A 52801-nucleotide genomic window follows, 5' to 3' on the forward strand; every position below is an offset into this window, starting at 1 on the left:
GAGCGGCCTTGCGCGGCGATCGGGGTCGCGCGGATCGCGTCGAGATCGTCGAACTGGCCGGTTAGCCTCAGCTGGATGCTTTGTGCGGCGGTTTGCACCTCCCCGCTCTGCTGGAGCTGATTCTGCTGCGTGACGGCGTTCAGGATCGCGTCGGGGCCGATGCCAAGCGTCGCGAGCCGGCGCGAGGGTAGCTCGATGAACACGCGCTGCTTCTGTTCGCCGATGATGTTGACCTTCTTGACGCCCGGCACTTTGAGCAGCCGTTCGCGCAGCGTCTCCGCGTGGGCGACGAGCTGGCGCTGCGGCATTCCCTGCGCCTGCAGCGCGAACAGCGCGAAATAGACGTCCGAATATTCATCGTTGAAGAACGGCCCGATCACGCCGCGCGGCAGGTTGGCGGCCTCGTCGCTCAGCTTCTTGCGGACCTGATAGAATTCGTCGGGCACGGCCTGGGGCGGGGTGGTATCGCGAAACCCCACGGTCATGTTCACCTGGCCGGGCCGCGCCTGGGTCTCGACCCGGTCGTAATAGCGCAGCTCCTGCAGCCGCTTCTCGAGCCGGTCGGCGACCTGGTCCTGCATCTCGCGCGCGGTCGCGCCGGGCCAGAAGGCGGTGACGGTCATCACCTTCACGGTGAAGCTTGGGTCTTCGGCGCGGCCGAGTTGCAGGAAGGCGAACAGCCCGGCAAGCACGACGCCGATCAACAGAAACAGGGTGACCGACTGTTCCTTGACCGAGGCGGCAGAGAGGTTGGGCAGCGCCATCAGCGCGCCTCCAGCCGGACTTGTTGCCCTTCGCGCAGCAGCTGCGCGCCGAGCGCGACCACGCGCTCGCCCGAGCGCAGCACGCCGGGAGCAAGGCGCGCGGTTTCGGCGGTGAAGCCAAGCACGCGGACCGCGCGGCGGTGGACGCGCTTGTCGGCGCCGACCACCCACACACCGGCCCCGCGCCCGCGTTCGGCGAGCGCGGCGAGCGGTACTTCGACCGGCGCTTCCCCGCCGCCGAGGCCGAGCGCGAGCGTCACGGTCGAGCCGAGCGGCGCGGCATCGGGCGCTGTCGCCAGCGTATAGCGCGCGGCATAGGTGCGGGTGAGGGGATCGGCGCTGCCCGCGACCTCGCGCAGCCGGGCGGCGACCCGCGCGCCGCTGGCATAGAGATCGGCGCGCGCGTCCCGCGGCAGCCTCGGCAGGGCAGCCTCGGGCACCGCCACGAGCGCCTCACGCGCGCCCGCGCGCGCCAGGCGCAGCACGGGGGCGCCCGCGGCAACCACTTGCCCCGGTTGTGCGAGAACATCGGTGACCACGCCATCGCTATCGGCGACGAGCAGGGCATAGCCGCGCTGGTTGGCGGCGTCGGTCGCCTGCGCGCGGGCGGCGGCGAGGTTGGCGGCGGTCGAGCGTTTGGCGGCGAGCGCTGCGTCATAGGTTGCGGCGGCGGTGGCGCCGGCTTCGACCAGACCCTTCAATCGTGCTTCATCAGCGGCGGCGCGGGTGGCATCGGCCTCGGCGGCACGGAGGCGATCGGCGGCAGCGCGCGCGGCGAGGCCGAGGTCGGTGGGATCGAGCCGCATCAGCGGCTGCCCGCGCCGCACCCGCGCGCCGGGATCGACCAGCCGCTCGGCGATCTTGCCGGGGACGCGAAAGCCCAGATCGGCCTCGATCCGCGCCCGCACCGTACCGGTATAGCGCGCATCGTCGCCGGCCGCCGTCGCGACCACCATCGTCTCCACATAGGGAGGGCGCGCGGGTGGATCGGCCCGGCCACCGCATCCCGCCACCGCCAGCGCCACGCCGCCAGCCGCGATCACCCGCATCATTCGTCATACTCCCGACCTGAGTCGGTGACGGAGATAACGCGGCGGCGTAACGGTGAAAAGTGAAAAAGAGGACTATTCGTTATTTTTTACAAGCGCGCGGGTGAGGAGCATCACCAATCCCGCCGCATTGGCCTCCAGATCGCCATTGCCATTGGCCTCGATCATGAAGGGGTGCCAGACGGCGTTGAGCGCGCAGAGCATCGCCCCCGCGAGCATGTCCGCGTCCCCCGGGGTAAAGCGGCCGCTGCGCTGGCCCTCGATCACCACATGGCGCAGCGCGCCACGCAGCTGTTCGACGAAGGCGTCCACCGTCGGCCAGCGTTCGGCTGTCGCCACCACGCATAGCCGGTGCAAAATCTCGCCGCTGAACAGGATGCTGCGGGTGGCGCGCATCACTTCCAAAATCAGCGTTTCCAGGGCTTTTTCCGCGTCTTTCGGCGCGTTCCGCGCACAGGTCCACGCGATATCCTCGATCACCCGCAGCTTGCGCAGCGCGATCGCCTCATCGATCTCGCGGCGGTTGGCGAAGCTGCGATAGAGGTTCGCGGCCGACATGCCGAGCTCGCGCGCGACATCGGTCATCGTCGTCTTTTCAAAGCCAAGCCGATCATAGAGCCGCTCGGCGGTATCGAGGATTTCCTCGCGCCGGTCGACGCTCGGGCGGCCCGGTCGACGCGGTTCCAGAACGGACGCATTGCTTTTCATGAAAAAACCTGTATCTCGTCACCATTCACGAATCAAGGACGTTGCGATGATCCGTTTCCAGCGCTCAGCCAACCGCTTGGGCCTGCTCGCGTTCCTCGCGCTCGGCGCGTGCGCCGGCAAGCCCTATGCGCGCCCAGAAATGGCATTGCCGCAGCAATTCCGCAACGCGCCGAGCGCGGCGGCTATGGTGGCGGTCGATCCGCGCTGGTGGCGCAGCTTTGGCGATCCCGTGCTCGACCGGCTGGTGGACCAGGCGCTGAGCGATTCGCTCACGCTGGAGGTCGCCGCCGCGCGGCTCGATCAGGCCGCCGCCGGACTGCGCGCGGCGCGGGCGAGCCGGCTGCCGCTCCTCAACGGCCAGGTCAGCGCGACCGAGCAGCGCGCCTCGATCGCGGATCAGGTGGGGCAGGGTGTGTCGCGGGCGCCCGGTTTCCAGCGTGCGGCGGATGTCTATAATCTCGGGCTTTCGGCGAGCTGGGAGATCGACCTGTTCGGCCGCCTCGCCGCCGCTAATCGCGCGGCGCGCGCCGATCTCGCTGCTGCCCAGGCCAATGTCGCTGGCGCGCGGCTCACCGTCGCGGCCGAAGTCGCCAGCGCCTATCTCGACGCGCGCGAGCTGCAGGCGCGGCTCGCGGTCGCCAAGGCGCAGGTGGGCACGCTGGGAGAGCTAGACCGGCTGGTGAAGCTGCGCGTGGCCCGCGGAGTCGCGGCGCGGCTGGAGGGGGACCAGGCGGCGGCCGATCTCGCCGGCGCCCAGGCCGTGATCCCCGCGCTCGAGGCGGCTCTGGAAGCGCAATACAATCGGATCGACGTGCTGCTCGGCCGAGTGCCTGGGGCCGCCCGCGCCGACCTCGGCACCGGTGCCATCCCCACCGCGCCGATAATCAACGCCGAGGGCGGCCCGGCGGCTTTGCTGTTCCGGCGCCCTGATCTCGCCGCCGCCGAGCGCGCGATCGCCGCCGCCGATGCCCGCGTCGCCCAGGCGCTCGCCGAGCGCTGGCCACGGCTCAACCTGGCAGCGGCGATCGGGGTGCTTTCGGCGGGCACGAGCAACTTGTTCACAGAACGCGCGATGCAGACGAGCGTGTCGGGCACGCTGAGCGGGCCGGTGCTCGATTTCGGCCGCAACCGCGCCAGCGTGGTGCGGGCGCGCGCCGTGACCCGCGAGGCCGTCGCCAACTATCGGCTGGCGGTGCTGAACGCCGCTGCCGAGGCGGAGAGCAACCTCGCGGCGCTTGCCCGGCGGCGCGATCAGGCGCAGGCGCTCGCGGAAAGCGCGACGGCGCTCGATCGCGCGCGGATCGCGGCACGAACCGCGTATCAGGCGGGGGCGGTGAGTTTGATCGAGGCGCTCGACGCCGAACGCCGGTTGCAGGCGGCGCAAGACAGCCTCGCCACCGCCCAGGCCGATAGCGCGCGCGCGGCGGTGAGCAGTTTTCGCGCGCTCGGCGGCGGCTGGCAGGCGGGGGAGCTGGCGCGGAAATAGTCGCGGCCCCGCGCAAACTGCTGCCAGCGGGCAATCGCTGGCGGCGGCGGCGCGGGGCGCTTACCTTGACGCCATGAACCACGCTCCCCCCAATCGCCTGCTCTGGGCCGCCGAATTGCCGCGCGGCGCCTTCACGCTCGGCACGCTGCTCGTGCGCGGGGTGCCCGCCGATGGTCCGCCGGGCGACGGGCGGTCGGTGCTGCTGATCCCCGGGCTCGGCATCGGCGACCGCGCGCTGGTGCCGATGCGGCGCTACCTGACGCGGCTGGGCTATGCCGCCGAGACCTGGGGTTTCGGGCGCAATCTGGGCGCACGCACCGTCGGCGCTGATAACGAGCGCGTCCACGCCCGGATCGAGGCGCTTGCCGCGCAGGCGGGGCCGGTGACGCTGGTCGGCGTTTCGCTGGGCGGGATCATGGCGCGGCTGGCGGCGCATCGGCTGGGGGCGGATAAGGTGCGGCAGGTCATTACCGTCGCGTCGCCCTATGCGGGTGGCCCGCGCGCGACCAATGTGTGGCGCGCCTTCCAGCTGCTGACCGGCGAGAAGATCGACGACCCGGCGCTCGCCGCGCGCCTCGCCGAGCTCGCCCGCCCGCTGCCGGTGCCGGCGAGCGCGATCTGGTCGGCGGGTGACGGGCTGGTGCAGGGCCATGCCTGTTACGATCCGCACAGCCGCGCGATCCGGCTGCGGGGCAGCCATTTGGGGATGCATTTCCGCGCGAGCGCCCTGCGCGCGGTGGCGGCGGAGCTGGCGCGCGGGTGAGCCGGGCGGCGCTCGAGGCGCGCTGGCTCGATCTGACGCGGCTCGCCCTGCCGGCGGTCGCCGCCGCGCGCGGCTGGCCGATCCGCGCCGATCATTGCTTCCAGCGCGTGCTGCTCGACGCGGCGTGCGGCGGGGTGTGGTACGATCGGATCGCTGGCCGACCCGCCTATGCCCATGCCCCAGCGCCGCTGCTCGCCGAGGCGGTGCGGCTGGGCGAGGCGGTGCTGGCGGGCGCGGTGGCACTTGCCCCGCTTAATCGCCAGTCACTCGCGTGGCGGCGGGTGGGGCAGGCAAGTCTATCGCAACAATCGGCTAGTAGCGAAGCGCTCCATCGCTTACTCTGATCAAGGTTCGGCTAATTGGAGGACGTGATGCTGCCCTTTCTCCTCGCGATCCAGACCGTCGATGCACCGTCTCAGCCCCGGATGAGCGGGCCGGTGCTGGTCGACGCGCAGGGCTGCACGCAATATGGCCTGCCTGATGAGGTCACGGTGTGCGCCAAGCGTGATCGCGGCGAGAGCTATCGCCTCGCGCCGCTGAACCAACGCTATGAGCAGAAGCGCGAGGGCTTGCCGCGCGCCGCGATCAAGCTGGGGCCGGTGCAGGCGAGCATCGACGCCAGCAGCGCGGCGTTCCCCAATGGCGCGATCAGCCAGCGGCTGATGCTGACGTTCAGGCTGCCCTTTTAGCGCCGGCACCGCGCTATGATTATGTTCGCCATCGCCTCACCGCTGGCGTAACAGGGACCGCGCCCCTATCTCTGCCTCTGGCCAAAACACCAGAACAGAAATAGAACCTTCCCCCATGCTGACTCACATCTCCGTCCGCGGCGCGCGCGAGCATAATCTGAAGGGCGTCGACGTCGATATTCCGCGCGACAGCCTCACCGTGATCACGGGCCTGTCGGGCAGCGGCAAATCGAGCCTCGCCTTCGATACCATCTATGCCGAGGGGCAGCGGCGCTATGTCGAATCGCTCTCGGCCTATGCGCGCCAGTTCCTGGAGATGATGCAGAAGCCCGATGTCGATCATATCGAGGGGCTCTCGCCGGCGATCAGCATCGAGCAGAAGACGACCAGCCGCAACCCGCGCTCGACGGTCGCGACCGTTACCGAGATTTACGATTATATGCGCCTGCTCTGGGCGCGCGCGGGGGTGCCCTATTCGCCCGCGACCGGGCTGCCGATCGCCGCGCAGACCGTCAGCCAGATGGTCGACCGGGTGATGGCGCTGCCCGAGCGCACCCGCGCGCTGCTGCTCGCGCCGGTGGTGCGTGGGCGCAAGGGCGAGTTCAAGAAGGACCTGGCCGAATGGCAGCGCGCCGGCTTCACCCGCGTGCGGATCGACGGCACGCTCTACGACATCGAGGAAGCGCCCGCGCTCGACAAGAAATATAAGCATGACATCGAGGTGGTGGTCGACCGCATCGTCGTCGGCCCCGATATCGCGACACGGCTGGCGGATAGTTTCGAGACCGCGCTGAAGCTGGCCGAGGGGCTCGCCTATGTCGACCTGGTGGATGCGACCGTGGCGGGGCTCCAACACCCCTCCCCTGAAGGGGAGGGGCTTGAGTCTAGAGTGAACGACGCGCACACGCCGTTCGTTGCGAGCGAAGGGGAGAGGGCTAGCGGCCTCAAAGGCGCCGGCATCCCCCCGAACCGCATCATCTTCAGCGAGAAGTTCGCCTGCCCCGTCTCGGGCTTCACCATCGCCGAGATCGAACCCCGGCTGTTCAGCTTCAACGCCCCCCAAGGCGCCTGCCCGGCGTGCGACGGGCTGGGTGAGAAGCTGGTGTTCGATGAGGAATTGGTCGTCCCCAACCATGCGCTCAGCCTAAAGAAGGGGGCGGTCGCGCCCTGGGCGAAATCGAACCCGCCCTCGCCCTATTACATGCAGGTGCTGGCGAGCCTGGCGCGCGAGTTCGGCTTCAGCCTCGACACGCCCTGGGAGCAGCTCAGCGAGAAGGTGCGCAGCGTCATCCTCTACGGCACCGATGGCAAGCCGGTGACGCTCACCTTCATCGACGGCAAGAAGACCTACGACGTCAAGAAGCCGTTCGAGGGGGTGATCGGCAATCTCAACCGCCGGATGCTCCAGACCGAAAGCGCCTGGATGCGCGAGGAACTGAGCAAATATCAGGCCGCGCACCCGTGCGAGACGTGCGGCGGCGCGCGGCTGAAGCCCGAGGCGCTGGCGGTGAAGATCGCCGGGCGCGATATTTCGAGCGTTACCCGCCTGTCGGTGGTCGACGCGCTGGCCTGGTTCGCGGCGGTGCCCGACAGCCTTTCGCCCCAGCATCGCGAAATCGCGCGCGCGATCCTGAAGGAGATCGACGAGCGGCTTGGCTTCCTCAACAATGTCGGGCTCGATTATCTCAACCTCGATCGCACCAGCGGCACGCTCTCGGGCGGGGAGAGCCAGCGCATCCGCCTGGCGAGCCAGATCGGATCGGGGTTGTCGGGCGTGCTCTATGTGCTCGACGAACCCTCGATCGGGCTGCACCAGCGCGACAATGACATGCTGCTCGCGACGCTGCGCCGCTTGCGCGACCTGGGCAACACGGTGCTGGTGGTCGAGCATGACGAAGATGCGATCCGCACCGCCGATTATGTGATCGACATGGGGCCGGGGGCGGGGGTGCATGGCGGCGAGGTCGTCGCGCACGGGACGCTGCCCGAACTGCTCGCGAGCAGCGCGAGCGTGACCGCCGATTATCTGAACGGCACCCGCCGGATCGAGGTGCCCAAGAAGCGGCGCAAGGGCAATGGCAAGAAGCTCACCCTGCACAAGGCGAGCGCCAACAATCTGAAGGGAGTGACCGCGGGCATCCCGCTCGGCACCTTCACCTGTATCACCGGCGTTTCGGGCTCGGGCAAATCGAGCTTCACCATCGACACGCTCTATGCCGCCGCCGCGCGCGCGCTGAACGGCGCGCGGGTGGTCGCGGGACGCCACGAAAAGCTCAGCGGCCTCGAACATCTCGACAAGGTAATCGACATCGATCAGTCGCCGATCGGCCGCACCCCGCGCTCCAACCCCGCGACCTATACGGGGGCCTTCACCGCGATCCGCGACTGGTTCGCCGGGCTGCCCGAATCCGCGGCGCGCGGCTACAAGCCCGGGCGCTTCAGCTTCAATGTGAAGGGCGGGCGGTGCGAGGCATGCCAGGGCGATGGCGTGCTCAAGATCGAGATGCACTTTCTGCCCGACGTCTATGTGACGTGCGACGTCTGCCACGGCGCGCGCTACAATCGCGAGACACTGGAAGTGAAGTTCAAGGGGAAGTCGATCGCCGATGTGCTCGACATGACGGTCGAGGACGCGGTCGAGTTCTTCAAGGCGGTGCCGCCGATCCGCGACAAGATGGCGATGCTCGCGGAGGTGGGGCTGGGCTATGTGAAGGTCGGCCAGCAGGCCACGACGCTGTCGGGCGGCGAGGCGCAGCGGGTGAAGCTGGCGAAGGAACTCGCCCGCCGCTCGACCGGGCAGACGCTCTACATCCTCGACGAGCCGACCACGGGCCTGCATTTCGAGGATGTGCGCAAGCTGCTCGAAGTGCTCCACGCGCTGGTCGAGCAGGGCAACACCGTCGTCGTGATCGAGCACAATCTCGATGTGATCAAGACCGCCGACTGGATCGTCGATCTTGGTCCCGAAGGCGGGGTGAAGGGCGGCGAGATCGTCGCGGAAGGCACGCCGGAACAGGTGGTTAAGGCCGAACGCAGCTATACCGGGCGCTATCTGGCACCGCTGCTGCGCTGATGACGCGCTCGCTCGGCCGTTAAGCCGGCGTTTAGCTGAGGCGTGCTAGCTACGGATTGTGTCTGTCATGGGCACGCTTTCCTCCCTAGGCTGTTCGCAAAGCCTTACTGGGCCGCTCTCTTAACCGGGCGGTCCTTCTTTTTGCGGGAAGCCCTCCGGCGGTATTCGCGCGGGGTGATGGGAACAGGGCGACCCAGTCCCTGTTTTATCTTCCCCGGCGCAGGCCGGGCCCAGGCGCGCGGCGGTGGGAAAGGCCGCGCTTCGTCCGCGATCGGCGGAAGGCTGGGCCCCGGCCTGCGCCGGGGAAGGATATGGCGAAGGGCGCGCGCACGACGCAGGCGAGACCAAGCGCGCGCCGCCGGCGCGGTTGCGCAATCCAGCCATTGCTGGACATCGGCACAATGCCTAGAGCGGCGGCGCTATGAACAATCAGCAACTGGCGGTCGTGCTGCTTTCGGGTGGACTCGACTCGATGGTCTCGGCGGCGCGCGCGCGGGAGGATGGGTTCGCGCTGCTCGCGTTGTCGGTGGATTATAATCAACGCCACCGCGTCGAACTGACGGCGGCGCGGCGGATCGCGCAGGCGCTCGGGGCGGCGCGGCACGTGGTCCTGCCGCTCGATCTCTCGGCCTTTGGCGGCTCGGCGCTCACCGATGACATCGCCGTGCCGAAGGGCGGGGTGGGGGCGGACATTCCGGTCACTTACGTCCCCGCGCGCAACACCGTGCTGCTGAGCCTCGCGCTCGCCTGGGCGGAAGCCGCCGGTGCGCGCGATCTGGTGATCGGGGTGAACGCGCTCGATTATTCGGGCTATCCCGATTGCCGCCCCGAATTCATCGCCGCGTTCGAGAGCATGGCGGCCCTCGCGACCAAGGCGGGGGTCGAGGGCGGGCGCTTCACCGTCCACGCGCCGCTTCAGCACCTGACCAAGGCGCAGATCGTCGGCGAAGCCGCGCGGCTGGGGCTCGACGCGGGGATGAGCTGGTCGTGCTACGATCCCGCGCCGGGTGATCTTCATTGCGGGCTGTGTGACAGCTGTCGCCTGCGCCAGCGCGGGTTCGAGGAGGCCGGACTGCCCGACCCGACGCGCTACGCCGCGCGGCCATGAGCTACGCCGTCAAGGAGATGTTTCTCACCCTGCAGGGGGAGGGGGTTCATGCCGGGCGGCGCGCGGTGTTCATCCGCTTCGCCGGCTGCAATTTGTGGAGCGGGCGCGAGGCGGATCGCGCGAGCGCGGTGTGCCGCTTCTGCGACACCGATTTCGTCGGCACCGATGGCGATGGCGGCGGCAAATTCGTGGACGCGACGGGGCTGGCTGGAGCGGCGACGCGGCTATGGGGGGACGCCGAGGGCGCTTTTTGCGTCCTCACCGGCGGCGAGCCGATGCTGCAGGTGGACGATGCGCTGGTCGAGGCGCTCCACGCCGCCGGCTTCACCATCGCGATCGAGACCAATGGCACGCTGCCGGTGCATCCGGGGATCGACTGGGTGTGCGTGAGCCCCAAGGCGGGGAGCGCGGTGGTGCAGCGGCGCGGCGACGAACTGAAGCTCGTCTGGCCGCAGCCGGGCAGCGACTTGGCCGTGATCGAGGCGTGGGATTTCCGCCACTGGCTGATCCAGCCGATGGACAGCGACACCGCCGTGGCCAATCGCGAAGCCGCGATCGCGCTGGTGCTCAGCCGCCCGAAATGGCGGCTATCGCTGCAAACTCACAAATTGCTGGGGCTGCGCTGAGCCGCTGGCATAGACGATCTCCTGGATCGGGCCACAGCGGCGATCGTCATATTCGTCGCGCTTGGTCCAGCAGATCGGTTCGAGCCGGGGCATCGCGTAGCGGTAGCTCATGCCCAGCCGGCCGGGGAAGAACTGCTCGCCGGCGGGCTTGAGCGAGTTGCGCAGCTCGCGCATCCGATTTTCGGCGATGCGATAGAAGCTGCCGCGTGGCAGGAACAGCGCATCGTGCGCGATCCCGCCCGCCGTTTGGCAGAAAGTCCGCTGGCCGCCGACGGTCGAGAAGCTCGAATAGATTTTGGTGCCATATTCGTCGAGCGCGCGCTGGCCGAGTGGCTTGCTTTTCTTCACCCGGGCGAAATAGCCGCCGAGCAGATCGAGCGATTGTTTGAGCTCGTCCTTGTGATCGAGCAGTAGCGCGTTGTAGCTGGGAACCGCGAGGAGTTGCGGCTCGAACTGGCATTGCAGTGCGGCGATGTTGAGCGCGGCGCGCATCGACCAGACGAGGCCGGCGCGCATCTCGGCAGGGGTGGCACCTGGCAGCGGCACCATGACCCCGGGCTCGTCGCCGCGCACTGGTGCGCCGCGCATGTCGGGACTTTTCAGGAAGAACTGCGCCTGAGCCGGCCCGGCGATGCCCGCCGCCGTCGATAGCGCCAACGCCGGCCCCCAAATTCGCAAACCCATCGCTGCCCCGCAGTTCCGAACACGCATTAACCGTCATGTTCCTTGCGCAAGCGGCGTCACGATGCAAGCGGCACGCGCGGCTAGGCGAGTCATCGGCGCGGCGGACCGAGGGCGCGCCATGGAACACTCAGGCGAAGAATGCGCCCATGAAAAAAGGCTGCCCCGGCGCTTGCCCGGGCAGCCCTTTCCCGAAAAACGTCTCGCGACGAGAAGCTTACTTCTTCTCGGTGGCCATCGCGTCGTTGCCCGAGGCCATCGCGTCGTTGCTGGTGGCCATCGCGTCGCCCGACGCCATCGCGTCGTTCGAGGTCATCATCGCGTCGTTCGAGGCCATCGCGCCGTCGGTCGAGGTCATGGCGTCGTTGCCGGTCGCCATGGCATCGGTGGTGTTCTCGACGGTGGTGTTCTCGGTGGTCGCGGTTTCGGTCTTGTTGCAGGCCGAGATCATGAGCGCCGCGCCGGCGATCATCGAACCGGTCACAACCTTGGCAATGAGTGCACGCATTTGTAGCTCCCTAGATAGTGGATTTGGTTGGGCGTTGGCCGCCTTAATACCCAAATCGGAGTGGACATTAGTCGGAACCGCGCGCCGCCTCAAGCCTCGATTTAGCGGCTGATAGGAAGAAGTGCTAGAAATCGCCCCAGTTCCGCCGCAAGCGCGCCATCGAGCGTGGCCGAATCGGTAGCGCGGCCAAGCGCTTGCAGGCTCGTTACAGGATATTGCGGTAGCCCGCACGGCACGATTCCGCCAAAATGCGCGAGATCGGGCGCGCGGTTGAGCGCAAAGCCGTGCAGCGTCACCCAGCGCCGCACCCGGACCCCGATGGCGCCGATCTTCGCCTCTTCGCCACCGTCGCGCGTCCAGATGCCGACCCGGCCCTCGGCGCGGAAGGCGCTCACCTCCAGCCGGGCGAGTGCCGCGATCAGCCAGGCCTCCAGCGCGTGGACGAAGCAGCGCACATCGCGCCCCCGCCGTCCCAGATCGAGCAGCACATAGCCCACCCGCTGTCCCGGCCCGTGATAGGTATAGCGCCCGCCGCGCCCCGCCGGGAACACCGGGAAGCGGCGATCGAGCAGCTCGGCGGGATTGGCGCTGGTGCCGGCGGTGTAGAGCGGCGGGTGTTCGAGCAGCCAGACCAGTTCGTCCGCCTCGCCCGCCGCGATCGCCGCCGCGCGTGCTTCCATTTCGGCGAGCGCTTGGGGGTAATCGGTCAATCCCGGCGAGACCCGCCATTCGATCGCTGCATCCATGGGGCGCCAGATGCGCCGCCGCGCGCCGGCTTGCAAGCAGTGGCGGGTGGACGCGCGATGCGCTAACCCGGCGCCGATACAAAAGGGGGTAGGCGTGGCACGGGTGAGCATCAGCGCGGTTTGGGATCGGACCACCGAGTTCTTGGGCGAGCGATCGGGGGCCGTGCTGGCGATCGCCGGGCCGGCGATCGCGGGCTGCCTGTTCGCCCAGCAACTCACCCAGAAGCTGCTGGAGGAGCAGCCGGTCGCCAATTCGGTGGTGTCGATCCTGCTGCAATTGCCGCTGCTGTGGGCGCAGTTGCAGGTGATGGCGCTCGCGATCGACCCGGCGGTTACCCCTGCCGAAGCGGTGCAGCGCGCGAGCAATCGAATGCCGGCGACTTTGCTATTGTGGCTGGTGCTGCTCGCGGTGGTCGCAGCGACGATGATTCCGGTTGGCGTGCTGCTCGCCGCGAGCGGTGTGCCGATCGAGCGCGTCGCCGCGCTTGGACCTAATGCCGATCCACAGGCGGTGGCCGCGCTCATCCCGCAAGGCGCGGTGCCGTTCCTGCTGGCGACCCTGTTCTATCTCGGCATCGTCGCGGTTGCGCTGCTCGTGCTGTTCCTGCGCTGGACGCTGATTTACGTCGTCGGGTTGGTCGAGGCGCTGGCGCTGCCCGCTTTACGGCGCAGCTGGCAGCTGACGCGGCGGATGACACTGCCGCTGCTCGGCGTGTCCTTGCTCTATGGTTTGGTCACGCTGGTCGCGACGCTGGCGGCGCAGACGGTCGTGGGCACCGTGCTCGCCCTGGTCTTTGGCAAGAGCGATGGCTTCGGTATCGTGGCGATCGGCGCCGCGCTCGCGACCGCTTGTGTGGCGGCCGCGATGACGGTGGTCGCCGCAAGCTTCATCGCCAAATTCTACCTCGCCGCGCGCCGCGCCGAGGATCTGGGATGACACCTTATACCGCGGCCGCGCGCGCCGCCTGGGGAATGTGGCGGCGCGACGCCGCGCTGCTATGGCCATTGTTCGGACTCACGCAGTTGCTGCCGATCCTGATGCGCCTGCTCGCGCTGCCGCCGCTGCCGCAGCTGGGGGCCGATGCGGCGGATACGGTCGATCGGCTGCGCGCGCTCGGCGATTATGGCCGCGCCAACCTGCCGTTGATCCTCGCGATCCTGCTAATGCAGACGCTGGGGCGGGCGACCTTGTTCTGCCTGTACCGCGCGCCGCCCGGGCGCACGCTCGGCACCGCGCTGGGCGAGGCGGCGCTGCTGCTGCCGCGCTATCTGCTCGTCGCGCTGGTGGTGACGTTGGGGACGACGCTGGGGCTGTTGCTGTTCTGGTTGCCGGGGCTGTACCTTGCCGGGCGGCTGATCCTGGTCGGCCCGGTGCTGGTCGCGCGCCCCGACCGGCCGGCGCTGAGCGCGCTCGTCGAGAGCTGGCGGCTGACACGGGGGCATGGGCTGATGCTGATGGCGCTGGTCGCGCTCGCGGAACTTAGCCGCGCGCTGATCGAGCGGCCCTTCGCGTTCGGCCGAGCGCTGTTGCCCGGGCCATCCGAGGACTCGGTGCTGGACGCTTTGCTCGCGCTGGCTCAGTCGGGCGTGGTGGCGGCGATCCTGCTCGCGCTCGCGCTGTTCCAGGCCGCGCTCTATCGCGAGCTGGCGGGCGAGCGGGCGCGCGGGTCAGAGTAGCGGCAGCTGTGGCGCGCAGTCCGGTGGAAGCAACCCGGTCCGGCGCGGATCGGGGAAGGTCTCGACCGTCCGCGCAACCGCCTCGAACCCTTGCGCGAGGTAGAAACCCAGCGCGCGGGGATGATCGAGCGTGCTGGTATGGAGCCACACCAGCCGCGTTTCGCGTTCCCAGGCGCGGGCTAGGGTCTCCGCCATCAGCCAGCGGCCAATACCGCGCCCGGTGAGTTCGGGGACCAGCGCGAAATAGGCGATGTTGGTCGCGTGCGGCTCGCGGACCAGCTCGACCAGGCCGAGCTCAATCCCGGCGCGGTCGATCGCGGCATAAACCTCGCGCCCCGGCTCGGCGAGCACGGCGGCGAGCGCCTCCTCGCTCAGCGCGAGCCGTGAATACCAAAGCCAGCGCGCGCCGACCCGCTCGAACAGCGCGCGATAGCCGGCGGGCCTGGGTGCCGCCCAGCGCACCAGCCGCAGCGGACTGTCGGGCAGCGGCGCGGGGCGGGGGCGGGCGCGCATTTCGAGCCGGGTGACGACGCTCGCGATCTCGCCCGCCGGCACCGCGATCTGCAAGGCTTCAGCTCCAGGTGGCGCGCGGCGGCAGGCTCATCAGGATCGCCTCGATATTGCCGCCGGTCTTCAGGCCGAACAGCGTGCCGCGATCATAGACCAGGTTGAACTCGGCATAGCGCCCGCGCCATTCGAGCATCCGCGCCTCGTCCTCGGCGGTGAAAGCCTCGTTCATCCGCCGCCGCACGATGCGCGGGAAGGCGGCGAGGAAAGCGCGGCCGACAGCCTGGGTGAAAGCCAGGTTGGCCTCGAAATCGCCCTCCAGATGATCGTAGAAAATGCCGCCGACGCCGCGATGCACCTGGCGGTGGGGCAGATAGAAATACTCATCCGCCCAGGCCTTGAAGCGATCATAATGCGTCAGGTCGTGGGCGTCGCACGCCGCCTTCAGCTCGGCGTGGAAATCGGCGGTATCCGCTTCCACCGGCAGCGGCGGGTTGAGGTCCGCGCCGCCGCCGAACCAGCGCTTGGTGGTGACAAGGAAGCGCGTGTTCATGTGAACGGCGGGAACCTTCGGGTTCGCCATGTGTGCGACCAGGCTGATCCCGGTCGCGAAGAAGCTGGGATCGTCGGCCGCGCCATGAATCGTCTTGGCGAAAGCGCCCTCGAACTGGCCGCCCACGGTGGAGACGTTGACGCCCACCTTCTCGAACACCTTGCCCTTCATCACCCCGCGCACCCCGCCGCCGCCGGGTGCGCCGCTCGCGTCCTGGCGGTCCCAGGGGGTGTAAGTGAACGCGGCATCGGAGCCGGCCTCGCGCTCGATCGCTTCGAACTCGGCGCAGATCAGGTCGCGCAGATGCTCGAACCAGGTTCGCGCGCGCTGCTGTTGATCGTCGAGTTGCATGGTGTCCTCCCCCCGCGGTTTGTGTGCCTAGCCTAGAGGCTGCGGCCGAAGTTGGAAGCGGGTTTGGTCAGGGGATCGGTATAGGGATCATCAAACCCCATTTCCTGGCTTTGGCGGCGAAGAGCGATGGCAGCACCGCGCGCGGGTTAGCCTCGCTCAGGGTTCCGCCGGCCACCCTTCGATCTGACGCAGCGCCTCTCCCAGCGCCATCGCGGCGGCGATCGCGACGTTGAGCGAGCGTCGCCCGGGCAGCATCGGCAGCCGCACCGCCAGATCGGCGCGGGTGAGCGCCCAATCGGGCAGTCCGCTCGATTCGGCACCGAGCAGCAGCGTGTCGCCCGGTAGAAATGCCGCCGCGTCGAGCCGGGTCGGCGCGTCCGTCTCGATCGCGATGAGCCTGCCGGGCAGGCGCGCGAGGAACGCGGCCCAATCGGCATGGCGTGTCACTTGCGCCAAGTCGGCATAATCGAGCCCGGCGCGCGCCAACTTTTTGTCTGAAAAAGGAAAACCAAGCGGCTCGATCAGATCGAGTGCTACGCCAAGGCACGCGCCAAGCCGCATCAGCGTGCCGACATTGCCGGCGATGTCGGGCGCGAGCAGCGCGAGGCGGAGCGTGGCGGGGGAAGAGAGTCGGGTGGGTGACGCAACCATCAATTAGCTGTTGGCATTTGGGGCCACCCGCGTCTATCAGGCCGCGAATTACCGTGCCTATCGGTCGGCTTGGCGCACCCATGCGCGCGTGCCCGCCGCGACCCGAGGGGCACGGCGATACTCGGTCAGAACAGGGCAAGTGAATGGCAACCGTTGATCACGCGATGCAAAGCGGCCACGCCGCCGATGAACCCATGGGCGAGGAAGGCTATCGCCGCCGCGATTTCCTGAGCATCGCCGCGGTCTCCTTCGCCGGCGTCGGCGCCGCCGGTGTGGTGGTGCCGCTCGTCAGCCAGATGGCGCCCTCGGCCGACGTGCTCGCCCAGTCGAGCACCGAGGTCGATCTGAGCGCGATCGCGCCGGGCCAAGCGATCAAGTCGCAGTTCCGCAAGCAGCCCTTGTTCGTGCGCAACCTGACTCCCGAGGAAATCGCCGAGGCGGACAAGGTGCCGGTCGGCTCGCTGCGTGATCCGCAGACGCTCGCCCAGCGCACGCAGGAAGGCAAGAAGAACTGGCTGATCACGCTCGGTGTCTGCACCCATCTCGGCTGCGTGCCGCTCGGCGCGGGCGAGGGTGAGAATCGCGGCCCGTTCGGCGGCTATTTCTGCCCCTGCCACGGATCGGCTTATGACACGGCGGGCCGCATCCGCCAGGGCCCGGCACCCAAGAACCTGCAGGTGCCGCCGTACAAGTTCACGTCGCCGACCACGGTCGTGGTGGGCTGAGGAGGTCTAAGATGAGCTTCCCTTGGGCACAGCATTACGAACCCAAGCATCCGGTGATGAAGTGGGTGGACGAACGTCTGCCGCTGCCCCGGCTGGTGTTCTCCGCGGTAGGCGCCGGCTATCCGGTGCCGCGCAACCTTAACTGGTTCTGGAATTTCGGCGTCCTCGCCGGCTTGGCGTTGATGGTGCAGATCATCACCGGCGTCACGCTCGCGATGCATTATGCAGCGAATGGCGCGATCGCGTTCGACTCGGTCGAGCACATCATGCGCGACGTGAATTACGGCTGGCTGCTGCGCTACACCCACGCCAACGGCGCCTCGATGTTCCTGGCGGTGGTGTACATCCATATGGGCCGCGGGCTGTTCTATGGCTCGTACAAGGCGCCGCGCGAAATGGTGTGGCTGCTGGGCGTCGTGATCTTCCTGCTGATGATGGCGACCGCGTTCATGGGCTATGTGCTGCCCTGGGGCCAGATGAGCTTCTGGGGGGCGCAAGTGATCACCGGTTTCTTCTCGGCGATCCCGATCGTCGGTGAGCCGATCCGCATCTGGCTGCTTGGCGGCTATGCGCCGGATGACGCGGCGCTCAACCGCTTCTTCTCGCTCCATTATCTGCTGCCCTTCGTGATCGCGGGCGTGATCATCCTGCACATCTGGGCGCTGCACATGTACGGCTCGAACAACCCGACCGGCGTCGAGGTGAAAGACGAGCAGGATACGGTGCCGTTCCACCCTTATTACACCGCGAAGGACGGGTTCGGCGTCGGCGTGTTCTTCCTGATCTTCGCGACCTTCGTCTTCTTCCAGCCGAACATGCTGGGCCACCCGGATAACTATATCCCGGCCAACCCGCTTTCGACCCCGGCGCACATCGTGCCCGAATGGTATTTCCTGCCCTTCTACGCGATCCTGAAGTCGTTCACCTTCAACTTCCTGTGGATCGAGGCGAAGCTGTGGGGCGTGCTGGCGATGTTCGGCTCGATCCTGCTGCTGTTCTTCCTGCCCTGGCTCGATACCTCGCCGGTGCGCTCGGCCAAGTATCGCCCGACCTACCGCATTTTCCTGGCGATCCTGCTCGTCGACGTGCTGGTGCTGGGCTATGTTGGTGGCGCCGAGCCGATCGCGCGCAACGTGATCCTGGGGCAGATCGCCACGGCTTATTATTTCGCGCACTTCCTCATCATCCTGCCCATCGTGTCGGCGACCGAGCGTCCGCGCCCGCTGCCCAACTCGATCACCGAGGCGGTTCTGAAGGGGGAAACCGGCTCGGCGGGCGATACCGCGTTCCCTGAACGCGCTCTGCCGGCCGAATAAGGGGGAACAAATGGTTCGTTTGATTTCGTTCCTGATCGGGCTTGGCTTCATCGCCGCGGTTTCGTGCGCGCTGTTCGTCAGCCTGACCAGCCTTGGCGGTGAGAGCAAGGAAACCGCGCAGGAAGCGTTGTACAAGCATCCGCACGAGCTGGAACTCGCCAGCAACGGCCTGTTCGGCAAGTTCAACATGCAGCAGGTGCAGCGCGGTTTCCAGGTGTACCAGCAGGTCTGCTCGAACTGCCACTCGCTGACCCACGTCGCTTTTCGCGATCTGCGCAAGATCGGCTATTCGGAGGCCGAGGTTAAGAAGATCGCGAGCGACTGGCAGCTGAAGGCGCAGACGCTCGACGCCAAGACGGGCGATCGTGGTGAGCGGCCGAACACCCCGGCGGACAAGTTCCCGACCGTCTATTATCCTGGCCAGGGCAACCCGCCGGACCTTTCACTGATCACCAAGGCGCGCCATGACGGCCCGGCCTATGTCCGCTCGCTGTTGACCGGCTATCGCGACATGACCGCCGCCGAGATGAAGCGCTTCCCCGAGGCGAAGACCCCCGATGGCGCCTATTTCAACCCATACTTCCCGAACCTGAACATCGCGATGCCGCCGCCGCTCTCCGAAGGCGCGGTGACCTATGCCGATGGCACCAAGTCGACCGTCGACCAGAATGCGCAGGACGTCGCCGCTTTCCTGGTGTGGGCGGCCGAGCCCGAGCTTGCCGAGCGGCACTCGATCGGGCTGATGGTGATGGGCTTCCTGCTGGTCGCGACCGCGCTGGCTTATGGTGCCTATCGCAACATCTGGCGGGACATGAAGCATTGAGCACCACGCTCGCCACGAGCGCGGCGAATGACGATCTGAAGGCGCTGATCCGGACGATCCCCGACTTTCCCAAGCCGGGGATCATGTTCCGCGACATCACCACCCTGCTGCTCGATGCCGCCGGCCTCGCCGCTACGGTCGAGCGGCTGGTGGCGGCGGTCGATGGCCCGGTCGATCTCGTCGCCGGGATCGAGGCGCGCGGTTTCGTTTTCGCCGCCGCGATGGCGGTGAAACTCGGCGCGGGTGTGCTGCTGATCCGCAAGGATGGCAAGCTACCGGGGGCGACAATAGCCGAGGATTACGCCCTGGAATATGGTCAAGATCGGATCACGATGCATGAGGACGCGCTTGTCCCCGGCCAGCGCGTTGTGCTGATCGACGATCTGATCGCGACAGGCGGCACCGCCCGCGCGGCGGTGCGGCTGTTACGCAAGGCCGGCGCGACGGTCGAGCAAAGCTTGTTCGTGGTCGATCTGCCCGAACTAGGCGGCGCCGATCTGCTGCGCGGCGATGGCGTCGCGGTCGAAGCACTGCTCGCGTTCGAGGGCCATTAAGCTTCGCTATACCATCATCGCCCGCGAAGGAACGGCCCGGCGCCTGCCGGGTTGGCCTTGGCAGAGGAGATGATGCGATGCTGGCAAGACGTTTCGCGGCGGCGGCGACGCTCGCGCTCACCAGCCTGGCGGCGGGGTGCAGCGACGATTATTATTACGATCGTCCGGCCCGCTACGGTTATTACAATGGCGGCTATCGTCAGCCATACTGGGGCTGGTACGGCGATTATTATTACCCGGGCACCGGGGTGTACGTCTATGACCGCTATCGCGCGCCGCGCCGCTGGAACGATGGCGAGCAGCGCTATTGGCTCGATCGCCAGCGGGGGTGGCGGGGCGGCCAGTTCCGTGACGAATGGCGCGGCTTCCGGCATGTGCCGCGCGGTTATCGGCGGTAGCGTTACTAGCCGCGAGCGGCGACCCGGCTGCGCCTAGGTTGGCCGCGTCGCGATCAGCGCGATCGAGACAAAGCGCAGCACCGCCTCGCCATGCTGGTTGGTCACGGTCATCCGGCTGCGATAACTGCCCATCTCCGGGCGGCTTTGCGAGCGGCGGACTTCGACGATCTCGCTCTCGCAGCTCAGGGTGTCGCCGGGATAGACCGGCTTAAGCCAGCGCAGTTCGTCGATACCGGGCGAGCCGAGTCCAGCCTGTTCGATCTGCTTTAGATTCTCAACGATCATCGCCATCGTCATCGCGCAAGTGTGCCAGCCGCTTGCCGCAAGGCGACCGAAATGGGTGCGCGCCGCCGCTTCGTCGGATAGGTGGAATGGTTGCGGATCATAACGCTCGGCGAAGGCGACCACCTCCTCGCGGGTGACGTGATAGCTGCCGAAGCGCGCGCTCTGGCCGACCGCCAGATCCTCGAAGTAAATCATTCGTGTCCTCTCCGCTCCCGTTACGAGGATGTGGCATGGATGGGGTGCCCCGAACAAGGCCAGGGCGGCGATCTCGGAGGCCCGCGATAAGCGGGTTAGCGGGCAAGGGCCGCGCGAAAAGGCGCGTCGTCGCCATCGAGCCCGGGGTCTTGCGGCAGGCCAAGTAGATCGCGCAGCAAGGGCGCGACATCGACATTGTCAAACCCCGCGAGCTTGCCGGCCGGCTTGATCCCTGGCCCGCTCGCGATGAACAGCGCGGCCATTTCGGGCGCGGCCGGATCATAGCCATGCGCCCCACCGGACTTGATTGGCCGATCGGGCTCGGGCGGCTTGTCGAGGATCAGCCAGCCCGTCTCGGCGAGGCAGACGAAGCGGGGCACGCGGGGATTGGCGCCATAATGCAGCGCCGGCGGGATCGCTGTCTTGGGCCAGCACGTCATATGCGGCACCGACCGGGCGAGCGCCTGCCCAAGCGCCGCTTCCTGCCCGGGTTGCGGCTCGAGCCCGGCATAGGGGCCAGCGGCGACCGCGCGATAGAGCTTGGGGTCGATCCGTTCGTAGAGCTTGATCGTCCGATCAGGGCTGGTCGCCGCCATGCCGTGATCGGCGACGATCACGAGCGTCGCCGGCTGGCCCAGGGCGGCGAGCTCGGCCCGGAGCCGCCCGATCGCGGCATCGACCTCGGCCACCGCCTCGGTGGTCTTGGTACTGTCCGGTCCGAACTCATGGCCCGCGTGGTCGACCAGGTCGAAATAGAGCGTCAGGAAGCGTGGCCGTGTCTCGACCGGGCGGCGGAGCCAGTCGATGATGCCGTCTACCCGCTGACGATCGCTGATCGCACCCGCATATTGCGCCCAATCGCGCGGGCGAACGCCGCCGAAATCGACATTGCTGCCCGGCCAGAACATGGTCGCGGTGCGGATGCCGGCCTTTTCGGCGGTCACCCAAATCGGCTCGGCCTCGCCCCACCAATAGGGCTGGTCGCTCTGCATCGTGAAAACCTGGCCCGGGCGGGCGGGGTCTTCCATCCGGTTGCCGACGATGCCGTTGCGATCGGGCCGCAGCCCGGTGACGAGCGTATAATGGTTGGGGAAGGTAATGCTGGGAAAGCTCGGTCGCATCGCCGCGCTGATCCCGGCTGAGGCGAGGGCGTTGAGATTGGGCGTGACGCCGCGCTCAAGATAATCGGCGCGAAATCCGTCGATCGAGACGAGGACAACGACCGGGGCGCGGGCTTCGGCCGTCGCGGTTCTGGCAAGGCGCGGCGCACTCGCCGGCTGGGTGGCGCAGGCCTGAAGGCCAGCGGCGAGAAGGGCAGCGAGCAGGCCGGTAGGAACGCGCATCGCTATGCAAATGCCGCCTCAGCACGACAGCATTATGACATCGGTCAGCCGGTATTGACCACATCCGTAGTTAGAACTACAAACGTAATCGAAGCGAGAGAGACGGAGGGGTGTCGATGTACCGTTGCGTAGCGTTGGTTCTGTTGCCGCTAGCCCTTGGGGGGGCTGGACCCGCCGGGAAGCTTTGCCCGACGGCGACAGCGGTGCTGCCGAACCTCATTTGCGTTGAAAGCGCCAACGGGGTGGTGCTGGCGGGCAGTGCCGCGCGCGCTGAACAACTGCTCACACTAGCCGAGGCGGGCGTGGTTCGGTTCAAGGAGTATTTCGGTCGCCAGGCGCTACGCTATGCCGTGGCAGAGGGGCCCGATGCGCTCGTGCCGCCCGAAAGTGTCGCCGCGCTGCGCAAGGCCGGGTTTCCGGTCGTGCTGCCCTGGATTTCGCCAAAAGTGTATCGCCAGCAGGTGGAGCAGTCGATCCGTCGCGGGCTGACAGCCCGGATGGCCGGTCGCCCTCAAGACGAAATCGAGGCCGCTGTGCAAAAAGCTGTCGACCAGCAAACCAACCCGGAGCGGTTCGCTAGGACAGAGCTGGCAACAGTGTCGCATGAACTTGGCCATTATTGGTTCTGGCAGGGCTATTGGCCCAAATCGACGCTGAGCGAAGACAAGCATTACGGTGGGCCGAGCCCCGACTGGCTCGACGAAATGTCGGCCGTGCTGATGGAAGCGCCGTCCAGCTTCAACGACCGGGTGAAACAATTCGGGCAGCGTTACGCCACCTATCGGGCCGACCCTCAAAAAGCCGACGAGAACACCAGATTGACGGTCGATATTGTCAACTTCTTTTCCGAGGTGCACCCGGCGCATCTACAGACCAAGATGCTTTCGCAGCAGGTTGGTGGCGATCTGAAAAAGGATAGTTTCAGGGCGATGGTGTTTTCGGGCGAAGAAGCGCGCAAGATCATTGAAGGCGGCGCGCGCTTCTATCTGCAGTCGGCGGTAGCATCGCAATATCTGATTGATAGAACCGGCAACCGACAAATCTTCGGCCGTATCGCCGAGGCCTTCGCACGTGGTGAGACTATGGCGCAATGGCTCGCCAATAAGGAGCCCAAGGGCAAGCTGCCGCGTGACCTTAAGGCTTTGCAGGCGGACTGGATGGCCTGGCTCGAAACCCGCTTCCCGGCAGAGGTGGCGACCAAACCAGCGGCCTGACAGCGCGGGCGGCGGCGCTGGAGCGGGCCGATGCCACTTCCACTTCCACGTTAGTGGGGCAGTGCTTACACGTTGAAGCGGAAGAGCATCACGTCGCCGTCCTGCACCGCACAGTCCTTGCCTTCCTGGCGCAGCTTGCCCGCTTCGCGCGCGCCGGCCTCGCCTTTCAGCGCGACATAGTCGGCGAAGGCGATCGTTTCGGCGCGGATGAAGCCGCGTTCGAAGTCGCTATGGATCGCGCCCGCCGCCTGCGGGGCCTTGGCGCCTTTCGACACCGTCCAGGCGCGCGCTTCCTTGGGACCGACGGTGAAGAAAGTGATGAGATCGAGCAGCGCATAGCCGGCGCGGATTACCCGGCCGAGGCCGGTTTCCTCCAGCCCCAGCTCGGCCAGGAACTCGCCACGCTCCTCGGCCGGCATAGTCGCGATCTCGGCCTCGATCGCGGCGGAGACGATCACCGCCTGCGCGCCCTCGGCTGCCGCCTTGGCGAACACCTTCGCGCTATGGGCATTGCCCTCGGCGGCACTCGCTTCCTCGACATTGCAGACATAGAGCACCGGCTTGGCGGTAAGCAGTTGCGCCTGGGCGAGCGCCCGGCGCTCATCCTCGTCCTTGGGCGCGGTGAGCCGCGCGGGGCGGCCGTCGCGCAGCAGCTCCAGTGCCTGGCCAAGCACGCTCGCCGCCGCCTTCGCCTCCTTGTCGCCTTGCGCCGCCTTCTTCGTGAGGTTGGGGACGCGCTTCTCCAGGCTTTCCAGATCGGCGAGCATCAGCTCGGTCTCCACCGTTTCGGCATCGGCGATTGGATCGACCTTGCCTTCCACATGGGTCACATCGCCGTCCTCGAAGCAGCGCAGCACATGCACCACCGCGTCGACCTCGCGGATATTGCCGAGGAACTGGTTGCCGAGCCCTTCGCCCTTGGACGCCCCGCGCACCAGCCCGGCGATGTCGACAAAGCCCAATTGCGTCTCGATCACCTTCGCCGAATGGGCGATCGCGGCAAGTTGTTGCAGCCGGGGGTCGGGCACCGCGACATTGCCGACATTGGGCTCGATCGTGCAGAAAGGATAGTTCGCCGCCTGCGCCGCCGCCGTTTCAGTCAGCGCGTTGAACAGCGTCGACTTGCCGACATTGGGCAGACCGACAATCCCGCAGCGAAAACCCATTTTGCGTCCTGAAAGCTGGAAAGAGGAAGGCGGTGCCTTAAGCAGCCTTGCCGCCGCCGTCCAGCTTGCCGGGCGCTCGCGGGCGTGGCAGCATCATCGAAACGAGCAGGGGAGAGAGACGATGCGCACGATTGTGGCCGCCGGCTTGCTGGCGCTGGGCGTGGTGGGGATGCAGGCGCCGCTGGACGCCCAGAGCGGGGCAGCCGGGGATTTGCAATGCACCGGCAAGCGCGTCGCGATCCGCTATAGCGAGATCAAATCCGGCCAGCTCGAAACCTTCAGGAAGGCGGTCGCGGCCCACAATGCCTGGTACGCCGCCGGCAAGAATGGCACCCGCACCACTTTGATCCGGGTGATCAAGCGCAGCGGCGACAAGACGGTTTACGATGACGGCGCGGCGATGACGATGACGGTGTACGACACCAAGCCGCAACCGCCGCGCGATGCAGCTTATGCTGCCTTTGTGAAGCTCTACACCGACAGTTCGGATTTGAAGGAAGAGCATCGTGGCTGCATGGGTGGCTGACCGATGCCGCGCTACCAGCGATAGTTGAAGCTCACGCTCACCCGGTCCTCCCTGGCGTTGCTGGGGAGGACTTCGTGGCGTAGCCAGCTCTCCCAGAGCAGCACGGTGCCGGGTTCGGGCGTGACGGTGACGAACGGTCGCGCGCCTTCTTCGGCGTCCTCACGGCGCGGCGGAGCGGCCATGTAGAGCGGCAGGCGCGGATCCTCGAACCGGATCGCGCCCGCGCCCGGCGGGATCGCGACATACAGTGTACCTGAAATGATGCTGTGCGGGTGGAGATGCCCCGAATGGGCGCCACCCGGGCGCAGCACATTCACCCAAAGGCTGTCGAGCTTGGGCTTGCGCCCCGCGAGATCGAAGGCGCACGCCTCGGCGAAGCCCGCCACGGGCTTCGCCAGTCGCTTGACCAGATCGGCGAAGACGGGGTCGCGCCGCGGCAGATCATTGAGCGACGCATAGCTGGTATAGCCGCGATAGCCGTTGGCCTTACTCCACGTGCGCCCGGCGCGGTCCTCGACCGCGAGCAGCTGGCAGCTGTGCGCAAGCTCGGCGAGGAAGGCGGTGTCCTCGATCCGCGACTGGTGGAGCAGGGTGGGGAACAGCGCGCGTATCGTCATGCCGCAGGGCATAGCATGGGCGCGTCTTGCCGCCAGCATGGCCTTGCTCGGCTCCGTCGATCAGGGCTTGTCGCCGAGGTGCAGATAGTTTGGGTTGAAATCGCCCGCGCGCTGCAGCGCGGGCCAATCGGCCACCACGACCGCCCGCTTCGATCGGCGGATCAGCCCCTCGCTCTCCAGCCCGCGCAAGGTGCGATTGATGTGAACCGAGGTGAGGCCGAGCGCGTCGCCCAATTGTTCCTGCGTCATCGGCAGCTCGAACGTGTCGACCGCGCCAAGCCCCGCCGCCTGGCGCCGTGTCGCTAGCTCGCACAGGAGATGCGCGGTGCGGGCGCGCGCGTCGCGCCGGCCAACATTGGCGATCCACTCGCGAAACGTGGCTGCCTCGACCAATGATTCGAGCCACAGCGCCTTGCCGATTTCGGGAAATTGATAGGCCAGCCGTATCAATGCATCGGCCGGAAACTGCGCTACCGTGGCAAGCGTGAGGGCGTGGATCGAATGATCGGCGCGATCGAGCAGGATGTGCTGCAGGTCGACAAAGTCGCCAGACAAATGGATCGCGACGATCTGGCGGCCGCCATCGCCGACCAGCTTGTACCGGGTGACGAAGCCGGTGAGCACGAAGGTGCAATAACGCACCCTGTCGCCTTCGCGAACAATCACTTGGCCCGGCTGATAATCCCGCAATACGAACGGCAGATCGAGCAGCGTGTCGGTCGCCTCGGGCGGTAGCGCGAAGCGGCTTGCAAGGCGTTTGACCAGCAGAGTCAGCGGCACCTCGGCGCGGCTGGGTCCAGGAGCAAGCTCGATATCGGCCAAAGTGCGTCTCATCGTTCCCTTGCGGAAACGAGGGGGCGCGGGCTCGGTTCCCTGGCGGACGATCAGTCTTGCTGGAGCCGGCGCGCGATCTCGCTCATGAAGCGAACATCGTCGCCCTGTGCGAGCCATTCCGCTTCCGCTGCAATGGCGCCGAGCATGTCGGTCAGCGGATCGAGTTCGACGCGCGCGAAATTGCCGAGGACATGGCCGGTCACCTTGTCCTTGTGCCCGGGGTGGCCGATGCCAATCCGCACTCGGCGAAAAGCCTCGCCGATATGCGCGACCGTCGAGCGGAGGCCGTTATGCCCGGCGGTTCCGCCGCCGCGCTTCACTTTTACCCGGAACGGCGCGAGATCGAGCTCGTCATAGAACAGCGTCACGTCTTCGGGCGCGAGCTTGTAGAAGCGCATCGCCTCGCCAATCGACTGGCCGCTATCGTTCATGAACGTGGCGGGCTTCAGCAGCAGCAGCTTGGTGCCGCCGATCCGGCCCTCGCTTGTCCAGCCCAGGAAGCGCTTCTTGGGTGCATCGAAGCCATGTACCTCAGCGATGGCGTCCACCGCCATGAAGCCGGCGTTGTGGCGATGCATCGCATATTGCGGCCCGGGATTGCCGAGCCCCACCCAGAGCTGCATGGCATCTTCCTATTGGTTGGGGCGGATACGGCAAGGGGCATGGCGCCGGATCGGTCGCCATGCCCCCTGTATCGCGGTGGAGCCATGCGGGGGCTTCGCCCCCGGGCGGCTCAACCCTGTGCTTCGGCCTCGGCCGCGCCTTCGCTCGACTTGAGCGCCGAGGGAGCGGCGATCGTCGCGATGGTGAAGTCACGGTCCTCGATCGCCGACTTGGCGCCCGCGGGCAGCGTCACCGCCGAGATATGGATCGATTCGCCCACGTCGAAGCCCTTCACCGACACCTCGACATCATCGGGGATGTTGGCGGCATCAACGATCAGTTCGAGCTCGTGGCGAACGATGTTGAGCACGCCGCCGCGCTTCAGCCCGGGCGACAGCGCTTCGTCGACGAAACGCACCGGCACCTGCACGGTCACGGTCGCGTGCTCGGCGATGCGCAGGAAATCGGCGTGGATCGGACGATCGGTGACGGGGTGGAAAGCGACATCCTTGGGCAGGGTGCGCACCTGCTCGCCGCCGACATCGATCATCACCACCGAATTCATGAAATGCCCGGTCATCAGCAGCCGGTACAGTTCCTTTTCCTCGACGTGAATCGCCGCAGGGTCTTGCTTTGCGCCGTAGATCACGGCGGGGACACGGCCTTCACGACGAAGCGAACGGGAGGCTCCCTTGCCAACCCCTTCACGCGTCTCGGCCGCGAGCGTCAGAATTTCGCTCATGGCGGTCTCCGAAATGCTGGTTACGTAAGCCCGGCCGAGCCTCCAGGGATGACCCCGGCCGGAAGCCGGCGCGCATAGTCGATCGGCGCGCCGGCGTCAAATGACGGCTATCCGCCGACCCGCTCGATCCTGAACCCCGCCGCGCGTAATCGCGCGATCACCGAACCCGACCCCGCCAGATGCCCGGCGCCGACCGCGATCAGCAGCTTGCCCGGCTTGCGCATCCGATCCCCGATCCACGCGCTCCAACGCGCATTTCGCTGGTCGAGCAGGGTTGCCTTCAAGGTCGGCGCGCCAGCGAAAGAGCGGGCGATCAGGGCAGCGAGCCGTGCCTCGTCCCCCGCCGTCCAGGCACCCAGTAATGCGCGGTAGTCGGCACCGGCCGCCAGGCTGGCGCGGAGCAGGCGGCGCTGATCGGTTTCGCCGAGCCCATCGAACAGCGCGAACTGGCCGGCCACGGTTTCCAGCCCCAACCGGGAGCGCCCGGCGAAGCGCCGCGCCAGCACGGACTCGACGCCATGCTCGGGATCACCGCCCGCAGCGGCCGCACCGCACGCGCTCAGCACCAGCGCCGCGGCCCAGCTTTTCAGCCGATCAAGCCTGGCGCCGCCACAATCCTTCATGGCTGCCTTGAGCCGGGCCTGGTCCCCAGGGGGCACCCGTGCGGCGAGCGGTGGCAAGCCGCGCCCCTCGCTCGCCTGTGCGAAAGCGGTGCTGGCGTCGGCATCGCCAGGCAACTCGCCCACGAGCATCGCCGAGTCGGCGATCGCGCGCTTCACCGCCGGGGTCTCCCAGCGGACCCCCGGCGGCAGGAAATGCACCGTTCCCAGCAACCAGATCGTCGTGTCGGCATCACGCAGCACGTAAAGCGCGGGCCGCGCCGGCATTTCCCGTGCGCAGCCCGCGAGCAACAGCAGGGCGAGGAGCCCTGCGCGCATCAGTATTTCACGCGCGTGGGCGTGATCTTGTAGGCGGCGAGCTGGTTCTGGACGCTGTCCTTGCCCGCCAGATGCCCGGCGCCGACCGCGATGAAGACGACGCCCGGTTGCTTCATCCGCTCCGAGATCCAGCTCGCCCAGCGCTTGTTGCGCTCGGTGAGCAGGATGGCGCCGATCTCGGGCTGTTCGCGCAGGCCCTCGTTGATCGTCTCGCCCAGCGCTTCGGGGTTTCCGGCCGCCCATTGGTCGACCATCTTGCCCAGCGTCTCGCCGCTCTTGGGCAGTTCCTTGAGCGTGATTTCGAGGAACTTGATCTGCTGCGCCTCCGGCAGCGTGTCGAAATAGCCGAGCTGCTGGTCGATCGTCTCCAGACCCGACAGCGGCTTGTTGGCCGCCTTGGCTGCGGCCGTCAGCACCTTCTCGGCGCCGCTGCTGGGATCATAGCCCAGCTTGGCGAGCGGCAACTGGGTGAGGGTGATCGCGGCGAACCAGGGCTTGAACCGGTCCATCACCGGCACGGTGAGGCCCACCGGCGCGCCATATTCGAACACCGCCTTCTCGTAGAGCGGCTTATCCTCGGCCGGCAGCTTGGCCGAAAGCGGCGTGCCGCTCTTGTCCGGCGCGCGCGCCAGCACTGCCTGCTGGACCGCCGCCTGATCGAGATCGGGCAGCTCGAGCACGACTTCCTTGCTTTCGTCGAACGCCTTCTTCACCGCTTCGTCGAACCAGCTGAGGCCGGGCTTCAGCACATGGACGGTGCCGAACAGGTAGATGGTGGTGTCGGCGTCCTTGATTACCCAGAGCGCCGGATCGGCGTCCTTCGTGGCGGGGGCCGGGGCAGGGGCCGGTTGCCCGGTCTGCGCGTGGAGCGGGCCGGCGAACAGCAGCGCGAGCGTGGCCGCGCCGGTCATGACGTGTTTAAGCATCGGTACTCCCTTTCTGAAATATTCAACCACGGATTTTGAAGGCGATGCCGAGCACGGCCATGGCGAGATAGGCGATCAGGAACACACCCAAGGCGCTGGGCTGCGGCACCAGCCCGCCCGCGGCGAGCGCCTGCCAGGCGGGATAGCCACCGACGACGGCGAGGCACGCGCCGCTCATCGCCTTGAGATTGTTTTGAACCTTCACCTCGTCGATCAGGCGAAAGCTGTAGACGGGGATGCCGATTAGCGCGGCGAGGAAGCCGATCGCGAGCAGCACCGCGACCACCGGCGGCAAACGCAGCGCGGCGATGTCATGCAGGCCCGCGCGCTCGCTCAGCTCGAAAGCGCTCATGGCGCCACCGAGAACCGCACCGACGACGACGCAGCCGCCCAGGAAATAATACATCCGCCGCCGGTTGCGCCTTGCGATCCGCTCACCGGGGCCGAGTTGCTGCGCGGCCATCACTTGCTGTTCCTCCAGATCCAGGCGGCGGTGGCGGCGCCGGCGAGCAGGGCGATCGCCCACACCGTATCGGGCGTCACTTTCACCCCCAGACGGGTGAGCGCGGGGGCGATCGGCAGGCCGGCGAACAGCACCAGCCCCATCACCGCCAGCACCCGCGTGCCCTTGGCCCGCGCGAACTCATCGGCCTGGCGCCAGCACAGCGCGCCGCCCACCAGGCTGATCACGATCAGCGCGATCGCCGCGACCGACCGTGCCGTGCCCGGCGCGACGCCGAGCTGTGGCAGCAGCAGCGTGCCAGCGCCCGTCGCCAGCAGCGCCAACCCGATCATCCCCAGGTTGATCCGCAGCGTGCGCCGGGCGTGTCGCAGCTCAAGCTGCTCACCCGGTCCCAATTCACGCCCGGCCATCATGGTCCCCATCATCGAAAATCTCCTCGATCCGCAGCTCGAACAGCCGGGCGATCTTGAACGCGAGCGGCAGCGAGGGATCGTGCTTGCCGGTTTCGATCGCGTTCACCGCCTGGCGCGACACACCCAGCCGGCCGCCAAGCTCCGCCTGGCTCCAATCGCGTTCGGCGCGCAGCACTTTCAGCCGGTTCTTCACGGCTAGTGATTCAAGATCATCCACAGCGACACCGCCATGGTGAACAGCCCCGACATCAGCGCGATCAGATCGTCGCGCTCGCGTGCCCGGTGTGAACACATGCCTTGCTCCTTGGTCATCTCTTGCTGACATCATGTCAGTGAAACCTGACTACTTGCGATTCGCGGCAATGTCAACACTACCTTACTATCTGCCATGCGATGCTGACACCATCGGCGCGGGCATTGACCCGCCTGTTCCCGCGCGCCAAAGGGGCGCCACCGTTCGCGCATGGGGAAATTATCGTTGGCTACGCCGCCGCTCAGCTTTCAGCGGATGATCCTGACGCTCCACAATTATTGGAGCGCGCGCGGCTGCCTGATCCTGCAACCATATGACATGGAAATGGGCGCCGGCACCTTCCACACCGCGACCACGCTGCGCGCCTTGGGGCCGGAGCCGTGGAACGCGGCTTTCGTCCAGCCCTGTCGCCGGCCGACCGATGGCCGCTATGGTGAGAACCCCAATCGCCTGCAGCATTATTATCAATATCAGGTGATCCTGAAGCCCTCGCCGCCTGATCTGCAGGAACTCTATCTCGGCTCGCTGGCGGCGATCGGCATCGATTTCAGCCGGCACGATATCCGCTTCGTTGAGGATGACTGGGAAAGCCCGACGCTCGGCGCCTGGGGCCTGGGCTGGGAAGTATGGTGCGACGGGATGGAGGTGACCCAGTTCACCTATTTCCAGCAAATGGGCGGGTTCGATTGCAAGCCGGTGGCGGGCGAGCTGACCTACGGCCTCGAGCGGCTGGCGACCTACATCCAGAACAAGGATTCGGTTTACGATCTGGCGTTCAACGACGCGGGCGTGACCTATGGCGACGTTTTCCTGGAAAACGAACGCCAGATGAGCGCCTGGAATTTCGAGGTCGCCGACACCGACAGCCTGACCGACGCCTTCCGCAAGCACGCCGCCGAATGCGAGCGCTCGCTGGAAGCGGGGTTGCCGATCCCGGCCTATGAGCAGGCGATCAAGGCGAGCCATGTGTTCAACCTGCTCCAGGCGCGCGGGGTGATCTCGGTCGCCGAGCGCCAGGCCTATATCGGCCGCGTGCGCGATCTGGCGAAGGCGGCGTGCGCGGGCTGGATGGAGAAGAACGGGTGGCAATGACGGCCCCGCAAAATCCTCCCCGTTCACGGGGAGGGGAACCATCGCGCAGCGATGGTGGAGGGGGGGCTGTCACGTTGCGCCGCCCCGAGGTTTACGCCGCCCGCCGCGCCCGGCGAACGATGAGCCTGCCCGAGGCGTTGCTATGGCAACAGTTGAAGGGCGCGCCGGGCGGGGTGTCGTTCCGCAAGCAGCATCCGATCGGGGGTTATCGCGCTGATTTCTATTGCGCCAAGGCCAGGCTGGTGATCGAGGTCGATGGCATTGCGCATGACATGGGCAACCGGCCCGAACGCGACGAAGCTCGGACGGCTTTGTTGGAGGCGCGGGGGTATCGCGTGGTGCGTATTCCCGCTGCCGATATTTTGAAAGATGCCACCGCTGTCGCAGCAGCGCTTGTGGCGCTCGTGTCGCCGCCCCCTCCACCGCCTGCGGCGGTCCCCCTCCCCGTAAACGGGGAGGATTTGAGTCCTAAAAAAAATCCTCCCCGTTTACGGGGAGGTGTCGCGTCAGCGACGGAGGGGGGCCTGCTCGATAGCCCCACATCGCAACCATGACCGACTTCCTCCTCGAACTCCGCTCCGAAGAAATTCCCGCCCGCATGCAGACCCGCGCGCGCGAGGATTTGGCGAAGCTGTTCGCCGCCGAGCTCGCCAAGGCGGGGCTGCGCGCGGGTGCGGTTGAGACCTATGCCACCCCCCGCCGCCTGACGCTGATCGCGCGCGGCCTGCCCGAGGCGACCGAGGCGGTTTCCGAGGAACTGAAAGGCCCGCGCGCCTCGGCGCCGCCGCAGGCGCTGGAGGGGTTCCTGCGCAAGACCGGTCTCGCCCGCGAGCAGCTGGTCGAGCGTGACGGGGTGTTGTTCGCGGTGATCGAACGCCCGGGCCGCGCGACGGCGGATGTGCTGGCGGAGGCGATGCCGGCGATCGTCCGCGCTTTTCCCTGGCCCAAATCGATGCGCTGGGGCGCGGCCTCGCTTTCGACCGAGTCCTTGCGCTGGGTGCGGCCCTTGCAGGGGATTGTCGCGCTGTTCGGCGAGGCGGTGGTGCCGTGCGAGGTTGCCGGCATCGCCAGCGGGCGCGAGACTTATGGCCACCGCTTCATGGCGCCCGGCGCGATCAGCATCGAAAGCGCAGCGACCTATGCCGAGCAGCTCCGCGCCGCCCGGGTGATCGTTGATCAGGACGAACGCGCCGCAATCATCCGCGATCGGGCGCGGGCGCTGGCCGCCGAAGCGGGGCTCGCGCTGATCGAGGATCAGGGGCTGGTCGCCGAAAATGCCGGGCTCACCGAATGGCCGGTGCCGCTGCTCGGCCGTTTCGACGAAGCGTTCCTCAGCGTGCCCCCCGAGGTGATCCAGCTGACCGCGCGGGTGAACCAGAAATATTTTGTCTGCCGGGATGGTGAAGGGAAGCTCGCCAACGCCTTCATCTGCGTGGCGAATATCGAGGCGGTGGACGGCGGCGCGAAGATCGTCGAGGGCAACCGCAAGGTGCTCGCCGCGCGGCTGAGCGATGCGCGCTTCTTCTACGAGCAGGATTTGCGCGTGCCGCTCGACGAGCAGCGGGAGAAGCTCGATCGCATAGTCTTCCACGAAAAGCTGGGGACGGTCGCCGACAAGGCTGAGCGCGTGGCAAAGCTCGCGCGCTGGCTGTGCGAGGAAGGCATCATCAGCTCCTCCCCTGCAAGGGGAGGTGGCAGCCGCGAAGTGGCTGACGGAGCGGTATCGCCCTCTGATCAAGCGGGGATACCCCTCCACCGTCCTGCGGACGGTCCCCCTCCCCTTGCAGGGGAGGAGCTGGCGTCGCTCACCCACCGCGCCGCGCTGCTGTGCAAGGCCGATCTCGTCACCGGCATGGTCGGTGAGTTTCCCGAGCTGCAAGGCGTGATGGGCGGCTATTACGCCGCCGCCCAGGGCGAGCACCCCGCCGTCGCGGCGGCGATCCGCGATCATTACAAGCCGGTGGGCGCAGGCGATGACGTGCCGACGGAGCCGGTGGCGGTGGCGGTGTCGCTGGCGGATAAGCTGGATACGATTACAGCATTTTTCGGTATTAATGAGCGACCGACGGGTTCAAAAGATCCATTTGCGCTTCGACGCGCTGCCCTCGGTGTTATTAGAATAATTGTGGAGAATCAGCTTCGGTTGGGCCTCCGGCAAACGCTGATTCGCGCTCTGTCTGCTCATGGAATTTTTTGGTGGAACCGATTGGTCGACGGAGCCCGTCGTGTTGACACCGTCGCCCAAACAAAATTGGAACGGTTTGGTAAGCTTGCCGAACAGCATGAGATCAAAATTGATTTAACTAAGGGTCTTGGTATCGAGGCGGCACTACATGCACGACTGAGTAAAGACGAGGTGCCAGCTGCTGTTTTTGCTTTTGCGGATATGAAGCAGCTCGAAATTGTACCATTTTTCGGCGAGAGGCTGTCTGTCCAGCAACGCGAAGCCGGCGTCCGCCACGATCTGATCGACGCGGTCTTCGCCCTCGGGGGCGAGGATGATCTCGTCCGCCTGCTCGCCCGTGTTCGCGCGCTGCAGGCGTTCGTCACCACCGAAGACGGCGCCAATCTCCTCGCCGGCTATAAGCGCGCGGCGAACATCCTGAAGAAGGAAGGCGCGCCCGCCGCCGCCACGGCCACGCCGCCGCCCCAGACGGGCGAGGAAGACCCGCTGGTCGAGGTCGATGATCCCGAATTCGCGCCGATCGTTGCCGAACTGGCGCGGGGCGATCGGCACAATGCGCTCGGCTACACGCCCGAGCCCGCCGAGGAAGCGCTGATCGCCGCGCTCGATACCGCCGAGCCAGCGGCGAAAGCGGCGGTCGCGCGTGAGGATTTCGAAGGCGCGATGGCCGCGCTTTCCGCGCTGCGCGCGCCGATCGACGCTTTCTTTGACCAGGTGACGGTCAACGATCCGGAACCAGCAAAGCGCAGCGCCCGCCTCGCGCTGCTCGCGCGGGTGCGCGACGCGGTGCATCAGGTAGCGGATTTCTCGAAGATCGAGGGGTGAGGGGTTCCGCGCGTTCTACGCAACGCCGTCACCCCGGGCTTGACCCGGGGTCCCGCTTTCTTCCACCGGCGTAAGGCAGCGGGCCCCCGGCTCGGGGGCCGGGGTGACGGATAGGGTGATACTGAGCCGCAGCGGCAGGGAGTGACTTATGGGCTATGTCTATCGCTTCGGCGGCGGGGTTTCGGACGGGGGCAGGGGCGACAAGAACCTGCTCGGCGGCAAGGGCGCGAACCTTGCCGAAATGGCCTCGATCGGCCTGCCGGTGCCGCCGGGCTTCACCATCAGTACCGAAATGTGCACCCGCTATTATGAGGAAGGCGAGGCTTTCCCGGAGAGCCTGCGCGCCGAAGTCGCAGCCGGCATTGCCCATATCGAGGGGGTGACGGGGAAGAAGTTCGGCGATGCCGCCGATCCGTTGCTCGTCTCGGTGCGCTCGGGCGCGCGGGTGTCGATGCCTGGCATGATGGACACGGTGCTGAACCTTGGCCTCAATAACGAAACCGTCGCGGGGCTGGCCGCCACCAGCGGCGACGCGCGCTTTGCCTGGGACAGCTACCGCCGCTTCATCCAGATGTATTCGGATGTCGTGCTCGGGCTCGATCACGGCGCGTTCGAGGAAGCGCTGGAAATCGCCAAGGAAGACAAGGGCTATTTCCTCGACACCGAGATGAGCGCCGAGGATTGGCGCGCGCTGGTCAACGAATATCAGGCGCTGGTCGAACAGCTGTGGGGCAAGCCCTTCCCGCAGGATGTGCAGGATCAGCTGTGGGGCGCGGTGGGCGCGGTGTTCGGATCGTGGCAGTCAGACCGGGCTAAGGTCTATCGCCGGCTGAACAACATCCCCGGCGATTGGGGCACGGCGGTGAACGTGCAGGCGATGGTGTTCGGCAATATGGGCGAGACGAGCGCCACCGGCGTGGCGTTCACCCGCGATCCCTCCACCGGCGCGCACGCTTATTATGGCGAGTTCCTGATCAACGCCCAGGGCGAGGACGTGGTGGCGGGCATCCGCACGCCGCAATATCTCACCAAGGCCGCGCGCGAGGCGGCGGGGGCCAAGCCGCTCAGTATGGAAGAGGCGATGCCGGAGACCTATGCCGAGCTGGCGCAGGTGTTCGATCTGCTCGAGCGGCATTACCGCGACATGCAGGACATCGAGTTCACCGTGCAGCAGGGCAAGCTGTGGATGCTGCAGACGAGGAGCGGGAAGCGCACCGCGGCTGCGGCGCTGAAGATCGCGGTCGATATGGCGCAGGAAGGGCTCATCAGCGAGGCTGAAGCCGTGGGGCGCGTCGACCCTTCCGCTCTCGATCAGCTGCTGCACCCGACGCTCGATCCCAAGGCGCCGCGCGACGTGCTCACCAAGGGCCTGCCCGCCTCGCCGGGGGCCGCCTCGGGCGTGGTGGTGTTCGATAGCGACATGGCCGAACGCCGCGCTGAACTGGGCGAGGCGGTGATTCTGGTGCGGGTCGAGACCAGCCCCGAGGATATCCACGGCATGCACGCCGCACGCGGCATCCTGACGGCGCGCGGCGGGATGACGAGCCATGCCGCCGTCGTCGCGCGCGGCATGGGCCGGCCGTGCGTCTCGGGCGCGGGGAGTATCTCGATCGACCTGAAGGCGCGGGTGATGCGCGTTGCGGGGCGCGAGGTGAAGGAAGGCGCGGTGATCACCATCGATGGCGCCTCGGGCGAGGTGATGCTGGGCGAAGTGCCGACGGTGCAGCCCGAACTCGCGGGCGATTTCGGCACGCTGATGGCGTGGGCGGACAAGGTGCGCGCGCTAAAAGTACGCACCAATGCCGAGACGCCGGCCGATTGCCGCGTGGCGCGCGAGTTCGGCGCCGAAGGCATCGGGCTGTGCCGCACCGAGCATATGTTCTTCGATGCGGCGCGGATCACCGCGGTGCGCCAGATGATCCTCGCGGAGAATGAAGCGGGTCGGCGCGCGGCGCTCGACAAATTGCTGCCCGAACAGCGCGGCGATTTCGTCGAGATTTTCGAGGTGATGGCGGGGCTCCCTTGCACCATCCGCCTGCTCGATCCGCCGCTCCACGAATTCCTGCCGCATGGCGAGGCCGAGTTCGCCGAAGTCGCCAACGCGGCGGGCGTCGGCGTCGAGGCGCTCAAGCGTCGCGCGGCGGAACTGCACGAATTCAACCCGATGCTTGGCCATCGCGGTTGCCGGTTGGGGGTGACTTACCCCGAAATCTACGAAATGCAGGCGCGCGCGATCTTCGAGGCGGCGATCGATGTCGCGGAAAAGAGCGGCGAGGCGCCGATCCCCGAAGTGATGATCCCGCTCGTCGCCACCAAGCGCGAGCTGGAGCTGATGAAGGCGGTGGTCGACAAGGCCGCCGAAGCGGTGTTCGCCGAGCGCGGGCGGCGGGTGGAGTATCTCGTCGGCACGATGATTGAGCTGCCACGTGCCGCGATCATGGCCGGGCAGATCGCCGAGGCCGCCGAATTCTTCAGCTTCGGCACCAACGACCTGACGCAGACGACGCTCGGGGTGAGCCGTGACGATGCCAGCCGATTCCTGACGGCCTATGTCGACAAGGGCATCTACCCGACCGATCCGTTCGTCAGCCTCGATATCGAGGGCGTCGGCGCGCTGATCGAACTCGCCGCCGAGCGCGGGCGGCGGACGCGCGCGGGGCTAAAGCTCGGCATTTGCGGCGAGCATGGCGGCGATCCGGCGAGCATCGACTTCTGCGCGCGCACGGGGCTCGATTATGTCTCGGCCTCGCCCTACCGCGTGCCGATCGCCCGGCTCGCCGCGGCACAGGCGGCGCTGCGGGCGCGTGGCTGACAGGGTTGCGCTCGCCCGCGTGACGCTTTTATGACGATCCCCATCAGGGGGTTTCGACGATGCGATTCTCGGCACGGCTGTTGCTGTGCGCGGTTGCCGGCGGGCTGATCGGAACCGGCGGCGCGATTTACAGCGTGCGCAGCGGTGCGCTCGGCAACCAGCTGACACTGGGGCCATGGGCGACCGGGCGCGATTTCGGATCGAGCGAGGCGAGCCGCTATACCCGCGCGGTGGTTGCGTTGCGCGGGCTGCTCGCGCTGCCGGCGCGCGAGGCGCGCTATTACAATGCAGTGGTGGACAGCGCTGGGGCGCCGCTTGAGGGGCGCTGCCGCTATCGCCTGTCGGGCGGAGCGCTGCCTGCGGCCTGGTGGAGTGTGACGCTTTACGATCCCGCCGGCTATCTCGTCCCAAATGCGGCGGGGGTTTATTCGGTGGGCAGCGCGAGCCTGTCGCCCGACGAGCAGCGTGCCTGGCAAGTGACGATCGCGCCGCAACGGGCGCCCGGGCGGTGGCTGCCGACTGGAAACGCGCCGCGTTTCGAGCTGACGCTGCGCACCTATCTGCCCATCGACGGCGGGCAGGGCGAGGTGACCGCCGCCCAGCTGCCACGTATCGATAAAGTGGGATGCGCATGATCGCGCGCTGGCTCGCACCCCTGGCGCTCGGCCTGTTCGCGGCGCTGCTCGCCTGGCATGTGACGCTCGCGCAGATGCCCTACGCGCTGATGCGGCTCGCCACCGCGCGCGTGGCGGCGGCGGGGGGCGTCAATCGCATGACGCATGCGCCGCTCGTCACCGCCAAGTCGCGTGCGATCGTGCGGCCGAGCCCCGATCTCCTCTATTCGAGCTGCCCGTTCGATCTGGCGGGTGGGCCGGTGTTGATCGAGGTGCCAGCGATCGCCGCGCCCTATTGGTCGCTCTCGGTGTTCGACGCGCGCACCGATACCGCTTTCGTTCGCAATGTGCGTGCCGCGCCCACCGGAGTGCGGGTCGCGCTGCTCGGGACGGGGCAACAGGCGCCTGCGGGCTATGTCGCGGTGCGGCCCGAGGGTGGGCGCGGCATCGCGCTGCTGCGCGTACTGATCGATCGCACCCACGACTTCGGTATGATCGACAAAGTGCGGCGCGCGGCGCGTTGCGAGGTGGCGGCGCAGCGCTGAGCAACCCAACGGCGCCACCTTGCGCCCGAGAGCGCCCGCCGCCATGCTTGGCGAAAAAGGGGGGAGCATGGGGCCGCTTCAGGGCATCAGAGTTATTGAGTTCGCCGGCATTGGCCCTGGGCCGTTCGCGGCGATGATGCTCGCCGACAATGGCGCCGATGTGGTGCGGATCGATCGCCCCGGCGGCGGGCCGTTTGCGCGCGGCGACCTCGATCTGATGGCGCGGGGGCGGCGCTCGATCGCACTCGATCTGAAGGCCGAGGCCGATCGCGCGCTCGCGCTGAAGCTGATCGCGCGGGCCGACGCACTGATCGAGGGCAACCGGCCGGGCGTGATGGAGCGGTTGGGCCTGGGGCCGGCCGAGGCGCTCGCCGCCAATCCCCGGCTCGTCTATGGCCGGATGACGGGCTGGGGGCAAAGCGGTCCGCTCAGCAACCGCGCCGGGCATGACCTTAACTATCTCGCGCTTACCGGCGCGCTCCACGCGATCGGCGCCGCCGATCGGCCGCCGCCGCCGCCGTTGAACTTGATCGCCGATTTTGGGGGCGGCGCGATGTTGCTCGCTTTCGGGATGCTCGCCGCGTTGCTCCACGCGCGGGCGACGGGGCAGGGGCAAGTGGTCGACGCGGCGATGATCGACGGGGTGATCGCGCAGACGACTTTGTTCCATGCGATGCGCGCGATGGGCGCTTGGAGCGAGACACGCGAGGCCAATCTGCTCGATGGCGGCGCGCCCTTCTATCGCTGTTACGCCTGCGCCGATGGCGGTTTCGTCGCGGTGGGCGCGATCGAGCCGCAGTTCTTCGCGCTGCTGATCGCCGGGCTCGACCTTGCGGGCGATCCCGACTTTGCTGCGCAGCATGATCGCAACAAATGGCCGGTGATGACGGACAAGCTCGCCGCCGCGTTCGTCGCGCAGCCCCGCGAGCATTGGACGGCGCATTTCGCCGACAGCGACGCCTGCGTCACCCCCGTACTGCGCTTCGACGAACTGCGCGATCATCCCCACCTCGCCGAGCGCGCCGCGCTGATCGAGGCGGACGGCATCGCGCAACCCGCGCCCGCGCCCCGCTATAGCGCGACCGAAAACCAACTCGATCGTCCGCCGCCGCGCGCGGGCGCGGACCGCGACGCCATCCTCGCCGCCTGGGACATCACATGATCACGATCTACGGCATCAAGAACTGCGACACGATGAAGAAGGCGCGTGCCTGGCTCGATGCGGCTGGGAAGCCCTATCGCTTCCACGATTACCGCGCCGAAGGTATCGATCCCGGACTGCTTGCCGGCTGGGCGGCGCAAGTCGGTTGGGAAAAGCTGCTCAATAAGGCAGGCACCACCTTCCGCGCCCTGCCCGTTGCCGACAAGAGCGGGATCGACGGGGCCAAGGCTCTGAAGCTCATGGCCGCGAACCCGACGCTCATCAAGCGGCCGGTTCTCGTGGCGGGTGAAGCGCTGCTTGTTGGTTTCAAGCCCGAACTTTACGCCGCCACGCTTGGCTGAAGCCCGAGGGGGGGCCATATCGGCAGCGCAACTTCAGGAGTCGCGCGCATGGTGGCTGCACGGTGGAACGGCAAGACGATCGCTCAGTCCGACAAGACGATCGTCGTCGAGGGCAATCATTATTTCCCGCCCGATTCGGTCGACGCGAGCCTGTTCGAGGATAGCAAGACCCACACCACCTGTCCGTGGAAGGGGCTGGCAAGCTATAAGACGATCGTGGTCGACGGCGTGCGCAACGCCGATGCCGCCTGGTATTATCCCGAACCCAAATCGGCCGCGGCCCATATCAAGGGCTATTTCGCCTTTTGGCGCGGGGTGGAAGTCGCGTGAACGCCCGCGTCGTGAGTGTTCAGGTCGGGCGGATCGCGCCACTCGGCCCCGATCGTGTGGCGAGCGGTATCGTCAAGCATCCAGTCGCGGGGCCGGTCGCGGTCGCGCGGCTGGGGCTCGAGGGTGACGAGCAGGCCGATCTCAGCGTGCACGGTGGGCCGGACAAGGCGGTGTACGCCTATCCCGCCAGCCATTATCCGCGCTGGGCGGGCGAACAGCCCTATCTCGCCGATCGCCTAGAACCCGGCGCGTTCGGTGAAAATTTGACGATCGAGGGGCTGGTCGAGGATGATCTGTGCGTGGGAGACATCCACGCGATCGGCAGTGCGCGGTTGCAAGTCTGCCAGCCGCGCCAGCCCTGTTATAAGTTCGCGCTGCGGCTGAACGACGCGCGCGCGCCCAAGGCGATGGTCCGTTCGGGCCGCTCGGGCTGGTATTACCGGGTGCTGACCGAGGGCAGCCTGCGGGCGGGCGACGCGGTCGAGCGGGTCGAGCGTCGGCACCCCGAACTTGCCTTTCCGCGCCTGGTCGAGATCGTGAACTTCGGCGGCGCGACCACCGAGGAACTCGCCGCGATCGGCGCGGCGGAGGGCGTGGCTGGTTGGCTCCGCACCCAGGCGCGCGCCGCCCTGCGCGACTGAAACCCTTGCCAAGGCCGGCCATGGCGGCACATGCTCCCGCCCGATAAACATGGGGGCGAGGATGGCACGCGCGCCGCGTTGGTTCTGGGGGGCTGCTGTCGCCCTGCTGTTGTGGAGCTTGGCCGGGATCGCCGCCTTCGCCGCGCATCTCTCGGTCGATGCCACGGCGCTCGCGCGAATGCCCGCGGACGATGCCGCCGCGTTTCGTGCGTTGCCACCCTGGTTCGTCTATGCCTTCGCGCTGGCGACGTTGCCGGCGCTGTTCGGCGCGGTCGCGCTGCTTGCCCGGCGGCGCGGGGCCGTGCCGCTTTATGCGCTCGCTTTGATCGGCGCGGTGATCCAGTTTGGCTATGTGCTGGGCGCGACCGACTTGCTGGCACGCAAGGGGGGTGGCGCGGCGGTGCTGCCCGCAGTGATCATCGCGCTCGGCATGGTTTCGCTGTGGCTGGCGCGGCACGGCGCGGCGCGGGGATGGCTCCGCTGAGCCCCCGGCTGGCGCGGCGGCGCCGCGCGCGGTAAAGCGCGGCCATGTCGACCACCTATACGCTCGATACCGCGACCAGTCGCGCCAACCCCACCCCGGCGCCGATGAAGCGGCTCACCGTCCCCGCGATCACCGCGCGCAAAGGCGGGGAGCCGCTGGTGATGCTCACCGCCTATACCGTGCGTGTGGCGCAGCTGCTCGATCCGCATTGCGACATGCTGTTGGTGGGCGACAGCCTGGGGCAGGTGATTTACGGCCTGCCCTCGACGATCCCGGTCTCGCTCGAGATGATGGCGGCACATGGCGCGGCGGCGGTGCGTGGCAGCTATCACGCGCTGGTCGTGATCGACATGCCGTTCGGTGCCTATGAGAAATCACCCGAACAGGCGTTCGAAAGCGCGGCCTGGCTGCTGAAGCAGACGGGTGCGGCGGCAGTGAAGCTGGAAGGCGGGGCGGCGATGGCGCCCACGGTCAAGTTCCTGATCGAGCGCGGCATTCCGGTGATGGGCCATGTCGGTCTCACTCCGCAGGCGGTGAACCTGCTTGGCGGCTATGCGGCGCGAGGACGGAGCGGGGCGGAGGCGGCCAAGATCACGGCGGATGCGGTCGCGATCGCCGAGGCGGGCGCCTTCGCGATGGTGATCGAGGGCGTTGTCGAGCCGATCGCGGTAGAGATCACCCGCTTGGTGCGCTGTCCCACGATCGGCATCGGCGCCTCTGCGGCGTGCGATGGGCAAGTGCTGGTGATCGACGACATGCTCGGCATGTTCGAGCGCACCGCGCGCTTCGTGAAGCGCTACGACGCGATCGCCGAACGAATCAGCACCGCTGCCGCTGCTTATGCCGCCGAAGTGCGCGCCCGCGCTTTTCCCGGCCCGGATCAACTATACGCGCCCAAGGACTAGCCCTTGCCGCGCCCGGCCGCTAAAGCCTGAGCCTTCCATCCCCGATCGGAGCCGCACGTGGCCGTTTTGCCGCCGACCAACGAAGCATTCCTACGCGAAGTCGATGAAGAACTGCGCCGCGATCAGGCGCTGAAGCTGTGGCAGCGCTACGGCCGGCTGGGGATTGGCCTCGTGCTGGGCGGGCTCGCGGTGTTCGCCGCTTATCTCGGCTGGCAGGAATGGCGCCGCGGCGAGGCCGATGCGCAAGCGGTGAAGTATAACGCGCTCTACGACAAGCTGCGGGTGAGCGGCGGCGCCGGGACCGAGCAGGAATTGAGCGCGCTGGTGAAGGACGGCACCACCGGCTACCGCGCCAACGCGCTGTTTCTGCAGGCGGGAGTCGCGCTGCAAAAGAACGATCTCGCCAAGGCGGCGCAGCTATTTGGTCAGGTCGCGACCGACACATCGCTTCCCGAGCCACTTCGCAACCTCGCGCTCATCCGCCAGACAAGCGCCGAATATGACAGTCTGAAGCCCGACCAAGTGATCAGCCGGTTGAAGCCGCTCACGGCTAAGGACAGCCCCTGGATCGGCAGCGCGGGTGAGCTGGTCGCGGCGGCCTATCTCAAGCTCGGCCGCCAGCGCGAGGCGGGGCAGCTGTTCGCGGCGATCGCCGAGGATAAGAACACGCCCGCCAGCCTGCGCCAGCGCACAGTGCAGATGGCGGGCGCGCTCGGCGTCGACGCGATCGATCAAAGCAACGTCGCCGGCAATGGCGCGACCGAAGGCAATCAAGGCAAGGCCCAATGAAGCATACTCGCACCGCCGCCGCGCTGATCGCGCTCGCCTTGCTCGCCGGCTGCGGCACGCCCAAGGGCAAGAAGCGCACGCCGACGCTTGGCGAACGCATCCCGATCCTGGTGTCCGAAAATGGCGCCGAAATCGACAAGAGCCTGGCGGCGGTCGACGTGCTGCTGCCACCCGCGCAAGCCAATGAGAGCTGGACTCAGCCCGGCGGCGACGCGAGCAAATCGCTGGGTCACCTCGCGCTCGGCACCAATCTGAAGCGGGCGTGGAGCGTCCATATCAAGGGTGGCAATGCCCGGCTGCGGCTTGGCGCTCCGCCGGTCGTCGCCGAGGGTAAGCTGTTCGTTGTCGATGTCGATGGTAAGGTAAACGCCTTCGCCGCCGATACCGGGCGCAAGCTGTGGTCGAACGGGCTGCCGGCCGACAAGAAGAACCGCCAGGCGCGCTTTGGTGGCGGCGCGAGCTATGACGATGGCAAAGTGTTCGCGACCGATGGGCTCGGCGATCTCGTCGCGCTGAACGCGAGCGACGGCAGCGTGCTGTGGCGCGCGCGCCCCGGTGGCCCGCTGCGCGGCGCGCCAACCGTTGCCAATGGCGCGGTCTATACGCTCACCCAGGATAATCAGCTCTTCTCGGTCAACCAGGCGACGGGCGAGACGCAGTGGACGCAGCTCGGCACGCTCGAAGCGCAGGGCGTGTTCGGCGTCGGCGCGCCGGCGGTTGGGCGCGGCACGATCGTCGCCGGCTTCTCCTCTGGCGAGCTGAACGCCTATCGGTACGAGAATGGCCGCACCTTGTGGCAGGACCAGCTTTCGCGCACCAGCATCACCACCTCGGTATCGAGCATTGCCGATATCGACGCGAGCCCAGTGATCGCCGATGATCGCGTTTATGCGATGGGAGCCGGCGGCCGCACGGTCGCGCTGCAGCTCACCACCGGCCAGCGGCTGTGGGAGCAGAACATCGCCGGGCTCTCCACGCCTTGGCTCGCAGGCGAATGGCTGTTCGTGATGAGCGACGATGGCCGGCTGATCTGCCTCTCGCGCGCCAATGGCAAGATCCGCTGGATCACGAGCCTGGGCGCGTTCAAGAACACCAAGAAGAACAAGGGTGCGCCGGTCTATTGGTCCGGGCCAGTGTTGGCAGGTGGCCGTTTGCTTGTCCTTGGTTCGCTGGGACAGATCGTGTCGGTCGATGCGGTGACGGGCAAGGTCGGCACGCGGATCAAGAACGGCACGCCCTTCACCTTCGGGCCGGTGGTCGCGAACAACATGCTGTTCGTACTCGACGCCAAGGGCAAGCTTACCGCATATCGGTGATTTGCGCGGGGGCCATTGCCCGCGTAAGGGGCGGCGATGGCACAGCTTCCGACGGTCGCGATCATTGGCCGGCCCAATGTCGGCAAATCCACTCTGTTCAACCGCCTGGTCGGCAAGCGGCTAGCCCTGGTCGACGACCGCCCGGGCGTGACGCGCGACCGGCGCGAGGGCGAGGCGCATCTGCTCGGCCTCGACTTCCGGGTGATCGACACCGCCGGCTATGAGGATGAAGACGCGCAGTCGCTTCCCGGACGGATGCGCCAGCAGACCGAGGCGGCGGTACGCCAGGCCGATGTTGCGCTGTTCCTGATCGACGCGCGCGCCGGGATTGTGCCGCTCGATGAGGAAATCGCCCGCTGGCTTCGCGGATCAACGACGCCGGTGGTGCTGGTCGCCAACAAGGCCGAAGGTCGCGCGGGCGAGGGCGGGGTGATCGAATCGCTTGCGCTGGGCTTTGGCGATCCGGTGCAGCTGTCCGCCGAACACGGCGAGGGGCTCGCCGATTTGTTCGAGGCGCTGCTGCCCCATCTGGAACGCGATGACGAACCGGCGCCCGAGCCTGACGCGGAAGACCCGGCCGCACCGCTGAAGCTCGCGATCGTCGGGCGGCCCAATGCCGGCAAGTCGACGCTCATCAACCGGATGCTCGGCGAGGACCGGCTGATCACCGGGCCCGAGGCCGGGATAACTCGCGATTCGATCGCGATCGACTGGGAATGGCAGGGGCGCCAGGTGCGCCTGATCGACACCGCCGGGATGCGCAAGCGCGCCCAGGTGCAGGACAAGCTGGAGAAGCTCGCCGTCGCCGACGCGCTCCACGCGGTCGATTTCGCCGAAGTCGTCGTCCTGCTGCTCGATGCGACGCGCGGGCTGGAGGCGCAGGATCTGAAGATCGCCGACCGCGTGCTGCAGGAAGGCCGCGCGCTGATGATCGCGCTCAACAAATGGGACGTGGCGGAAAATGCCTCGGCGCTGTTCAACGGCGTGCGCGCGGCGCTCGACGAGGGGCTGGCGCAGGTGCGGGGCGTGCCTTTGCTCACCGTTTCCGCCGTCACCGGCAAGGGGATCGACGCGCTGATCGAGGCCGGGTTCGCGACGCGCGAGGCTTGGTCGCGCCGGGTGCCAACCGGTGAGTTGAACCGCTGGTTCGAACGCGCGGTGGAGGCCAACCCGCCGCCCGCGCCCGGTGGCAAGCGCATCAAGCTGCGCTACGTCACCCAGGCGAAGACGCGCCCGCCGGGCTTCGTGCTGTTCGGCACCCGGGTCGATCAGCTGCCGGAGAGCTATCAGCGCTACCTGGTCAACGGCATTCGCCGCGAGCTGGGCTTTGGCGCGGTGCCGGTGCGGCTGACGCTGCGCGCGCCCAAGAACCCGTTCAGCAAGTGATTCGGATCGATCTGCGGGGGATGCGCTGTCCTTGGCCCGCGCTGCGGCTGGCGCGTGCGTTGCGGGAGGGGGCGGATACGGTCGAGGTGCTGGCGGACGATCCCCGGGCGCCGGAGGAACTCGCGGCTGTCGCCGCCGGCGCGGGCGCTCATTTTATTGCCACCGAAGGTGCTTTTCGCGTGACCCGCGCCGCGCCTGTCAATCCATCCTTTACCGCTTGAGGCGTAAGCGGATCAGGTGGCGCGGCCAGGGGCCGGCAGCGCCACAACTAGAGACGGGGAGTGACTGGTGACGCCAGACGACGCCACCTTGATCGATATGAACGCCTTTCAGCAGGCGCGCTCGGAGCTGGGCAATGCCTTTGTCCGCATCCTCGGTTATTTCGAGGAGGACGGCGTCAAATCGGTCGACGCGATCGAGGCGGCGATGCGGGACAAAAGCGCGGCCGCGCTCGTGCGCCCGGCACACACGCTGAAGGGCGAGGCCCGCCAGTTCGGCGCCGAGCCGCTCGCTCTTGTCGCTGAGACGATCGAATTGATCGCGCGCAAATGCGTGGAAACCCATGATACGCCCGAGGAAGCGCTGCCGCATGTCGTCGGTTTGCGCGCGCTCTACGATCGCACCATCGAGCGGTTGAAGCGCGAGGCGAGCCCGCTCGTCGCGCGGCGCCCTGCTGGCGGCTTTGGACGGCGCGGCGGCGCGCCGGTATTTGGCCGAGCATAAATGTCCGATCGCGTCGGGCGGGCTTAGTGCGCGTGGCCCTCGGCCGGCGAGCTGTTGAGCTGGATATAATTTTGAAGGCCGACCCGGGCGATGATCTCGAACTGGGTTTCAATCATGTCGACATGCTCTTCCTCGCTGGCGAGAATGTCGGCGAACAAGTCGCGGCTCACATAATCGCGCACCGCTTCACAATGCGCGACCGCGTCGCGCAGCACCGCGATCGCTTCTTCCTCCAGCGCCAGATCGGCGCGGAGTACTTCCTCCACCGTCTCGCCCACCCGCAGCCGGCCAAGCAGCTGGAAATTGGGGAGGCCGTTCAGGAACAGGATGCGCTCGGCCAGCCGGTCGGCATGGCGCATCTCGTCGATTGATTCATGGCGCTCGTGCTCGGCGAGCTTCTTGACGCCCCAATTGTCGAGCACGCGGTAGTGCAGCCAATATTGGTTGACCGCGGTCAGCTCGTTCTTGAGCACCAGGTTCAGGAACTCGATGACCTTCGCATCACCTTTCATGGCGCATCCTTTCGCTTGAGCGCCTCCGCTATTGGCCGCGCGAAAAACCGCGTCAAGCGGCGTTGCGAGCTTCGCTGATGATGGTGCGGGCAAAGCGGATGCACTGACCGCATTTGGCGCGGTGGCCGAGCGCCTTGTAGCTTTGGCAGGCGGTACGACAGCCCCCGCGTGCCGCAGCTTCGCGGAGTTCGTTCTCGCGGATATTGTTGCAGACGCAGACGATCATGCGGCCTCTCGCTATCGCCTTTCTCTTGGCGCTAATGCGAGTGAGTCGCAAGCTGTTATTGCGACGCGGTCGCAAATTCTCCCCGAGTGCGCCGCAACGGCTGAAGTTGCCCGCGGGCGAGGCTGCGCCACAGCCACTCTATCGGACCATAGCGAAAGCGTGCAAGCCACGGCGCCGACCAGAGCAGCATCAGTCCCCAGATGGCGAGGACGACCAGATAGCACCGGCTGCGGCTGAGGTGCCCGTACAGGCCAAGGCCATAGCCGTAGAACAGCGTTGAACAGATTAGCGATGTGCCCAGATAATTGCTGAACGCCATTTGCCCGGCCGAACCGATCCGCGCGACAACCGCCCCCCCGTGCCGCGCGAGCAGGGCCAGCGCGCTCGCCCAGGCGATGATCGCGAGCGGGCGGAAGGGGGTGGAAATCACCGTCAGCCCCGCCGCCACCGCCGACGTGCTATAGTGATGCGTTGCCATCCACCACGCGCCGAACGCATAACCGGGCAGCGCCACCCCCGCGCCGATCGCCAGCCAGCGGCGATAGCGCGCGCTCTCCCAGTCACCGCGCAACAGGCCGCTTTTCAGCATCGCCATGCCGAGCAGCATGTAGGCAAGCGTTTCCCAGCCGACGATGAACAGAGTACTGATCGGGGTCGCCGCTTCCTTCTTGAGCCGATCGGTGAGCACGGTCGGATAGTCGCCGCGATGCGTGCGAAGCTCGGCCGTGATCACCGCCGGCGGCGGCTGGCCGAAGAAGTCCCGGTAGTTGGCATATTGCTGCGTCACCGCCTTGTTCGCTTTGCCGGTCGCGACGAGTGCCTCGGTGCGCTGCGCGTCCCAGGCCACGCTGGCGAACAGCGCGGTCTGGACGGCGAGCAGGCCGACCGCTGTGTGAATCAGCCGACGCACAGACAATTTACGAAACAGGAACAGGATGAAGCCGATCAGGGCATAATGATGCAGAATATCCCCCCACCAGATCAGGTAGAGGTGAACGAGGCCGAAGAGCAGCAGCCAGAACATTCGCGCATAATGGATGCGGGCCGCGTTCTCGCCCTTTTCGGTCCCGCGTTCGATCACGAGCAGCGCGGAGGCGCCGAACAGGAAGCTGAACAGCCCCCGCATCTTGCCATCGAAGAACAGATAATTGAAATCGTAGAGCGCGTAATCGAGCCAGCTAAAGCTGCCATAGGCGGCTGGATTGCCATAGGCGGCGGTGGGCATGGCGAAGGCGATGATGTTCATCACCAAAATGCCCATCACCGCGACCCCGCGGACAACGTCAAGCGTGGCGATGCGATCGCCCTGCGATACACCCTCGGACATCGGCTTTCCCTAGCGCGCTTCGCGGCGGATCATCAGCTTCAGCCCCGACCAGGTCTCGTCGACCGCGCACACCTTCACATCGACCAGATCGAGCGGCAGCGCGACCGCGCGGATCACATCCTCGGTCACGTCGCTGGCCACGCCCGAGGCGCGCTTCGGCCACGATACCCACAGAAAACCGGCTGCCGCGAGGCAATGGCGTAGCTGCGGCAATTGGCGTTCCAGCGTCGCGCGTTCGGTGACGAAGAGGTGCGCCGCCTCTAGTCCCGCCGAGGGCGCGGTCTGCACATCGAGCGCGGCGATTTCTTGCGCAAGCGAGTCGCGGATCGCCTCGGGCATATGGCAGAACCAAGCGCGCATCCCGGGCTTCAATCCCAGCTTCTCGGCGAGCGAGCGGTTCGAATAGCCGCTCATAGCCAGCTCGTAATCTGCGCCAGCGGCTTCTTGCGCAGCGCATGGAGCGGAACGGTCGCGTCGGGCGCGGCGTGTCCTGCGACGACGATCATCACCGGCTTTTCGTGATCGGGACGACCGCACGCTTCGTTCAGGAACTTCATCGGGTTGGGCGTGTGGGTGAGCGTCGCCACATTGGCGGCGTGGAGCGCGGCGAGCAGGAAGCCGGTCGCGATGCCGACCGATTCGTTGACATAATAATTCTGTCGATCCTCGCCCGGCTCGATCCCGCCGCGCCGCTGCGCGAAGACCACGATCAGATAGGGCGCGACGTTAAGAAAGCTCTTGTCGGGATCGGTGCCGAGCGGGGCGAGCGCTTCGAGCCATTCCTCGCTCGCCTTGCCGGCATAGAAAGCGCGCTCCTCCTCTTCGGCGGCTTCACGGATGCGCGCTTTCAGGTCGGCGCTCTCGACGACGGCGAAATGCCAGGGCTGATGATTGGCGCCCGAGGGCGCGGTGCCGGCCGCCTCGATCGCCGCCTCGATCACCGCGCGCGGCACGGGCTCGTCGCTAAAATAGCGGCAGGTGCGGCGTTCACGCAGCCGGTCGCGAAACGCCTCGACCCGCGCGATGCGTTCGTCGTCGGCGATGGGTGTCAAGCCGGGCCAGGCTTGGGCAGGATGATCGCGCATGAAACCCCCTTGGTGGCAAAGTGCCCGATTTGCGTGGGAGAGGCTAGGGGGAATGGGGGAGCGTCAGCGCAAGGCGACCCACACAGGCAGCGAGGCGGCGATCAACGGTCCATAGTCGCGTTCCATGCGCCTGTGCCGATGCCAACAAATGCGCGTCGCTATAACCGATACCGGACCCGACCAGGCGCTCACGCTCGATGAAATCACGCACGGCCTTAGCGGGCAGGAAGGTCAATCGCGGAAGAAGGTCGAGAAAGAAAAGCGTATTTTCGCGGTCGGGAATACCGCCCAAGGCAAGTTCGCCAATGATCACGTCATGCGTCACGACGCGCTCCTCCGCGAGCAATTCGACAAGCCGAACGTTGGCGCGTTTGAAGTGATCGACCCAAATACCAGTGTCGACCAGGATCATGGTCAACGGCGTTCGGGCGCCCATGCGTTCGCGTCCGCCCCGCCAAGCGCTGCGAGTTTCCGACCCGCCTCCTGCGCGACGAGTCGGCGTAAGGCCTCATCAAACAGGCGCGGAAGTTCGTCGATCCCGCTCAACGTCTTTGCGTCAGCGAGCAGTCGCTCGTCGATTTGAACCAGCATTTCCATGTCGGCTCCTTAGCCGATTTCGCCCGCCCCTTCCATCAGCGCCGGGAAGAACCCCTCATGCGCCGCGCGCAGTTCATCGAGGGTGACGACATGGTCCTTCGCCGGGCATTCGACGATGATCCGCCCGGTGATCGTGCGCCCGATCCGCTCCACCGGCACCCCGGCACGGGTGGAGGCGTGGAGGAAGTCGTGGAGATGCTCGTCGCGTACCGTCGCGACGTACAGCCCCTGATCCTCGGCGAAGTAAGTCGCCGCCAGGCCGTGCGGGACGGCTGCCGAAACCATCGCGCCGATCCCGCCCGCCAGCGCCATTTCGGCGATCGCGACGAGCAACCCGCCGTCCGCCACGTCATGCACGGCCGACAGCGCGCCCGCCTCGATCTGGCGGCGGACGAAAGCGCCGTGGCGGCGCTCTGCTTCCAGATCGACCCGCGGCGGTGCGCCATCCTCGCGCCCGTGCAGCTCGCGCAGCCAGAGTGACTGCCCGAGATCGTAACGTGGCTCGCCGATCAGCACGAGCACGTCCCCGGTCCCTTTGAAGGCGATCGTCGCGGCCTTGGTGTAGTCCTTGAGCAGCCCCACGCCGCCCACCGCCGGCGTCGGCAGGATCGCCGAGCCGCCGCCGGTCGCCTTGCTCTCATTGTAGAGCGACACATTGCCGCTCACGATCGGGAAATCGAGCGCGCGGCAGGCTTCCGCCATCCCCTCGATACAGCCAACGAGCTGCGCCATGATCTCAGGTCGCTGCGGGTTGGCGAAGTTGAGGCAATCGGTCGCGGCGAGCGGCGTCGCGCCCACCGCGCAGAGGTTGCGCCAAGCTTCCGCGATCGCTTGCTTCCCACCTTCATGGGGCTCCGCGTAGCAATAGCGCGGGGTGCAATCGGTGGTAATGGCGAGCGCTTTCTTGGTGCCATGCACCCGCACCACCGCCGCGTCGCCGCCGGGGGGCTGGAGCGTGTCCCCGCCGACCTTCTGGTCATATTGCTCCCAAATCCAGCGTCGGCTGGCGAGATCGGGCGAGGCCATCAGCTTCAGCAGATCGCCCGCGACATCCATCGTCGTCGGCGCATCGGCGAGCGGCGCGGCCTGCGGAGCAGGAGTATAGGGCCGGTCGTAGAGCGGTGCATCGTCGGCGAGCGGCCCGAGCGGAATATCCGCCACCTTATCGCCGTGGTGGAAGAGCTCCATCCGGCCGGTATCGGTAACTTCCCCGATCACCGCGAAATCGAGCTGCCATTTGCGGAAGATCGCCTCCGCCTCGGCCTCGCGACCGGGTTTCAGCACCATCAGCATCCGCTCCTGGCTCTCGGAGAGCATCATCTCATAGGCGGTCATGCCGGTTTCGCGGCATGGCACCTTGTCCATCTCCAGCCGGATGCCGACGCCGCCCTTCGACGCCATCTCCACCGACGAACTGGTGAGACCCGCCGCGCCCATATCCTGAATGGCGACAATCGCGTCCGACGCCATCAACTCCAGGCAGGCCTCGATGAGCAGCTTTTCGGTGAAGGGATCGCCGACTTGCACCGTCGGCCGCTTTTCTTCGGCATCCTCGCCGAAGTCGGCCGAGGCCATCGTCGCCCCGTGGATGCCGTCGCGTCCGGTCTTGGAGCCGACATAGACCACCGGATTGCCGATGCCGGCGGCCGCCGAATAAAAGATCTTGGCGGTCTCGGCGACGCCCACCGTCATCGCGTTGACCAGGATATTGCCGTCATAGGCCGCGTGGAAATTCACCTCCCCGCCCACCGTCGGCACCCCGACGCAATTGCCATAGCCGCCGATCCCCGCGACCACGCCGGCGATCAGGTGGCGCATCCTGGGGTGATCGGGCCGGCCGAAGCGCAGCGCGTTCATATTCGCGACCGGCCGTGCGCCCATCGTGAACACGTCGCGGAGGATACCACCGACGCCGGTCGCCGCGCCCTGATAGGGCTCGATGTAGCTGGGGTGGTTGTGGCTTTCCATCTTGAAGATGGCGGCCTGGCCGTCGCCAATGTCGATCACGCCTGCATTCTCGCCCGGCCCCTGGATCACCCAGGGGGCGCTCGTCGGCAGCTTCTTCAGGTACAGCCGGCTCGATTTATAGCTGCAATGCTCGGACCACATGACCGAGAAGATCCCAAGCTCGGTGAGGTTCGGCACGCGGCCAAGCGCCGCGACGACGCGCTCATATTCCTCGGGGCTCAGCCCATGCTGGGCGACGATCTCGGGCGTGATCTCGGTCATGCGCGGGCTTTAGCGAGCGCGGGCGGGCGCGTCACCTATTCCAGGCAAAGCGACTTGCCGGTTAAGGAAGCTGGCGAGATCCGCCGCGCTCTGATCGGGGCGTTCCTCCATCGGCACGTGCCCGGTCTTGGGATAGACGACCACCTCGGCCTGCGGGATGTTGGCGGCGAACCAGCGGGCGGAACTCGCGGGGATCAGCGAATCATTCGCCCCCCACAGAATCAGCACCGGCATGGCGAGCGCGTGGAGCCGGGCAGGAGTGGCCGGATCGGACGTACCGGCGAAGCGCTGCAGCGTCGCGGTGCGGTTGCCGGGATAGCGCAGCAGCTCCCAATAGCGATCGATCATCGCCGGGGTGACGAGCGATCGGTCGTAAAACGCATCGGGCAGGCTGCCGGCGA

The 52801-nt window shown here is 67.0% G+C and carries 63 protein-coding genes (2 of these 63 running past the window's edge); 33 read left to right on the forward strand and 30 right to left on the reverse strand.

Going from position 1 to position 52801, the window contains the following annotated elements:
• From K2X73_RS11415 to K2X73_RS11425, 3 genes are all read right to left on the reverse strand, one after another.
• Window positions 1-764, reverse strand: the start of a protein-coding gene (locus K2X73_RS11415) for an efflux RND transporter permease subunit (protein ID WP_294110971.1). It extends 2332 nt beyond the left edge of the window; the window shows 764 of its 3096 coding nt (coding positions 1-764); its start codon is at window positions 762-764; its stop codon lies off the left edge, out of view.
• Window positions 764-1816, reverse strand: a complete 1053-nt coding sequence (locus K2X73_RS11420; RefSeq protein ID WP_294110974.1) for an efflux RND transporter periplasmic adaptor subunit — start codon at window positions 1814-1816, stop codon at window positions 764-766. The genes K2X73_RS11415 and K2X73_RS11420 overlap by 1 nt, the downstream gene beginning before the upstream one ends.
• Window positions 1817-1888: 72 nt before the next feature.
• Complete coding sequence (locus K2X73_RS11425; RefSeq protein WP_294110976.1) at window positions 1889-2521, reverse strand: TetR/AcrR family transcriptional regulator; 633 nt, start codon at window positions 2519-2521, stop codon at window positions 1889-1891.
• 46 nt (window positions 2522-2567) lie between these two features.
• Between K2X73_RS11425 and K2X73_RS11430 the strand changes: the two genes are divergently transcribed.
• The 7 genes from K2X73_RS11430 (at window position 2568) to queE (ending at window position 10266) form a co-directional block, all read left to right on the forward strand.
• Window positions 2568-4007, forward strand: coding sequence for an efflux transporter outer membrane subunit (locus K2X73_RS11430; protein WP_294110978.1), 1440 nt, complete (start codon window positions 2568-2570; stop codon window positions 4005-4007).
• Between the two features lie 73 nt (window positions 4008-4080).
• Window positions 4081-4770 carry an alpha/beta hydrolase gene (locus tag K2X73_RS11435; protein WP_294110979.1) on the forward strand — a complete coding sequence of 230 codons (690 nt, stop codon included), beginning with the start codon at window positions 4081-4083 and terminating at the stop codon, window positions 4768-4770.
• Window positions 4767-5114: a GCN5-related N-acetyltransferase gene (locus tag K2X73_RS11440; protein ID WP_294110981.1), complete on the forward strand. Its 348-nt coding sequence runs from the start codon at window positions 4767-4769 to the stop codon at window positions 5112-5114. The genes K2X73_RS11435 and K2X73_RS11440 overlap by 4 nt, the downstream gene beginning before the upstream one ends.
• A 27-nt stretch (window positions 5115-5141) precedes the next feature.
• Window positions 5142-5459 carry a hypothetical protein gene (locus K2X73_RS11445; RefSeq protein ID WP_294110983.1) on the forward strand — a complete coding sequence of 106 codons (318 nt, stop codon included), beginning with the start codon at window positions 5142-5144 and terminating at the stop codon, window positions 5457-5459.
• Window positions 5460-5574: 115 nt separating this feature from the next.
• Window positions 5575-8532: an excinuclease ABC subunit UvrA gene (gene uvrA / locus K2X73_RS11450; RefSeq protein WP_294110985.1), complete on the forward strand. Its 2958-nt coding sequence runs from the start codon at window positions 5575-5577 to the stop codon at window positions 8530-8532.
• Window positions 8533-8953: 421 nt separating this feature from the next.
• Window positions 8954-9640 (forward strand): 7-cyano-7-deazaguanine synthase QueC, encoded by a 687-nt coding sequence (gene queC / locus K2X73_RS11455; RefSeq protein ID WP_294110987.1) that lies wholly within the window; start codon window positions 8954-8956, stop codon window positions 9638-9640.
• The gene (gene queE / locus K2X73_RS11460; protein ID WP_294110989.1) at window positions 9637-10266 is read left to right on the forward strand and encodes a 7-carboxy-7-deazaguanine synthase; all 630 of its coding nucleotides are present in this window, start codon (window positions 9637-9639) and stop codon (window positions 10264-10266) included. The genes queC and queE overlap by 4 nt, the downstream gene beginning before the upstream one ends.
• Here queE and K2X73_RS11465 read toward each other — a convergent pair.
• From K2X73_RS11465 to lipB, 3 genes are all read right to left on the reverse strand, one after another.
• A complete protein-coding gene (locus K2X73_RS11465) occupies window positions 10228-10950 on the reverse strand; it encodes a hypothetical protein (RefSeq protein ID WP_294110990.1) in 723 nt (240 codons plus the stop codon). The two genes, queE and K2X73_RS11465, sit on opposite strands and share 39 nt — an antisense overlap.
• 214 nt (window positions 10951-11164) lie before the next feature.
• The gene (locus K2X73_RS11470) at window positions 11165-11455 is read right to left on the reverse strand and encodes a hypothetical protein (RefSeq protein ID WP_294110991.1); all 291 of its coding nucleotides are present in this window, start codon (window positions 11453-11455) and stop codon (window positions 11165-11167) included.
• A gap of 101 nt (window positions 11456-11556) precedes the next feature.
• Window positions 11557-12201, reverse strand: coding sequence for a lipoyl(octanoyl) transferase LipB (gene lipB, locus K2X73_RS11475; RefSeq protein ID WP_294110993.1), 645 nt, complete (start codon window positions 12199-12201; stop codon window positions 11557-11559).
• A 94-nt stretch (window positions 12202-12295) separates the two neighbouring features.
• Between lipB and K2X73_RS11480 the strand changes: the two genes are divergently transcribed.
• Together K2X73_RS11480 and K2X73_RS11485 are read left to right on the forward strand one after the other, a co-directional pair.
• Entirely contained in the window at window positions 12296-13138 is an 843-nt protein-coding gene (locus K2X73_RS11480; RefSeq protein ID WP_294110994.1) for a hypothetical protein, read from the forward strand.
• On the forward strand, window positions 13135-13878 hold the full coding sequence (locus K2X73_RS11485; RefSeq protein ID WP_294110995.1) for a hypothetical protein: 744 nt from the start codon (window positions 13135-13137) through the stop codon (window positions 13876-13878). The genes K2X73_RS11480 and K2X73_RS11485 overlap by 4 nt, the downstream gene beginning before the upstream one ends.
• Here the strand turns inward: K2X73_RS11485 and K2X73_RS11490 are convergent.
• The 3 genes from K2X73_RS11490 to K2X73_RS11500 all read right to left on the reverse strand — a co-directional run bounded on the left by K2X73_RS11490 (window position 13870) and on the right by K2X73_RS11500 (window position 15940).
• A complete protein-coding gene (locus K2X73_RS11490) occupies window positions 13870-14391 on the reverse strand; it encodes a GNAT family N-acetyltransferase (protein ID WP_294111186.1) in 522 nt (173 codons plus the stop codon). The two genes, K2X73_RS11485 and K2X73_RS11490, sit on opposite strands and share 9 nt — an antisense overlap.
• Window positions 14392-14449: 58 nt before the next feature.
• On the reverse strand, window positions 14450-15289 hold the full coding sequence (gene hemF / locus K2X73_RS11495; protein WP_294110996.1) for an oxygen-dependent coproporphyrinogen oxidase: 840 nt from the start codon (window positions 15287-15289) through the stop codon (window positions 14450-14452).
• A 156-nt stretch (window positions 15290-15445) separates the two neighbouring features.
• The gene (locus K2X73_RS11500; protein WP_294110997.1) at window positions 15446-15940 is read right to left on the reverse strand and encodes a TrmH family RNA methyltransferase; all 495 of its coding nucleotides are present in this window, start codon (window positions 15938-15940) and stop codon (window positions 15446-15448) included.
• Window positions 15941-16083: 143 nt separating this feature from the next.
• Here K2X73_RS11500 and petA point away from each other — a divergent pair, with 143 nt between their 5' ends.
• From petA to K2X73_RS11525, 5 genes are all read left to right on the forward strand, one after another.
• Window positions 16084-16665, forward strand: a complete 582-nt coding sequence (gene petA / locus K2X73_RS11505) for a ubiquinol-cytochrome c reductase iron-sulfur subunit (protein WP_294110998.1) — start codon at window positions 16084-16086, stop codon at window positions 16663-16665.
• Window positions 16666-16676: 11 nt separating this feature from the next.
• A complete protein-coding gene (locus K2X73_RS11510) occupies window positions 16677-17981 on the forward strand; it encodes a cytochrome b/b6 (RefSeq protein ID WP_294110999.1) in 1305 nt (434 codons plus the stop codon).
• Window positions 17982-17991: 10 nt separating this feature from the next.
• Window positions 17992-18804 carry a cytochrome c1 gene (locus K2X73_RS11515; protein ID WP_294111002.1) on the forward strand — a complete coding sequence of 271 codons (813 nt, stop codon included), beginning with the start codon at window positions 17992-17994 and terminating at the stop codon, window positions 18802-18804.
• Window positions 18801-19358: an adenine phosphoribosyltransferase gene (locus K2X73_RS11520; protein ID WP_294111005.1), complete on the forward strand. Its 558-nt coding sequence runs from the start codon at window positions 18801-18803 to the stop codon at window positions 19356-19358. Before K2X73_RS11515 ends, K2X73_RS11520 begins: the two co-directional genes overlap by 4 nt.
• A gap of 77 nt (window positions 19359-19435) precedes the next feature.
• Window positions 19436-19756 carry a hypothetical protein gene (locus K2X73_RS11525; protein WP_294111008.1) on the forward strand — a complete coding sequence of 107 codons (321 nt, stop codon included), beginning with the start codon at window positions 19436-19438 and terminating at the stop codon, window positions 19754-19756.
• Window positions 19757-19789: 33 nt separating this feature from the next.
• On the opposite strand, the gene K2X73_RS11530 is transcribed toward K2X73_RS11525, so the two are convergent.
• Both K2X73_RS11530 and K2X73_RS11535 read right to left on the reverse strand, forming a co-directional pair.
• Window positions 19790-20236, reverse strand: a complete 447-nt coding sequence (locus K2X73_RS11530) for a MaoC family dehydratase (protein WP_294111011.1) — start codon at window positions 20234-20236, stop codon at window positions 19790-19792.
• 95 nt (window positions 20237-20331) lie between these two features.
• Entirely contained in the window at window positions 20332-21579 is a 1248-nt protein-coding gene (locus K2X73_RS11535) for an ectonucleotide pyrophosphatase/phosphodiesterase (protein ID WP_294111013.1), read from the reverse strand.
• A 203-nt stretch (window positions 21580-21782) separates the two neighbouring features.
• Here K2X73_RS11535 and K2X73_RS11540 point away from each other — a divergent pair, with 203 nt between their 5' ends.
• Window positions 21783-22793 carry a hypothetical protein gene (locus tag K2X73_RS11540; protein ID WP_294111016.1) on the forward strand — a complete coding sequence of 337 codons (1011 nt, stop codon included), beginning with the start codon at window positions 21783-21785 and terminating at the stop codon, window positions 22791-22793.
• Window positions 22794-22858: 65 nt separating this feature from the next.
• Here K2X73_RS11540 and ychF read toward each other — a convergent pair whose 3' ends face one another.
• Complete coding sequence (gene ychF / locus K2X73_RS11545; protein ID WP_294111019.1) at window positions 22859-23959, reverse strand: redox-regulated ATPase YchF; 1101 nt, start codon at window positions 23957-23959, stop codon at window positions 22859-22861.
• Window positions 23960-24080: 121 nt separating this feature from the next.
• On the opposite strand from ychF, the gene K2X73_RS11550 reads away from it, so the two are divergent.
• Complete coding sequence (locus tag K2X73_RS11550; RefSeq protein ID WP_294111022.1) at window positions 24081-24485, forward strand: hypothetical protein; 405 nt, start codon at window positions 24081-24083, stop codon at window positions 24483-24485.
• Window positions 24486-24496: 11 nt separating this feature from the next.
• Here the strand turns inward: K2X73_RS11550 and K2X73_RS11555 are convergent, their stop codons facing one another.
• The 9 genes from K2X73_RS11555 to K2X73_RS11595 form a co-directional block, all read right to left on the reverse strand.
• Window positions 24497-25102: a TIGR02466 family protein gene (locus K2X73_RS11555; RefSeq protein WP_294111024.1), complete on the reverse strand. Its 606-nt coding sequence runs from the start codon at window positions 25100-25102 to the stop codon at window positions 24497-24499.
• Between the two features lie 60 nt (window positions 25103-25162).
• Window positions 25163-25936, reverse strand: a complete 774-nt coding sequence (locus K2X73_RS11560) for a Crp/Fnr family transcriptional regulator (protein WP_294111027.1) — start codon at window positions 25934-25936, stop codon at window positions 25163-25165.
• A 50-nt stretch (window positions 25937-25986) separates the two neighbouring features.
• Window positions 25987-26559 carry an aminoacyl-tRNA hydrolase gene (gene pth / locus K2X73_RS11565; RefSeq protein WP_294111030.1) on the reverse strand — a complete coding sequence of 191 codons (573 nt, stop codon included), beginning with the start codon at window positions 26557-26559 and terminating at the stop codon, window positions 25987-25989.
• 110 nt (window positions 26560-26669) lie between these two features.
• Window positions 26670-27281, reverse strand: coding sequence for a 50S ribosomal protein L25/general stress protein Ctc (locus tag K2X73_RS11570; protein ID WP_294111033.1), 612 nt, complete (start codon window positions 27279-27281; stop codon window positions 26670-26672).
• A 107-nt stretch (window positions 27282-27388) separates the two neighbouring features.
• Window positions 27389-28219 carry a TraB/GumN family protein gene (locus K2X73_RS11575; protein ID WP_294111035.1) on the reverse strand — a complete coding sequence of 277 codons (831 nt, stop codon included), beginning with the start codon at window positions 28217-28219 and terminating at the stop codon, window positions 27389-27391.
• The gene (locus tag K2X73_RS11580) at window positions 28219-29145 is read right to left on the reverse strand and encodes a TraB/GumN family protein (protein WP_294111038.1); all 927 of its coding nucleotides are present in this window, start codon (window positions 29143-29145) and stop codon (window positions 28219-28221) included. Before K2X73_RS11580 ends, K2X73_RS11575 begins: the two co-directional genes overlap by 1 nt.
• 22 nt (window positions 29146-29167) lie before the next feature.
• Entirely contained in the window at window positions 29168-29608 is a 441-nt protein-coding gene (locus K2X73_RS11585; RefSeq protein ID WP_294111041.1) for a hypothetical protein, read from the reverse strand.
• Window positions 29608-30033, reverse strand: a complete 426-nt coding sequence (locus K2X73_RS11590) for a hypothetical protein (protein WP_294111045.1) — start codon at window positions 30031-30033, stop codon at window positions 29608-29610. Before K2X73_RS11590 ends, K2X73_RS11585 begins: the two co-directional genes overlap by 1 nt.
• Entirely contained in the window at window positions 30005-30214 is a 210-nt protein-coding gene (locus K2X73_RS11595; RefSeq protein ID WP_294111048.1) for a helix-turn-helix transcriptional regulator, read from the reverse strand. The genes K2X73_RS11590 and K2X73_RS11595 overlap by 29 nt, the downstream gene beginning before the upstream one ends.
• A 315-nt stretch (window positions 30215-30529) precedes the next feature.
• On the opposite strand from K2X73_RS11595, the gene K2X73_RS11600 reads away from it, so the two are divergent.
• The 17 genes from K2X73_RS11600 (at window position 30530) to K2X73_RS11680 (ending at window position 46424) form a co-directional block, all read left to right on the forward strand.
• Window positions 30530-31366 (forward strand): glycine--tRNA ligase subunit alpha, encoded by an 837-nt coding sequence (locus K2X73_RS11600; protein WP_365980637.1) that lies wholly within the window; start codon window positions 30530-30532, stop codon window positions 31364-31366.
• Window positions 31363-31920: an endonuclease domain-containing protein gene (locus tag K2X73_RS11605; RefSeq protein WP_294111188.1), complete on the forward strand. Its 558-nt coding sequence runs from the start codon at window positions 31363-31365 to the stop codon at window positions 31918-31920. Before K2X73_RS11600 ends, K2X73_RS11605 begins: the two co-directional genes overlap by 4 nt.
• A complete protein-coding gene (gene glyS / locus K2X73_RS11610) occupies window positions 31917-34376 on the forward strand; it encodes a glycine--tRNA ligase subunit beta (RefSeq protein WP_294111054.1) in 2460 nt (819 codons plus the stop codon). The genes K2X73_RS11605 and glyS overlap by 4 nt, the downstream gene beginning before the upstream one ends.
• A 148-nt stretch (window positions 34377-34524) precedes the next feature.
• Window positions 34525-37188: a pyruvate, phosphate dikinase gene (gene ppdK, locus K2X73_RS11615; RefSeq protein WP_294111057.1), complete on the forward strand. Its 2664-nt coding sequence runs from the start codon at window positions 34525-34527 to the stop codon at window positions 37186-37188.
• A gap of 59 nt (window positions 37189-37247) precedes the next feature.
• Complete coding sequence (locus K2X73_RS11620) at window positions 37248-37823, forward strand: DUF1214 domain-containing protein (RefSeq protein WP_294111059.1); 576 nt, start codon at window positions 37248-37250, stop codon at window positions 37821-37823.
• A complete protein-coding gene (locus K2X73_RS11625) occupies window positions 37820-38347 on the forward strand; it encodes a DUF1254 domain-containing protein (RefSeq protein WP_294111061.1) in 528 nt (175 codons plus the stop codon). Before K2X73_RS11620 ends, K2X73_RS11625 begins: the two co-directional genes overlap by 4 nt.
• 67 nt (window positions 38348-38414) lie before the next feature.
• Window positions 38415-39509 carry a CaiB/BaiF CoA-transferase family protein gene (locus K2X73_RS11630; RefSeq protein ID WP_294111062.1) on the forward strand — a complete coding sequence of 365 codons (1095 nt, stop codon included), beginning with the start codon at window positions 38415-38417 and terminating at the stop codon, window positions 39507-39509.
• The gene (locus K2X73_RS11635) at window positions 39506-39850 is read left to right on the forward strand and encodes an ArsC family reductase (protein ID WP_294111063.1); all 345 of its coding nucleotides are present in this window, start codon (window positions 39506-39508) and stop codon (window positions 39848-39850) included. The genes K2X73_RS11630 and K2X73_RS11635 overlap by 4 nt, the downstream gene beginning before the upstream one ends.
• A gap of 48 nt (window positions 39851-39898) precedes the next feature.
• Complete coding sequence (locus K2X73_RS11640) at window positions 39899-40180, forward strand: DUF427 domain-containing protein (RefSeq protein ID WP_294111064.1); 282 nt, start codon at window positions 39899-39901, stop codon at window positions 40178-40180.
• Complete coding sequence (locus K2X73_RS11645) at window positions 40177-40821, forward strand: MOSC domain-containing protein (RefSeq protein ID WP_294111065.1); 645 nt, start codon at window positions 40177-40179, stop codon at window positions 40819-40821. The genes K2X73_RS11640 and K2X73_RS11645 overlap by 4 nt, the downstream gene beginning before the upstream one ends.
• Window positions 40822-40882: 61 nt before the next feature.
• On the forward strand, window positions 40883-41305 hold the full coding sequence (locus tag K2X73_RS11650) for a sugar transporter (RefSeq protein ID WP_294111066.1): 423 nt from the start codon (window positions 40883-40885) through the stop codon (window positions 41303-41305).
• Window positions 41306-41349: 44 nt separating this feature from the next.
• Window positions 41350-42210 carry a 3-methyl-2-oxobutanoate hydroxymethyltransferase gene (gene panB / locus K2X73_RS11655; protein ID WP_294111067.1) on the forward strand — a complete coding sequence of 287 codons (861 nt, stop codon included), beginning with the start codon at window positions 41350-41352 and terminating at the stop codon, window positions 42208-42210.
• Window positions 42211-42267: 57 nt separating this feature from the next.
• The gene (locus K2X73_RS11660) at window positions 42268-42999 is read left to right on the forward strand and encodes a tetratricopeptide repeat protein (RefSeq protein WP_294111068.1); all 732 of its coding nucleotides are present in this window, start codon (window positions 42268-42270) and stop codon (window positions 42997-42999) included.
• Window positions 42996-44315 carry a PQQ-like beta-propeller repeat protein gene (locus K2X73_RS11665; protein ID WP_294111069.1) on the forward strand — a complete coding sequence of 440 codons (1320 nt, stop codon included), beginning with the start codon at window positions 42996-42998 and terminating at the stop codon, window positions 44313-44315. The genes K2X73_RS11660 and K2X73_RS11665 overlap by 4 nt, the downstream gene beginning before the upstream one ends.
• A 36-nt stretch (window positions 44316-44351) precedes the next feature.
• Window positions 44352-45701 (forward strand): ribosome biogenesis GTPase Der, encoded by a 1350-nt coding sequence (der, locus tag K2X73_RS11670; RefSeq protein WP_294111070.1) that lies wholly within the window; start codon window positions 44352-44354, stop codon window positions 45699-45701.
• Window positions 45698-45922 carry a sulfurtransferase TusA family protein gene (locus K2X73_RS11675; protein WP_294111072.1) on the forward strand — a complete coding sequence of 75 codons (225 nt, stop codon included), beginning with the start codon at window positions 45698-45700 and terminating at the stop codon, window positions 45920-45922. The genes der and K2X73_RS11675 overlap by 4 nt, the downstream gene beginning before the upstream one ends.
• 67 nt (window positions 45923-45989) lie before the next feature.
• Complete coding sequence (locus K2X73_RS11680; RefSeq protein ID WP_294111073.1) at window positions 45990-46424, forward strand: Hpt domain-containing protein; 435 nt, start codon at window positions 45990-45992, stop codon at window positions 46422-46424.
• A gap of 23 nt (window positions 46425-46447) precedes the next feature.
• On the opposite strand, the gene bfr is transcribed toward K2X73_RS11680, so the two are convergent.
• The 9 genes in view from bfr to K2X73_RS11725 are tightly spaced (at most 55 nt apart) and all read right to left on the reverse strand, a layout consistent with a single transcriptional unit that may run on beyond the window.
• The gene (gene bfr, locus K2X73_RS11685; RefSeq protein ID WP_294111075.1) at window positions 46448-46936 is read right to left on the reverse strand and encodes a bacterioferritin; all 489 of its coding nucleotides are present in this window, start codon (window positions 46934-46936) and stop codon (window positions 46448-46450) included.
• A gap of 52 nt (window positions 46937-46988) precedes the next feature.
• Window positions 46989-47162, reverse strand: a complete 174-nt coding sequence (locus tag K2X73_RS11690) for a (2Fe-2S)-binding protein (protein ID WP_294111077.1) — start codon at window positions 47160-47162, stop codon at window positions 46989-46991.
• A gap of 55 nt (window positions 47163-47217) precedes the next feature.
• Window positions 47218-48489: a DUF418 domain-containing protein gene (locus tag K2X73_RS11695; RefSeq protein WP_294111078.1), complete on the reverse strand. Its 1272-nt coding sequence runs from the start codon at window positions 48487-48489 to the stop codon at window positions 47218-47220.
• Between the two features lie 9 nt (window positions 48490-48498).
• Window positions 48499-48903 carry a hypothetical protein gene (locus K2X73_RS11700; protein WP_294111080.1) on the reverse strand — a complete coding sequence of 135 codons (405 nt, stop codon included), beginning with the start codon at window positions 48901-48903 and terminating at the stop codon, window positions 48499-48501.
• Window positions 48900-49574 (reverse strand): nitroreductase family protein, encoded by a 675-nt coding sequence (locus tag K2X73_RS11705; RefSeq protein WP_294111082.1) that lies wholly within the window; start codon window positions 49572-49574, stop codon window positions 48900-48902. The genes K2X73_RS11700 and K2X73_RS11705 overlap by 4 nt, the downstream gene beginning before the upstream one ends.
• Before the next feature lie 43 nt (window positions 49575-49617).
• Window positions 49618-49986 carry a PIN domain-containing protein gene (locus tag K2X73_RS11710; RefSeq protein ID WP_294111084.1) on the reverse strand — a complete coding sequence of 123 codons (369 nt, stop codon included), beginning with the start codon at window positions 49984-49986 and terminating at the stop codon, window positions 49618-49620.
• 2 nt (window positions 49987-49988) lie between these two features.
• Window positions 49989-50171, reverse strand: coding sequence for a hypothetical protein (locus K2X73_RS11715; protein WP_294111086.1), 183 nt, complete (start codon window positions 50169-50171; stop codon window positions 49989-49991).
• 9 nt (window positions 50172-50180) lie between these two features.
• Complete coding sequence (gene purL, locus K2X73_RS11720) at window positions 50181-52400, reverse strand: phosphoribosylformylglycinamidine synthase subunit PurL (RefSeq protein ID WP_294111087.1); 2220 nt, start codon at window positions 52398-52400, stop codon at window positions 50181-50183.
• A gap of 9 nt (window positions 52401-52409) precedes the next feature.
• On the reverse strand, window positions 52410-52801 hold the end of the coding sequence (locus K2X73_RS11725) for an alpha/beta hydrolase (RefSeq protein WP_294111089.1). Its footprint extends 604 nt past the window's final position; only the last 392 of its 996 coding nucleotides appear in the window; its start codon lies beyond the right edge, outside the window; the stop codon is at window positions 52410-52412.

This window comes from Sphingomonas sp. (assembly GCF_019746665.1).
Lineage (GTDB): Bacteria > Pseudomonadota > Alphaproteobacteria > Sphingomonadales > Sphingomonadaceae > Sphingomonas.

What these genes read in the sequence shown, in the direction of transcription:
- K2X73_RS11630 (WP_294111062.1), top strand. Translation starts at nt 38,415, where the DNA reads ATGGGGCCGCTTCAGGGCATCAGAGTTATTGAGTTCGCCGGCATTGGC.
- K2X73_RS11535 (WP_294111013.1), bottom strand. Translation starts at nt 21,579, where the DNA reads ATGCGCGTTCCTACCGGCCTGCTCGCTGCCCTTCTCGCCGCTGGCCTT.
- K2X73_RS11560 (WP_294111027.1), bottom strand. Translation starts at nt 25,936, where the DNA reads ATGAGACGCACTTTGGCCGATATCGAGCTTGCTCCTGGACCCAGCCGC.
- ychF (WP_294111019.1), bottom strand. Translation starts at nt 23,959, where the DNA reads ATGGGTTTTCGCTGCGGGATTGTCGGTCTGCCCAATGTCGGCAAGTCG.
- K2X73_RS11640 (WP_294111064.1), top strand. Translation starts at nt 39,899, where the DNA reads ATGGTGGCTGCACGGTGGAACGGCAAGACGATCGCTCAGTCCGACAAG.
- K2X73_RS11445 (WP_294110983.1), top strand. Translation starts at nt 5,142, where the DNA reads ATGCTGCCCTTTCTCCTCGCGATCCAGACCGTCGATGCACCGTCTCAG.
- K2X73_RS11590 (WP_294111045.1), bottom strand. Translation starts at nt 30,033, where the DNA reads ATGATGGGGACCATGATGGCCGGGCGTGAATTGGGACCGGGTGAGCAG.
- K2X73_RS11605 (WP_294111188.1), top strand. Translation starts at nt 31,363, where the DNA reads ATGACGGCCCCGCAAAATCCTCCCCGTTCACGGGGAGGGGAACCATCG.
- K2X73_RS11470 (WP_294110991.1), bottom strand. Translation starts at nt 11,455, where the DNA reads ATGCGTGCACTCATTGCCAAGGTTGTGACCGGTTCGATGATCGCCGGC.
- queE (WP_294110989.1), top strand. Translation starts at nt 9,637, where the DNA reads ATGAGCTACGCCGTCAAGGAGATGTTTCTCACCCTGCAGGGGGAGGGG.
- queC (WP_294110987.1), top strand. Translation starts at nt 8,954, where the DNA reads ATGAACAATCAGCAACTGGCGGTCGTGCTGCTTTCGGGTGGACTCGAC.
- K2X73_RS11425 (WP_294110976.1), bottom strand. Translation starts at nt 2,521, where the DNA reads ATGAAAAGCAATGCGTCCGTTCTGGAACCGCGTCGACCGGGCCGCCCG.
- K2X73_RS11525 (WP_294111008.1), top strand. Translation starts at nt 19,436, where the DNA reads ATGCTGGCAAGACGTTTCGCGGCGGCGGCGACGCTCGCGCTCACCAGC.
- K2X73_RS11620 (WP_294111059.1), top strand. Translation starts at nt 37,248, where the DNA reads ATGCGATTCTCGGCACGGCTGTTGCTGTGCGCGGTTGCCGGCGGGCTG.
- uvrA (WP_294110985.1), top strand. Translation starts at nt 5,575, where the DNA reads ATGCTGACTCACATCTCCGTCCGCGGCGCGCGCGAGCATAATCTGAAG.
- K2X73_RS11710 (WP_294111084.1), bottom strand. Translation starts at nt 49,986, where the DNA reads ATGATCCTGGTCGACACTGGTATTTGGGTCGATCACTTCAAACGCGCC.
- K2X73_RS11585 (WP_294111041.1), bottom strand. Translation starts at nt 29,608, where the DNA reads ATGGCCGCGCAGCAACTCGGCCCCGGTGAGCGGATCGCAAGGCGCAAC.
- K2X73_RS11550 (WP_294111022.1), top strand. Translation starts at nt 24,081, where the DNA reads ATGCGCACGATTGTGGCCGCCGGCTTGCTGGCGCTGGGCGTGGTGGGG.
- K2X73_RS11700 (WP_294111080.1), bottom strand. Translation starts at nt 48,903, where the DNA reads ATGAGCGGCTATTCGAACCGCTCGCTCGCCGAGAAGCTGGGATTGAAG.
- K2X73_RS11485 (WP_294110995.1), top strand. Translation starts at nt 13,135, where the DNA reads ATGACACCTTATACCGCGGCCGCGCGCGCCGCCTGGGGAATGTGGCGG.
- K2X73_RS11635 (WP_294111063.1), top strand. Translation starts at nt 39,506, where the DNA reads ATGATCACGATCTACGGCATCAAGAACTGCGACACGATGAAGAAGGCG.
- bfr (WP_294111075.1), bottom strand. Translation starts at nt 46,936, where the DNA reads ATGAAAGGTGATGCGAAGGTCATCGAGTTCCTGAACCTGGTGCTCAAG.
- ppdK (WP_294111057.1), top strand. Translation starts at nt 34,525, where the DNA reads ATGGGCTATGTCTATCGCTTCGGCGGCGGGGTTTCGGACGGGGGCAGG.
- K2X73_RS11465 (WP_294110990.1), bottom strand. Translation starts at nt 10,950, where the DNA reads ATGGGTTTGCGAATTTGGGGGCCGGCGTTGGCGCTATCGACGGCGGCG.
- K2X73_RS11665 (WP_294111069.1), top strand. Translation starts at nt 42,996, where the DNA reads ATGAAGCATACTCGCACCGCCGCCGCGCTGATCGCGCTCGCCTTGCTC.
- hemF (WP_294110996.1), bottom strand. Translation starts at nt 15,289, where the DNA reads ATGCAACTCGACGATCAACAGCAGCGCGCGCGAACCTGGTTCGAGCAT.
- K2X73_RS11490 (WP_294111186.1), bottom strand. Translation starts at nt 14,391, where the DNA reads ATGCGCGCCCGCCCCCGCCCCGCGCCGCTGCCCGACAGTCCGCTGCGG.
- K2X73_RS11575 (WP_294111035.1), bottom strand. Translation starts at nt 28,219, where the DNA reads ATGCGCGCAGGGCTCCTCGCCCTGCTGTTGCTCGCGGGCTGCGCACGG.
- K2X73_RS11600 (WP_365980637.1), top strand. Translation starts at nt 30,530, where the DNA reads ATGATCCTGACGCTCCACAATTATTGGAGCGCGCGCGGCTGCCTGATC.
- K2X73_RS11625 (WP_294111061.1), top strand. Translation starts at nt 37,820, where the DNA reads ATGATCGCGCGCTGGCTCGCACCCCTGGCGCTCGGCCTGTTCGCGGCG.
- der (WP_294111070.1), top strand. Translation starts at nt 44,352, where the DNA reads ATGGCACAGCTTCCGACGGTCGCGATCATTGGCCGGCCCAATGTCGGC.
- K2X73_RS11510 (WP_294110999.1), top strand. Translation starts at nt 16,677, where the DNA reads ATGAGCTTCCCTTGGGCACAGCATTACGAACCCAAGCATCCGGTGATG.
- purL (WP_294111087.1), bottom strand. Translation starts at nt 52,400, where the DNA reads ATGACCGAGATCACGCCCGAGATCGTCGCCCAGCATGGGCTGAGCCCC.
- K2X73_RS11500 (WP_294110997.1), bottom strand. Translation starts at nt 15,940, where the DNA reads ATGGTTGCGTCACCCACCCGACTCTCTTCCCCCGCCACGCTCCGCCTC.
- K2X73_RS11570 (WP_294111033.1), bottom strand. Translation starts at nt 27,281, where the DNA reads ATGAGCGAAATTCTGACGCTCGCGGCCGAGACGCGTGAAGGGGTTGGC.
- K2X73_RS11695 (WP_294111078.1), bottom strand. Translation starts at nt 48,489, where the DNA reads ATGTCCGAGGGTGTATCGCAGGGCGATCGCATCGCCACGCTTGACGTT.
- petA (WP_294110998.1), top strand. Translation starts at nt 16,084, where the DNA reads ATGGCAACCGTTGATCACGCGATGCAAAGCGGCCACGCCGCCGATGAA.
- K2X73_RS11420 (WP_294110974.1), bottom strand. Translation starts at nt 1,816, where the DNA reads ATGATGCGGGTGATCGCGGCTGGCGGCGTGGCGCTGGCGGTGGCGGGA.
- K2X73_RS11555 (WP_294111024.1), bottom strand. Translation starts at nt 25,102, where the DNA reads ATGACGATACGCGCGCTGTTCCCCACCCTGCTCCACCAGTCGCGGATC.
- K2X73_RS11650 (WP_294111066.1), top strand. Translation starts at nt 40,883, where the DNA reads ATGGCACGCGCGCCGCGTTGGTTCTGGGGGGCTGCTGTCGCCCTGCTG.
- K2X73_RS11435 (WP_294110979.1), top strand. Translation starts at nt 4,081, where the DNA reads ATGAACCACGCTCCCCCCAATCGCCTGCTCTGGGCCGCCGAATTGCCG.
- K2X73_RS11530 (WP_294111011.1), bottom strand. Translation starts at nt 20,236, where the DNA reads ATGATTTACTTCGAGGATCTGGCGGTCGGCCAGAGCGCGCGCTTCGGC.
- K2X73_RS11430 (WP_294110978.1), top strand. Translation starts at nt 2,568, where the DNA reads ATGATCCGTTTCCAGCGCTCAGCCAACCGCTTGGGCCTGCTCGCGTTC.
- panB (WP_294111067.1), top strand. Translation starts at nt 41,350, where the DNA reads ATGTCGACCACCTATACGCTCGATACCGCGACCAGTCGCGCCAACCCC.
- K2X73_RS11515 (WP_294111002.1), top strand. Translation starts at nt 17,992, where the DNA reads ATGGTTCGTTTGATTTCGTTCCTGATCGGGCTTGGCTTCATCGCCGCG.
- pth (WP_294111030.1), bottom strand. Translation starts at nt 26,559, where the DNA reads ATGCAGCTCTGGGTGGGGCTCGGCAATCCCGGGCCGCAATATGCGATG.
- K2X73_RS11715 (WP_294111086.1), bottom strand. Translation starts at nt 50,171, where the DNA reads ATGGAAATGCTGGTTCAAATCGACGAGCGACTGCTCGCTGACGCAAAG.
- lipB (WP_294110993.1), bottom strand. Translation starts at nt 12,201, where the DNA reads ATGGATGCAGCGATCGAATGGCGGGTCTCGCCGGGATTGACCGATTAC.
- K2X73_RS11580 (WP_294111038.1), bottom strand. Translation starts at nt 29,145, where the DNA reads ATGCTTAAACACGTCATGACCGGCGCGGCCACGCTCGCGCTGCTGTTC.
- K2X73_RS11690 (WP_294111077.1), bottom strand. Translation starts at nt 47,162, where the DNA reads ATGATCGTCTGCGTCTGCAACAATATCCGCGAGAACGAACTCCGCGAA.
- K2X73_RS11705 (WP_294111082.1), bottom strand. Translation starts at nt 49,574, where the DNA reads ATGCGCGATCATCCTGCCCAAGCCTGGCCCGGCTTGACACCCATCGCC.
- glyS (WP_294111054.1), top strand. Translation starts at nt 31,917, where the DNA reads ATGACCGACTTCCTCCTCGAACTCCGCTCCGAAGAAATTCCCGCCCGC.